The 56,682-nt window shown below is 64.4% G+C and carries 54 protein-coding genes (2 of these 54 only partly in view); 33 read left to right on the top strand and 21 right to left on the bottom strand.

All coding sequences use genetic code 11. The features are described 5' to 3' along the window. The 3 genes from VG99_RS08790 to VG99_RS08780 form a co-directional block, all read left to right on the top strand. A protein-coding gene (locus tag VG99_RS08790) for a TonB-dependent receptor plug domain-containing protein (protein WP_158023899.1) crosses the window boundary here: on the top strand, positions 1–2,416 show its 3' portion. 95 nt of this gene lie to the left of the window's left edge; 2,416 of the gene's 2,511 nt are visible here — the last part of the coding sequence; its start codon lies beyond the left edge, outside the window; its stop codon occupies positions 2,414–2,416. Next, positions 2,416–3,522: a cytochrome-c peroxidase gene (locus tag VG99_RS08785; protein WP_052508752.1), complete on the top strand. Its 1,107-nt coding sequence runs from the start codon at positions 2,416–2,418 to the stop codon at positions 3,520–3,522. Before VG99_RS08790 ends, VG99_RS08785 begins: the two co-directional genes overlap by 1 nt. Before the next feature lie 92 nt (positions 3,523–3,614). Continuing rightward, entirely contained in the window at positions 3,615–4,517 is a 903-nt protein-coding gene (locus VG99_RS08780) for an alpha/beta hydrolase family protein (RefSeq protein WP_044499417.1), read from the top strand. A 7-nt stretch (positions 4,518–4,524) separates the two neighbouring features. Here the strand turns inward: VG99_RS08780 and VG99_RS08775 are convergent, their stop codons facing one another. After that, on the bottom strand, positions 4,525–6,633 hold the full coding sequence (locus tag VG99_RS08775) for a putative bifunctional diguanylate cyclase/phosphodiesterase (protein ID WP_052508751.1): 2,109 nt from the start codon (positions 6,631–6,633) through the stop codon (positions 4,525–4,527). A 172-nt stretch (positions 6,634–6,805) separates the two neighbouring features. After that, positions 6,806–7,816: a zinc-binding alcohol dehydrogenase family protein gene (locus VG99_RS08770; RefSeq protein WP_044499416.1), complete on the bottom strand. Its 1,011-nt coding sequence runs from the start codon at positions 7,814–7,816 to the stop codon at positions 6,806–6,808. A gap of 225 nt (positions 7,817–8,041) precedes the next feature. Between VG99_RS08770 and VG99_RS08765 the strand changes: the two genes are divergently transcribed. From VG99_RS08765 to VG99_RS08725, 9 genes are read left to right on the top strand one after another with little or no spacing between them, the layout of a single operon-like run. After that, positions 8,042–8,350, top strand: a complete 309-nt coding sequence (locus VG99_RS08765; protein ID WP_420848293.1) for a c-type cytochrome — start codon at positions 8,042–8,044, stop codon at positions 8,348–8,350. Then, a complete protein-coding gene (locus VG99_RS08760; RefSeq protein ID WP_044499412.1) occupies positions 8,347–9,537 on the top strand; it encodes a cytochrome D1 domain-containing protein in 1,191 nt (396 codons plus the stop codon). The genes VG99_RS08765 and VG99_RS08760 overlap by 4 nt, the downstream gene beginning before the upstream one ends. A 28-nt stretch (positions 9,538–9,565) precedes the next feature. Continuing rightward, positions 9,566–10,024: an Lrp/AsnC family transcriptional regulator gene (locus tag VG99_RS08755; RefSeq protein ID WP_044499411.1), complete on the top strand. Its 459-nt coding sequence runs from the start codon at positions 9,566–9,568 to the stop codon at positions 10,022–10,024. Then, positions 10,021–10,533, top strand: coding sequence for a siroheme decarboxylase subunit beta (ahbB, locus tag VG99_RS08750; RefSeq protein WP_044499409.1), 513 nt, complete (start codon positions 10,021–10,023; stop codon positions 10,531–10,533). The genes VG99_RS08755 and ahbB (VG99_RS08750) overlap by 4 nt, the downstream gene beginning before the upstream one ends. Further along, positions 10,526–10,969, top strand: a complete 444-nt coding sequence (locus VG99_RS08745) for an Lrp/AsnC family transcriptional regulator (protein ID WP_044499408.1) — start codon at positions 10,526–10,528, stop codon at positions 10,967–10,969. The genes ahbB (VG99_RS08750) and VG99_RS08745 overlap by 8 nt, the downstream gene beginning before the upstream one ends. Further along, positions 10,944–11,483, top strand: a complete 540-nt coding sequence (ahbB, locus tag VG99_RS08740) for a siroheme decarboxylase subunit beta (protein WP_044499407.1) — start codon at positions 10,944–10,946, stop codon at positions 11,481–11,483. Before VG99_RS08745 ends, ahbB (VG99_RS08740) begins: the two co-directional genes overlap by 26 nt. Continuing rightward, a complete protein-coding gene (gene nirJ, locus VG99_RS08735) occupies positions 11,471–12,664 on the top strand; it encodes a heme d1 biosynthesis radical SAM protein NirJ (protein WP_044499406.1) in 1,194 nt (397 codons plus the stop codon). Before ahbB (VG99_RS08740) ends, nirJ begins: the two co-directional genes overlap by 13 nt. Further along, complete coding sequence (gene cobA / locus VG99_RS08730) at positions 12,657–13,499, top strand: uroporphyrinogen-III C-methyltransferase (RefSeq protein WP_044499405.1); 843 nt, start codon at positions 12,657–12,659, stop codon at positions 13,497–13,499. Before nirJ ends, cobA begins: the two co-directional genes overlap by 8 nt. Continuing rightward, positions 13,490–14,983 (top strand): nitrite reductase, encoded by a 1,494-nt coding sequence (locus VG99_RS08725; RefSeq protein WP_044499404.1) that lies wholly within the window; start codon positions 13,490–13,492, stop codon positions 14,981–14,983. The genes cobA and VG99_RS08725 overlap by 10 nt, the downstream gene beginning before the upstream one ends. Positions 14,984–15,088: 105 nt before the next feature. On the opposite strand, the gene VG99_RS08720 is transcribed toward VG99_RS08725, so the two are convergent. Next, a complete protein-coding gene (locus tag VG99_RS08720) occupies positions 15,089–15,970 on the bottom strand; it encodes an alpha/beta fold hydrolase (protein WP_044499403.1) in 882 nt (293 codons plus the stop codon). Between the two features lie 162 nt (positions 15,971–16,132). On the opposite strand from VG99_RS08720, the gene VG99_RS15515 reads away from it, so the two are divergent. The 4 genes from VG99_RS15515 (at position 16,133) to VG99_RS08700 (ending at position 20,949) form a co-directional block, all read left to right on the top strand. Further along, complete coding sequence (locus VG99_RS15515; RefSeq protein ID WP_052508750.1) at positions 16,133–16,678, top strand: DUF2780 domain-containing protein; 546 nt, start codon at positions 16,133–16,135, stop codon at positions 16,676–16,678. Between the two features lie 193 nt (positions 16,679–16,871). Continuing rightward, positions 16,872–18,476, top strand: coding sequence for a response regulator (locus VG99_RS08710; protein ID WP_044499402.1), 1,605 nt, complete (start codon positions 16,872–16,874; stop codon positions 18,474–18,476). After that, positions 18,473–19,171 (top strand): sensor histidine kinase, encoded by a 699-nt coding sequence (locus tag VG99_RS08705; protein ID WP_044499401.1) that lies wholly within the window; start codon positions 18,473–18,475, stop codon positions 19,169–19,171. The genes VG99_RS08710 and VG99_RS08705 overlap by 4 nt, the downstream gene beginning before the upstream one ends. Positions 19,172–19,290: 119 nt before the next feature. Beyond that, a complete protein-coding gene (locus VG99_RS08700) occupies positions 19,291–20,949 on the top strand; it encodes a long-chain-fatty-acid--CoA ligase (RefSeq protein ID WP_044499400.1) in 1,659 nt (552 codons plus the stop codon). Positions 20,950–21,112: 163 nt separating this feature from the next. Here VG99_RS08700 and VG99_RS08695 read toward each other — a convergent pair whose 3' ends face one another. Together VG99_RS08695 and VG99_RS08690 are read right to left on the bottom strand one after the other, a co-directional pair. Beyond that, on the bottom strand, positions 21,113–22,138 hold the full coding sequence (locus VG99_RS08695; protein ID WP_044499399.1) for an NADP-dependent oxidoreductase: 1,026 nt from the start codon (positions 22,136–22,138) through the stop codon (positions 21,113–21,115). Between the two features lie 129 nt (positions 22,139–22,267). Next, positions 22,268–22,804 (bottom strand): gamma carbonic anhydrase family protein, encoded by a 537-nt coding sequence (locus VG99_RS08690; RefSeq protein ID WP_044501539.1) that lies wholly within the window; start codon positions 22,802–22,804, stop codon positions 22,268–22,270. A gap of 137 nt (positions 22,805–22,941) precedes the next feature. Here VG99_RS08690 and prlC point away from each other — a divergent pair, with 137 nt between their 5' ends. Together prlC and VG99_RS08680 are read left to right on the top strand one after the other, a co-directional pair. After that, entirely contained in the window at positions 22,942–25,002 is a 2,061-nt protein-coding gene (gene prlC, locus VG99_RS08685; RefSeq protein WP_044499398.1) for an oligopeptidase A, read from the top strand. Then, positions 24,999–25,274 (top strand): YheV family putative zinc ribbon protein, encoded by a 276-nt coding sequence (locus VG99_RS08680; RefSeq protein ID WP_044499397.1) that lies wholly within the window; start codon positions 24,999–25,001, stop codon positions 25,272–25,274. Before prlC ends, VG99_RS08680 begins: the two co-directional genes overlap by 4 nt. A gap of 160 nt (positions 25,275–25,434) precedes the next feature. On the opposite strand, the gene VG99_RS08675 is transcribed toward VG99_RS08680, so the two are convergent. After that, entirely contained in the window at positions 25,435–26,079 is a 645-nt protein-coding gene (locus VG99_RS08675; protein WP_044499396.1) for a hypothetical protein, read from the bottom strand. Positions 26,080–26,412: 333 nt separating this feature from the next. Here VG99_RS08675 and coxB point away from each other — a divergent pair, with 333 nt between their 5' ends. From coxB to VG99_RS08655, 4 genes are read left to right on the top strand one after another with little or no spacing between them, the layout of a single operon-like run. After that, complete coding sequence (coxB, locus tag VG99_RS08670; RefSeq protein WP_044499395.1) at positions 26,413–27,537, top strand: cytochrome c oxidase subunit II; 1,125 nt, start codon at positions 26,413–26,415, stop codon at positions 27,535–27,537. Positions 27,538–27,547: 10 nt separating this feature from the next. Next, positions 27,548–29,131 (top strand): cytochrome c oxidase subunit I, encoded by a 1,584-nt coding sequence (gene ctaD, locus VG99_RS08665; RefSeq protein ID WP_044499394.1) that lies wholly within the window; start codon positions 27,548–27,550, stop codon positions 29,129–29,131. A gap of 9 nt (positions 29,132–29,140) precedes the next feature. Then, positions 29,141–29,710 (top strand): cytochrome c oxidase assembly protein, encoded by a 570-nt coding sequence (locus tag VG99_RS08660; protein WP_044499393.1) that lies wholly within the window; start codon positions 29,141–29,143, stop codon positions 29,708–29,710. A 29-nt stretch (positions 29,711–29,739) separates the two neighbouring features. Then, positions 29,740–30,636, top strand: a complete 897-nt coding sequence (locus tag VG99_RS08655) for a cytochrome c oxidase subunit 3 (protein ID WP_044499392.1) — start codon at positions 29,740–29,742, stop codon at positions 30,634–30,636. A 15-nt stretch (positions 30,637–30,651) separates the two neighbouring features. Here VG99_RS08655 and VG99_RS08650 read toward each other — a convergent pair whose 3' ends face one another. After that, complete coding sequence (locus tag VG99_RS08650) at positions 30,652–30,861, bottom strand: DUF2909 domain-containing protein (RefSeq protein WP_044499391.1); 210 nt, start codon at positions 30,859–30,861, stop codon at positions 30,652–30,654. Positions 30,862–30,922: 61 nt separating this feature from the next. Between VG99_RS08650 and VG99_RS08645 the strand changes: the two genes are divergently transcribed. Genes VG99_RS08645 through VG99_RS08625 form a run of 5 tightly spaced genes read left to right on the top strand, consistent with a single transcriptional unit; the run spans position 30,923 to position 34,882 of the window. After that, positions 30,923–31,681 carry an SURF1 family protein gene (locus VG99_RS08645; protein ID WP_082050016.1) on the top strand — a complete coding sequence of 253 codons (759 nt, stop codon included), beginning with the start codon at positions 30,923–30,925 and terminating at the stop codon, positions 31,679–31,681. Beyond that, positions 31,668–32,267: a hypothetical protein gene (locus VG99_RS08640; RefSeq protein WP_044499390.1), complete on the top strand. Its 600-nt coding sequence runs from the start codon at positions 31,668–31,670 to the stop codon at positions 32,265–32,267. Before VG99_RS08645 ends, VG99_RS08640 begins: the two co-directional genes overlap by 14 nt. A gap of 2 nt (positions 32,268–32,269) precedes the next feature. Then, positions 32,270–33,301: a COX15/CtaA family protein gene (locus VG99_RS08635; protein ID WP_044499389.1), complete on the top strand. Its 1,032-nt coding sequence runs from the start codon at positions 32,270–32,272 to the stop codon at positions 33,299–33,301. Positions 33,302–33,353: 52 nt separating this feature from the next. After that, positions 33,354–34,259: a heme o synthase gene (gene cyoE, locus VG99_RS08630; RefSeq protein WP_044499388.1), complete on the top strand. Its 906-nt coding sequence runs from the start codon at positions 33,354–33,356 to the stop codon at positions 34,257–34,259. Then, entirely contained in the window at positions 34,250–34,882 is a 633-nt protein-coding gene (locus VG99_RS08625) for an SCO family protein (protein ID WP_052508749.1), read from the top strand. Before cyoE ends, VG99_RS08625 begins: the two co-directional genes overlap by 10 nt. A 6-nt stretch (positions 34,883–34,888) precedes the next feature. Here VG99_RS08625 and VG99_RS08620 read toward each other — a convergent pair whose 3' ends face one another. Further along, positions 34,889–35,662 (bottom strand): SDR family NAD(P)-dependent oxidoreductase, encoded by a 774-nt coding sequence (locus VG99_RS08620; protein ID WP_044499387.1) that lies wholly within the window; start codon positions 35,660–35,662, stop codon positions 34,889–34,891. Between the two features lie 214 nt (positions 35,663–35,876). Here VG99_RS08620 and VG99_RS08615 point away from each other — a divergent pair, with 214 nt between their 5' ends. Continuing rightward, positions 35,877–37,634, top strand: coding sequence for a SulP family inorganic anion transporter (locus VG99_RS08615; protein WP_204216703.1), 1,758 nt, complete (start codon positions 35,877–35,879; stop codon positions 37,632–37,634). Positions 37,635–37,656: 22 nt separating this feature from the next. Here the strand turns inward: VG99_RS08615 and VG99_RS08610 are convergent, their stop codons facing one another. The 4 genes from VG99_RS08610 to VG99_RS08595 form a co-directional block, all read right to left on the bottom strand. Next, complete coding sequence (locus VG99_RS08610; protein WP_044499386.1) at positions 37,657–38,295, bottom strand: cytochrome b/b6 domain-containing protein; 639 nt, start codon at positions 38,293–38,295, stop codon at positions 37,657–37,659. A gap of 89 nt (positions 38,296–38,384) precedes the next feature. Beyond that, positions 38,385–38,741 (bottom strand): YajD family HNH nuclease, encoded by a 357-nt coding sequence (locus VG99_RS08605; protein WP_044499385.1) that lies wholly within the window; start codon positions 38,739–38,741, stop codon positions 38,385–38,387. 161 nt (positions 38,742–38,902) lie between these two features. Beyond that, positions 38,903–39,067: a DUF1328 domain-containing protein gene (locus tag VG99_RS15750; RefSeq protein WP_044499384.1), complete on the bottom strand. Its 165-nt coding sequence runs from the start codon at positions 39,065–39,067 to the stop codon at positions 38,903–38,905. A gap of 58 nt (positions 39,068–39,125) precedes the next feature. Then, positions 39,126–39,971: a BON domain-containing protein gene (locus VG99_RS08595; protein ID WP_044499383.1), complete on the bottom strand. Its 846-nt coding sequence runs from the start codon at positions 39,969–39,971 to the stop codon at positions 39,126–39,128. A 220-nt stretch (positions 39,972–40,191) separates the two neighbouring features. On the opposite strand from VG99_RS08595, the gene algB reads away from it, so the two are divergent. The 3 genes from algB (at position 40,192) to VG99_RS08580 (ending at position 43,936) form a co-directional block, all read left to right on the top strand. After that, positions 40,192–41,538 carry a sigma-54-dependent response regulator transcription factor AlgB gene (algB, locus tag VG99_RS08590; protein ID WP_044499382.1) on the top strand — a complete coding sequence of 449 codons (1,347 nt, stop codon included), beginning with the start codon at positions 40,192–40,194 and terminating at the stop codon, positions 41,536–41,538. Next, positions 41,535–43,313, top strand: coding sequence for an ATP-binding protein (locus VG99_RS08585; protein WP_044499381.1), 1,779 nt, complete (start codon positions 41,535–41,537; stop codon positions 43,311–43,313). The genes algB and VG99_RS08585 overlap by 4 nt, the downstream gene beginning before the upstream one ends. Before the next feature lie 68 nt (positions 43,314–43,381). Continuing rightward, on the top strand, positions 43,382–43,936 hold the full coding sequence (locus tag VG99_RS08580; protein WP_044499380.1) for a DUF4136 domain-containing protein: 555 nt from the start codon (positions 43,382–43,384) through the stop codon (positions 43,934–43,936). A gap of 3 nt (positions 43,937–43,939) precedes the next feature. Here VG99_RS08580 and VG99_RS08575 read toward each other — a convergent pair whose 3' ends face one another. Both VG99_RS08575 and alr read right to left on the bottom strand, forming a co-directional pair. Continuing rightward, a complete protein-coding gene (locus VG99_RS08575) occupies positions 43,940–44,488 on the bottom strand; it encodes a cupin domain-containing protein (protein WP_044499379.1) in 549 nt (182 codons plus the stop codon). 95 nt (positions 44,489–44,583) lie between these two features. Beyond that, entirely contained in the window at positions 44,584–45,654 is a 1,071-nt protein-coding gene (gene alr, locus VG99_RS08570; protein ID WP_044499378.1) for an alanine racemase, read from the bottom strand. 195 nt (positions 45,655–45,849) lie between these two features. On the opposite strand from alr, the gene VG99_RS08565 reads away from it, so the two are divergent. Continuing rightward, a complete protein-coding gene (locus tag VG99_RS08565) occupies positions 45,850–47,157 on the top strand; it encodes an NAD(P)/FAD-dependent oxidoreductase (protein WP_044499377.1) in 1,308 nt (435 codons plus the stop codon). 158 nt (positions 47,158–47,315) lie between these two features. Here VG99_RS08565 and VG99_RS08560 read toward each other — a convergent pair whose 3' ends face one another. From VG99_RS08560 to VG99_RS08535, 6 genes are all read right to left on the bottom strand, one after another. Beyond that, positions 47,316–48,650 carry a ribonuclease J gene (locus VG99_RS08560; RefSeq protein WP_044499376.1) on the bottom strand — a complete coding sequence of 445 codons (1,335 nt, stop codon included), beginning with the start codon at positions 48,648–48,650 and terminating at the stop codon, positions 47,316–47,318. A gap of 43 nt (positions 48,651–48,693) precedes the next feature. Then, on the bottom strand, positions 48,694–49,923 hold the full coding sequence (locus tag VG99_RS08555; protein WP_044499375.1) for a nucleoside recognition domain-containing protein: 1,230 nt from the start codon (positions 49,921–49,923) through the stop codon (positions 48,694–48,696). Positions 49,924–49,939: 16 nt separating this feature from the next. Next, positions 49,940–50,797, bottom strand: coding sequence for an N-acetylmuramoyl-L-alanine amidase (locus VG99_RS08550; RefSeq protein ID WP_044499374.1), 858 nt, complete (start codon positions 50,795–50,797; stop codon positions 49,940–49,942). Then, entirely contained in the window at positions 50,797–51,675 is an 879-nt protein-coding gene (locus VG99_RS08545; protein WP_044499373.1) for an endonuclease/exonuclease/phosphatase family protein, read from the bottom strand. Before VG99_RS08545 ends, VG99_RS08550 begins: the two co-directional genes overlap by 1 nt. Positions 51,676–51,689: 14 nt before the next feature. Continuing rightward, positions 51,690–52,316, bottom strand: coding sequence for a thiol:disulfide interchange protein DsbA/DsbL (locus tag VG99_RS08540; protein ID WP_044499372.1), 627 nt, complete (start codon positions 52,314–52,316; stop codon positions 51,690–51,692). A gap of 159 nt (positions 52,317–52,475) precedes the next feature. After that, the gene (locus tag VG99_RS08535; protein WP_044499371.1) at positions 52,476–53,084 is read right to left on the bottom strand and encodes a c-type cytochrome; all 609 of its coding nucleotides are present in this window, start codon (positions 53,082–53,084) and stop codon (positions 52,476–52,478) included. A 272-nt stretch (positions 53,085–53,356) separates the two neighbouring features. Here VG99_RS08535 and yihA point away from each other — a divergent pair, with 272 nt between their 5' ends. Beyond that, a complete protein-coding gene (yihA, locus tag VG99_RS08530; protein ID WP_044499370.1) occupies positions 53,357–54,016 on the top strand; it encodes a ribosome biogenesis GTP-binding protein YihA/YsxC in 660 nt (219 codons plus the stop codon). A 214-nt stretch (positions 54,017–54,230) separates the two neighbouring features. On the opposite strand, the gene polA is transcribed toward yihA, so the two are convergent. Next, positions 54,231–56,682, bottom strand: the 3' portion of a protein-coding gene (polA, locus tag VG99_RS08525; RefSeq protein WP_044499369.1) for a DNA polymerase I. It continues 293 nt past the right edge of the window; only the last 2,452 of its 2,745 coding nucleotides appear in the window; its start codon lies beyond the right edge, outside the window; its stop codon occupies positions 54,231–54,233.

The raw sequence follows: 56,682 nt of genomic DNA, 5'->3' as shown, positions 1-56,682 counted from the left end.
GCTGAAGCTCGGCGATGTGCTGGTCAAGGGCCAGCGCAAGAACTACGAAGGCTCCCGCGAGGTGGATCGCGAGCAGATCGAGAAGATGCCTGCCGGCAATGGCGATATCACCAGCCTGCTGCGCACCAATCCGGCGGTGCAGTTCGACAACAGCCAGCTCAACAGCAAGACCCCGGGGGAAATTTCCCCGGCCAATATCAGCATCAACGGCCAGCCCCATTGGCAGAACCTGTTCACCCTGGATGGCATGGGCATGAACAATGATCTTGACCCGGGCAACACCGCCAATAATGCCAGCGAGCTGCCCGGCCGCAGCCAGGGCCTGGCCATCGATACCGATCTGCTGGATAGCATCATCGTGCATGACAGCAACGTGCCGGCCTCCTTCGGTGGCTTCAACGGTGGGGTGGTGGACGCCAGGACCCGCGACCCGAAACGCGAGCTGTCCGGCAAGCTTTCAGTGCAGATGTCCCGCTCCGAGTGGACTGAATACCATCTGGATGAAAACGATCCCGACCTGGACGAGTTCGAGGCCGCTTTGGGCACCGGCAACCAGCCGGAATTCGACAAGCTCATCACCCGCGCAACGCTGGAAGGCTATCTGACCGACAACTTCGGCCTGCTGGGTAGCTTCTCGCGCAAGCAGTCCACTATTCCCACCCGCACTTTCGGCCTGACTCACGATACCCCCGAAGCCAACCAGCAGCAGGATCGGGAGCTGCAGATCGATAACTACTTTCTCAAGGCCGTCTGGGATATCAACCCCGACCTGCGCCTGAGCGGCTCGCTCACCCACGCGCCGGAAGAGGACCGGGGCTTCGGCAGCAACGCCGTGAATTCCTATCGCGTCACCCGGGCGGGCGGCGAGGCCTTCCAGCTGACCCTGGACTGGAAATCCCCCATCGGCCTGATCAGCCAGAAGCTGGGCTGGAGCGATCAGCAGAACTCACGTGACTCGGACGCCGACTATATGCGTGTCTGGCGCCCGTCCGAGTCGAAGAACTGGAGCAGCAACAATATCGCCTCCGAAGGCGGTATGGGCGACATCGAACAGACCCAGCAAAGCCTGGCTTACCAGGCCGATATTCACTGGAACACGGTACATACCGGTCCGCTCAGCCACCGCCTGCAGACCGGTATCGCCCTGGAGCACAACACGGTAGGCTTCGAACGGCTGTCGCCCTTCTACAGCAACTCCTTTGTTCACCTGCAGCCCACCGATCAGTGTGCTGCCGACGATCCCTGGTGCTCCGTCGGCGATACCATCACCGGCTGGCCCGGCCAGTACATGACGCAATACAGCATGCTGGAAGCCGGCGAGGTGGAGTTCAGCACCCGGCAATGGGCGCTCTACCTGCAGGACGACATGCAATACAAGCGCCTCAGCCTGCGCCCCGGCATGCGTATCGACAGCGACAACTACATGGACCAGACCACCGTCTCGCCACGCTTTGCTGCCGAGCTGGATGTGCTGGGCAACGGCAACACCCTGGTCACCGCCGGCGCCAACCGTTACTACGGCCGCAATCTCTATACCTATCGCCTGCGCGAATCCCTGGAGCAGATGGAAGTCAGCTACAGTCGGGAAGATCAGGACGCGCCCTGGGTCGCCGGTGAACGCGCTCCGGCCGGCAGCCGGTTCAGCCAGCTGGATATCCCTTACAACGATGAACTGTCCCTCGCGCTCAGCCATATCCGCTGGAGCACCCGCTTTACGCTGAAGTACGTCGAGCGCAAGGCCCGCGATCAGGTCTCCCGCGCCTGGGGCTCGCAGATCGGCCAGCCATCGGAAGACCCCGATCAGCTGAAATCCAACTACTACACCTATTACAACGGCGGTCAGAGCGACAGCGAAATCTGGTCGCTGACCATCAGTCCCATGTTGCCGCTGCACCTCGGCAGCAGCTGGACGACCTTCGACCTGGCTCTCGACTGGAGCGATATCAACAGTTCGGGACTCAATGACTACACCAGCAGTATCGGCATGCTCTGGGTCGATGACCCGCTGATCATCTATGACGGCAGTGCCATGCGTTATTCCGAGCGGCCGGCGGACAACTACAACCGCCCCTGGACGGTACGCCTGGCGACCACCACGGTGATCCCCGAGTGGAATCTGAGCTGGACCAACTTCTTCCGGCACCGCAGCGGCTATCGTCGCGTCGCCCAGACCGGCCAGTTTGTTGAATACCAGGGTGAGCAACTGCGTGAATGGATGGAGCAGGATTACGGCTCGACCCTGACCTGGGACACCCGCATCAGCTGGGAAAAGCCCTTCACCCGCAAGCAGGCCGCCTTCGTCAACCTGGACGTAACCAACCTGCTGAACAAACGCATTGCCAGTACCGCCCACAAGAACAGCACCGGCTATGAAGTGGGCCGACAATTCATGGTGGAAGTGGGGTATCGTTTCTGATGTTACGGCCGGTATTACTGCAATGGGGCCTTGCCGCCGTGCTGCTGGGCTGGGTGACGTTATCCGCCAGCGCCGAACCCTGTGCCGGGCAACCGGAGCGCGGAAGCTGTCTGCGGGCCATCTACGAGCAGCCAATAGCGCAATGGCCCAAGCCCACCATCATGGGCGACGGCCCCTGGCAGGAACTGGCCCCGCTGCCCACCCGCGCCGAGTGGCTGGCCCAGGGCACCTACTCGCCCCAGCGGGCGGCACTTGGCGAGACGCTGTTCCTTGATCCCAAGCTGTCACGCTCCGGCCAGATCGCCTGCGCTTCGTGCCATGAACCGTCGGAGAATTTTGCCGACGGCCGACGCTTTTCCTTCGGCCATGACCGCCTGGTGGGCCGACGCAACTCACCGTCGGTGACCACCGTTGCCCTGCTTGGCCCGTTCTTCTGGGATGGCCGTAGCAAGACGCTGGAAGAGCAGAGCATGCACCCTATTGAAGATCCGCTGGAAATGGCCTTCACCGTGCCCGAACTGCTCGAACGGCTGAATGCAGATGGGTCCTATGTCGCGGAATTTGCCGCGGTGTTTGGCGCTGGCCCCATCACCCGGGAGCAGCTGGGCCTGGCGCTGGCCGACTTCCAACGCAGGCTGCTGCCCCAGCGCAGCAGCCTGGACAGCTTTCTGCGTGGCAACAAGCAGGCGCTGACCGATCAGCAGATAGAGGGCCTGCACCTGTTCCGCACCCAAGGCCACTGCATGACCTGCCACCACGGCGCGGCGCTCAGCGATCGCCGGTTCCATAATCTCGGGCTGACCTATTATGGCCGCGACCGGTTCGAGGACTGGGGCCGCCAGGAGGTCACCGGCAACCCCGCCGACATCGGCAAGTTCCGCACCCCCAGCCTGCGCCAGGTGGGCCGCACCGGCCCCTGGATGCACAACGGCCTGTTCCCCCTGAACGGCGTATTGAACATGTACAACGCCGGCATGCCCCGCCCTAAGCCACGGCCCGACCAGGCCGACGATCCGCATTTTCCGCAGACCTCGGAATTGCTGGTGCCGTTGAACCTGGACCGCCAACAGCTGGCGGCGCTGGAAGCCTTCCTGCAAGCCCTGTGATCCCGGCGCACGGGTAGCCAAATGGCGGGAGTTGGTTTAGCGTAGGGCAATCAAACGGTCGTTTGACAATCACAACAAACGGAACGACAGCTATGAATGCGGCTACCCAGGCGCCGGCCACGCAGGCCCAACGCGACAAACTCAGCATCCTTGCCAGCGATGGCTACGCCCTGACCGCCTACCGGTATCCGGCCCAGGGGCAGGCCCATGGCAACCTGCTGGTGGCCGGCGGTACCGGCGTGCCCCAGCGGTTCTACCGGCGTTTTGCCGAATACGCGGCCCAGCGCGGGTTGAATGTGCTGACCATCGACTACCGCGGCTGCGGCGAATCGCAACCCGCCTCGCTGAAGGGCTTCGAGATGTCTTACCTGGACTGGTCGCAGCAGGATCTGGCTGCGGCGGTGGAGCTGCTGGCCCGGGAGCCGCTGCCGCTGTATTGGGTCGGTCACTCCTTCGGTGGCCACGCCATCGGCCTGTTGCCCAACCATGATCGGCTGGCGGCCTGCTACACCTTCGGTACCGGCGCGGGTTGGGCCGGCTGGATGCCCAAGGGCGAGGCGCTGAAGATCCGACTGTTCTGGCATCTGCTCATGCCGCCCATCGTCGCCTGGAAAGGTTATATGGCCTGGAGCCTGCTGGGCATGGGCGATGACCTGCCGCTGGGCGTGTACCGCGACTGGAAGCGCTGGTGTGGCTTTCCGCGTTACTATTTCGATGATCCGACCATGGCCTGGGTGAAACCGCTGTACGCAGCAGTGCGCACACCCCTGGCGCTGGTCACCTCCACCGACGACCCCTGGGCGCCGCCGCGCTCCCGCGATGCCTTTGCCGAGGGTTACAGTGGCGCACCGCAGACCATCCGGGATATAACCCCGCCCGCCGGCAATCCGCCGATCGGCCATATGGGGTATTTCCGCAGCGACTGCCAGCCGGTGTGGGCAGAAGCCCTGGACTGGCTGCTCGCCCACCCGGCGCCGGCCAGCGCCGCGGGCTGATCACCGCTCAGAGTGGCAATGGTTGCGGGCGGTGCAGGGCAAAACCCTGCCCGTAATCGGCGCCGGCATCCCGCAATACCGGCACCAGATCCGACCACTCCACCGACTCGGCAATGGTCCGGATATTGAACGCCCGGGCCACCTGGATCACCGACTCGACAATCACCCCGCCCGCCGGCGGGTTGCGAATCCCCTTGATGAATTCGCCATCGATCTTCAGGTACTGCACCGGCAGGTGCTGCAGGTAGGCGAAGGACGACATGCCGCTGCCGAAATCATCCAGCGCCACCTGGAACCCACGCCCGACCAGCTCGCCCAATAGCCCGGCGGTGGTCGTGAGACTGCTGATCGCCGCCGTCTCGGTCACTTCAAAGCAGACATTGCCCGGCTCGACATCGGGAAACCGGGCCAGCGTCGACAACACGTATTCCACGAACCCCCGGCTACCCAGGGTCAACCCGGACACATTGATGAAATAGCGGGTACGTTGGCGCTGGGCCGGGTGCAGCTGCTGGAGCGTGGAAAACGCCTTGTGGATGATGTGCCGGTCCAGCTCGCCAATCAGCCCGTAACGCTCCGCGGCGGGGATGAATGCCCCTGGCGGAATGAGCTCGCCATCGACTCCCCGCAGCCGGGCCAGCACCTCGCAGCAGATCATGCCCTCCTCCCGCGCCGCGCCGCTGAGGTTGTCGAAGCGCTGCCCGAACAGGACGACCCGATCCTCGCGCATGGCCTCGCGCAGGCGGTCGGTCCAGTCCATGTCCTGCTGACGGCGGCGCACTTCCTCATCACTGGGCTGGCCGACCACGACCTGGTTACGGCCCTTCTCCTTGGCCAGGAAACAGGCCGCATCGGCCAGGCCCAGCCCGTCGCTGAAGGTCACGGCGGCCTCGCTGCCGAAGCAGGCCACACCGGCGCTGCAGGTCACGGTGTAACGCCGGCCCTGCCAGGGAAAGGGCAACTGCCGGATGGCATCACACACCTGCTGAGCCCGCCGTCGGGCGCCGTCGAGCCCGCAATTGCGCAGCACCATGGCGAACTCATCACCGCCCAGCCGGGCCAGGGTGTCATCTTCCTCCGCGTGCTGGCGCAGCAGTTGCGCTACCTCGGTCAGCAGCTTGTCCCCGGCCCGATGACCGCACCGATCGTTGATGATCTTGAAGTGATCCAGATCCAGATAGACCAGGGCGTGGGAGCCCCCCGCCTGTTCCAGCTCGGCCATCTGCCGGGCAACTTCCCGACGATTGCGCAATCCGGTCAGGGCATCGTGGGCGGCCTGGAAGGTCACCTCCTGGGACAGCCGGTGGGCCTCGGTGACGTCATGGCCAAGCACGAAGATACCGGACGGCTTGCCGCTGGCATCGTTGATCGGCTGGTAGGTCAGGTCGATGAAGCGCTCTTCCAGCGGTCCATCCGCCACCCGCTGCAGTTCGATAGGCACGGCGCGGCCGATGAAGGGCTCGCCGGTCCGGTAGACGCGATCGAGCTTGTCCAGAAAACCCTGCTCGATCACCTCCGGCAGCACATCCGCCAGCACCTGGCCGATGATGTGCCGGTGCCCGATCAGCTGGTAATAGGCATCGTTGGCCAATTCGAAGACGTGATCTGGCCCGCGCAGGATGCAGATAAAGCCGGGGGCCTGCTGGAATAATTGGTCGAAGCGTTCCCGCTCGGCCTCGAGTGCCGTGAGCAGATCCAGCAGCAAGGCGCCCGTAGGCTGGCTGAGTTCCTGCTGGGCACCGGGTTCGATCTGTACCAGTGCGGACAGGTTCAGGGGCTGGCAGAGAATCGCACCCACCTCCCCCTCTTCCATCAGCGGCGTGTTATGAAACGACCAGTATTCGCAGTCACTCCGGGCAGCCGCGGGCATCGGATATTCGAGCAGCGGAATCTGATGCGCCACCCTGGCATCGAGGACGTGCTGCAAGGACTGTTGCAAGATCCGCCGCGAATCCTCCGAGCCTGGGAAAAGATGGAACAGGGTCTGGCCGAGCATCGCCTGCTGCGGCAACGCCAACATCCGCTCGAAGGCGTTATTGCAGGCAAGAACCTGCAGGCCACGGCTGAGTAGCACAGCCGGTGCAGGTGATCGTTCGAAGACCTGTTGGTAATCCATGGTGCCCCCCGATGAACACGGGCTGGCTCCCGGTCATTTTTCTGGCGCTGGAAAAATGGCGGAATACTACCACAGGCTCCCAAGCCGGGAAGCGCACCCGTCGGTCCGGTAAACTATCGTCAGTGTAGATAGCGATATGCCATCCAGCCAACCCGGGACGGGTGACGAGCCCTCAGAAACCTTCCAGTACGATCTTGCCGATGGTGTGGCCACCTTCGATCAACTGGTGGGCCTGGCGCAGATTGGCCGCATTGATCAGCCCCAGGTGCTGTTTATCCAGCGGCTGCAGCTGCCCCTGATCGAGCAGGTCGGCGATGCGGTTGAGAATCTCATGTTGGCGCTGCATGTCCGCCGTCTGGAACATCGACCGGGTAAACATCGACTCCCAATGGATGGAAATACTCTTGGCCTTGAACAGCCGCAGATCCACGGGCTCGGGGTCATCGATGATGCCGAGCCGGCCCTGCGGCGCCATGATCTCGGCCAGCGCAGCCCAGGCCTCGGCAGTGGTGTGGGTGGAAAAGGCGAAGTCGACCAGACCAATGCCCAGCTCGAGAATCTGGGCCACCAGCGGTTTGCTGTGGTCGATGACGTGGTGCGCTCCCATGTCCCGCACCCACTGGGCGCTTTCGGCACGGGAAGCGGTGGCGATGACCTGGGCGCCGGCCTGACGCGCCAGCTGGATGGCCGCCGACGGCACCCCACCCGCACCGCCAAGTACCAGTAGCGTCGGCGCCCGCTCGGTTGACTGTTGCGGCATGCCGAGGCGGTCGAACAGCATCTCGAAGGCCGTCAGCATGACCAGCGGCACCGAGGCGGCGGCCGCCGGCGCCAGGCTGCGCGGCCGGTGTCCGACGATACGCTCGTCCACCAACTGCCATTCGGCATTGGAGCCCTGGCGCTGCAGCTCGCCGGCATAGAACACCGGATCGCCGGGCTGGAACAGGCTGACCTGCGGGCCGACCGCCTCGACCACACCGGCGGCATCATAGCCCAGCACCCGCGGCTCGGCCGGCGACGCGCTGAAGACCTGGCGGCTCTTGATGTCCCGCGGGTTGACCGAGACCGCCTGCACGCGCACCAGCAGATCGCGGCCGGTCGGCTCGGGCTTGGGTAACGTCAGATCAATCAAGGCCTGTTCGTTATCGATCGGCAACTGCTCGGTATAACCTACCGCTTTCATGGCACATCTCCCTTGGTGACTGTCAGCACAGGATAGCCAGCTGCAGGCTCCCGGACCAGCCGCCACATCCGCCGGCCGGCCGTGACCGTCCGGGGGCAATATGTCGCAGCGCGACCTGACCGCGGTCAAATTATCCCTTGCAGCACCGCCACATAATGCGATCACGGACCAGATCCAAGGCTGATGGGGAAATTGATGGCTGTATCGGTGCGTTGTTCTCGCCTCCTGCTGCTGATCGCTACGCTGCTGGTGGCCACCGCTGCCGGCGCGGGGTCGCCAACAGCCGAGCGCCAGCAGCAACTGGCCAACCTGCTGCTGCAGGACTGCGGCTCCTGCCACGGTCTGCGCATGACCGGTGGCCTGGGCCCGGCCCTGACCCGCGCGGCACTGGCCGGCAAACCCCGTGACAGCCTCATCGCCACCGTCACCCACGGCCGCCCCGGTACCGCCATGCCCGGCTGGAAGGCCCTGCTGGATGAGCAGGACATCGCCTGGCTGGTCGACCGGCTGCTTGAAGGATACCCCCAGCCATGAAACAACTGCTCCTGCCCGCACTGGCCGCCGTTGCGCTGCTCGGCGGCTGCGCCAACTCCGCCACGCCCTTGCCCCTGCGAGGCACCGGGGACTTGGGAGTGGTGGTGGAACGCGCCACCGGCACCCTGCAACTGGTCGAAAGCAGCACCCGCACCCACCTGGCACGCATTGACGGGCTGGGCGATCTGTCCCACGCCTCGGTGGTGTTCTCCCGGGACCAGCGCTACGCCTATGTATTCGGTCGGGACGGCGGTTTGACCAAGGTCGACTTGCTGCTGCAACAGATCGACAAGCGCATCATCCAGGGCGGCAACAGCATCGGCGGCGCCATCAGCAGCGATGGCAGCCTGATCGCCGTGGGCAACTACGAGCCGGGCGGCGTCAAGGTATTCGACGCCGTCACCCTGGAGCTGGTGGCCGATATTCCGGCCACGCCGATGGCCGACGGCAGTCGCAACGCCCGGGTGGTGGGGGTGACCGATGTGCCCGGCAACCGCTTCATCTACAGCCTGTTCGACACCGGCGAAACCTGGCTGCTGGATTTCAGCCAGGGCCATGAGCCGCTTGTCACCCGCTTCGAGAACATCGGCAACCAGCCCTACGATGCCCTGCTGACCCCGGAGGGCCGTTATTACATCGCCGGCCTGTTCGGCGAGGACGGCATGGCCAAGATCGATCTCTGGCACCCGGAGCGGGGTGTCGAGCGGATCCTCGACGATTACGGCCGCGGCGAACAGAAATTGCCGGTGTACAAGATGCCCCACCTGGAGGGCTGGACCCTGGCCGGCGACCAGGCCTTCGTGCCTGCGGTGGGCCGGCATCAGGTGCTGGTGATGGATAGCAGCAGCTGGCAGCAGACCGGCGCCATCGATGTCGCCGGCCAGCCGATCTTCGTCATGGCCCGCCCGGATGCCCGGCAGATCTGGGTCAACTTCGCCCACCCGGACAACCATCAGGTGCAGGTAATCGACAGCGAAACCCACCAGATCATCGCCACCCTGGAACCCGGGCCGGCGGTCCTGCACATGGAGTTCACCTCCCGCGGCGACCAGCTCTGGCTGTCGGTACGCGACGGCGGCGAAGTCCAGGTCTGGGACCCATACACGCTGACCAGGATGGCCAGCCTGCCGGCGGACAGCCCCAGCGGCATCTTCTTCAGCAGCCGTGCCCATATCACCGGATTGTAGCCAAGCCGTTTCAATACAAGGACTTACCATGCAACTGGATGAGCTTAGCCACCGCCTGATCGAAGGCTACCAGCATCACCTGCCGATCTGCGCCGAGCCCTGGCAGGCCATGGCCGAGGAACTGGGCTGCAGCGAGGCCGAGGTGCTCGACCGCCTGGGCTGGCTGGACCGGGCGGGGGTACTGTCCCGCGTTGGCCCGGTGTTCGAACACAGCCGCGCCGGTGCCAGCACCCTGGTCGCCCTGGCGGTGCCGCCCGAACGCCTGGAACAGGTCGCCGAACAGGTCAACCGCTACCCCGAGGTCAACCACAACTACCTGCGTGAACACGACTACAACCTCTGGTTCGTCCTCACCGGGCCGGATCGCCAGACCCTGGAGCGCTGCCTGGAGGACATCGAGCAGGCCACGGGCCTGACGCCACTGGACCTGCCCATGCGCCGCGCCTATCGCATCGACCTGGGCTTTTCCCTGGAGGGCGCCTTGTGAGCAGCCTGGACAATCACCAGCGCACCCTCCTGCGACGCCTGCTGGAGCAAGGCCTGCCGCTGACCGCACGACCCTGGCAGGCGCTGGCCGAGCAGATCGGCGCCAGCGAACAGGCGGTGCTTGAGCAGGCCCACCAATGGAACACCGAGGGCCTGTTTCGCCGCTTCGGGCTGGTCGTCCACCACCGCACCTTGGGCTTTCGGGCCAATGCCATGCTGGTGCTGGATATTCCCGATCAGCAGGTCGATGCGGTCGGCCAGCAGTTGGGCTGCGCCCCGGGCGTGACCCTCTGCTACCAGCGCCCGCGCCGGCTGCCGCATTGGCCATTCAATCTGTTCTGCATGGTCCATGGCCGGGAGCGGGCTGCGGTGCAGACCCATATCACCGCACTGCTGGCCGAGCACGGGCTGACGCACACATCCCATCGGGTATTGTTCAGCACCCGCGCCTTCAAGCAGCGCGGCGGGCGCTTTACCCCGGCGAGCACCCCGGAGGTGCTGCATGGATGACCTGGACCGGCGCCTGATCAACCGCCTGCAACGGGGTTTGCCCCTGGTGCCGCAGCCCTGGGAAGCTTTGGCCGATGAGTTGGGCAGTCCACCCGAGCAGCTGCGCGTGCGAGTCCAGGCATTGCTGGATGACGGCACCCTGACCCGCTTTGGCCCCATGTTCGATATCGAGCGTGTCGGCGGCGCCTTCACCCTCGCCGCCCTGGCAGTGCCCGAGCCACGTTTCGACGCCGTCGCCGAGCAGCTGAACGCCCTGCCGGAAGTGGCCCACAATTACCGCCGGGAACATGCCTGGAACATGTGGTTCGTGCTGGCCTGCGATACCCCGCAGGCAGTCACCGCCACCCTCCGGCACATCGAGTCCCTGACCGGACTGCCAGTGCTCAACCTGCCCAAGGAGGAGACCTACCATGTCGGCCTGCACCTGCCCGTCTGACCCGGAGCTGACCAGCCGGCTGATCGCCCTCACCCAGGCCGGCCTGCCGCTGGTGGCCGACCCCTGGGCCTGGCTGGCCGAGCGCCTGGGCCTGAGCAGCGAACAGACCCTGGCGCTGCTGCAACGGCTGCAGGCTGCCGGCACCATCCGCCGCATCGCCGCCGTGCCCAACCATTACCGCCTCGGCTACCGCCATAACGGCATGACCGTCTGGGATGTGGACGATGACCGCATGGCCGAGTTGGGCCCGCTGATCGGTGCCCAGCCCTTTGTCAGCCACTGCTACCGCCGGCCCCGCCGGGACGGCTGGCGCTACAACCTGTTCGCCATGGTCCATGGCCGCAGCGCCGAAGACATCCACGCCGATCGCGAACGCATCCGCCAGCTGCTCGGCAGCGCCTGCCGCGCCGACGACATGCTGGTCAGCAGTCGCATCCTGAAGAAGACCGGCCTGCGCCTGGCCCGCACCAGCCGCCCCGCCACGCCTCTGGAGAGAACGCCATGCTTAGAATAAGCCACTACCTGCGCGCCCTGCACAACCCCGAGCTGCGGGTCCTGGGCGCCCGCGGCGCCCCCGGGGTCCGCCCCCCGGTGGTGATCTGGAACCTGCTGCGGCGCTGCAACCTCACCTGCAAGCATTGCTACGCCACCTCCGCCGACAGCGAATTTCGCGACGAACTCGATACCACCGAAGCCCTGCGGGTCATCGACGATCTGCATGCTGCCGGTGTGCGCGTCCTGATCCTGTCCGGCGGCGAGCCGCTGCTGCGCGAGGACATCTTCCAGCTCTCGGACTACGCCAGGGACAGGGGCTTTTTCGTCGCCCTGTCGACCAACGGCACCCTGATCACCCAGGCCAATATCGAGCAGGTGGCCGCCGCCCGCTATGACTACGTGGGCATCAGCATCGACGGGCTGGAGGCCGTGCATGACGAGTGGCGCCAGCTCAAGGGCAGCTTTGCCGCCTCCATGCAGGCCATCGACCTGTGCCGCGCCCGGGGCATACGGGTCGGGCTGCGCACCACCCTGACCCAGTACAACTACCCGCAGCTGCCGGCGCTGTTGGCGCTGATGCGGGACCATGACGTGCAGAAGTTCTATCTCTCGCACCTGAACTACAGCGGTCGCGGCAAACGCAGCCGCAAGGCCGACGCCCATCACCAGATGACCCGCGATGTGCTGGAACAGCTGTTCGAGCAGGCCTGGGCGGATGTGCAGCAGGGGCGTGATACCGACTTCGTCACTGGCAACAACGACGCCGACGCCATCCTGCTGCTGCAGTGGGCGCAGCGGCGTATCCCTCAGCATGCCGCCCGGCTGGAGCAGATGTTGCGGGCCTGGGGTGGCAACGCCTCCGGCAGCGGCATCGCCAACATCGACAACATCGGCAACGTGCATCCGGATACCTACTGGTGGCAACACACCGTCGGCAATATCCGCCAGCGCAGCTTCCGGGACATCTGGCTGGATAACCCCGACCCATTGCTCGCCCAGCTGCGCCAGCATCCCCGGGCGGTAGGCGGCCGCTGTGGCGAATGCCAGTGGCTGGCGATCTGCAACGGCAACACCCGCACCCGGGCCTGGGCCACCGGCGATCTCTGGGGCGAGGACCCCGGTTGCTACCTGAGCGACAGCGAAATCGGCCTGGCGCACAGTCCCCTCATCCCCTGCCAAGTGGTGTATGAACATGCATGACATCGACTGCTTCCCCGCCGCCCTGCGGGCCAGCTTCACACCTGGCGAAGTGGCCCTGGTCGGCGCCGGCCCCGGCGACCCCGGCCTGCTCACCCTGCGCGCCTGGAGCCTGTTGCAGCAGGCCGACGTGGTGGTCTATGACCGCCTGGTCAGCCCGGCCCTGCTCGCCCTGTTGCCGGCCGGCTGCGATCGCCGCTTCGTCGGCAAGACCAGTGGGTTCCACAGCCTGCCCCAGGAGCAGATCAACCAGCTACTGGTGGACCTGGCACTGCAGAACCAGCGGGTGGTGCGGCTCAAGGGTGGCGATCCCTTCATCTTCGGCCGCGGCGCCGAGGAGCTCGAATTCCTGTTGGCCCAGGGGATTGATTGCCAGGTGGTGCCGGGCATCACCGCAGCCTCCGGCTGCAGTACCTATGCCGGCATCCCGCTGACCCACCGCGACCTGGCCCAATCCTGCCAGTTCATCACCGGCCACCTGCAGCAGGACGGCGCCCTGACCCTGCCCTGGCAGAGCCTGGCCAGCGGTGGCCAGACCCTGGTGTTCTACATGGGGCTGGCCAGCCTCGGCGAGATTTCCCGCCAGTTGATCGCCGCCGGCCTGCCCGCCGACACCCCCGCCGCGCTGATCGGCAACGGCACCCGGGATGACCAGCAGGTGGTACGCGGAAACTTGCAGCAACTGGAGCGGCTGGCCCGTGACCATCAGTTGAGCGCACCGACCCTGACCGTCATCGGCCGGGTGGTGGGGCTGTTCGCCGGGCAAGCACTGAGTTACCCGGCGCGGCTTAGCCCGGCGCCAGTCGCCAGCGCACGGGAGGCCCGGGTATGCGGCTGATATCCACATTGCTATTGGGCGCGGTATTGCCGCTGGCGGCGCTGGCCGACGCCTCCAGTGTTACCGACGTTGCCACCCTGTATCAGACCCAGTGCCAGAGTTGCCACGGCCTCGACCGCCTCGGCGGTACCGGACCGGCGTTGCTGCCGGAGAGCCTGGGCCGGATCAAGCCCGAGGAAGTGCGCAAGGTGATCCAACATGGCCGCCCGGCCAGCCAGATGGCCGCCTACGGCCAGGTGCTGGACGCCGGGCAGATCGACGCCCTGGTCAGCTACCTGTACACCGCTGCAGAAGTACCGCCCACCTGGACCGCAGCCGATATCCGCGCCAGCCACCGCCAGCTGGCCGACCTCACCCAGCTGCCGGATAGCCCCCAGCACGGCGCCGATCCGCTCAACCTGTTCGTCGTGGTCGAGGCCGGCAATCACCATGTGCGTATCCTTGATGGCGACACTTTCGAGGAGCTGGCGCGCTTCCAGTCCCACTTCGCCCTGCACGGCGGGCCCAAGTTCTCGCCGGATGGCCGTTTCGTCTACTTCGCCTCCCGGGATGGCTGGATCAGCAAGTACGACCTGCATAACCTGACCATGGTCGCCGAGGTGCGCGCGGGCCTGAACACCCGGAACCTGGCGGTCAGCAATGATGGTCGCTGGGTGCTGGTCGGCAACTACCTGCCAGGCAACCTGGTGGTGCTGGATGCCCGTGACCTGACCCTGGTCAAACCCATTGCCGCAACCGGCAGCGACGGTACGCCATCGCGGGTCAGCGCCGTCTATACCGCGCCCCAGCGGGACAGCTTCGTGGTCGCGCTGAAGGATGTGCAGGAGGTCTGGGAGCTGTCCTACGCCGGCACGCCGGACTTCACGCCCCGGCGGATCATCGCCGCGGATTACCTGGACGACTTCTCCTTCACCCCCGACTACCGCTACCTGCTGGCCACCTCACGCAAGGCCAAGGGCGGCCAGGTGATCGACCTGGATACCGGCAAGACGCTGACCGATATCCCCCTGCCCGGCATGCCGCACCTCGGGTCGGGCATCTACTGGCAGCGCGACGGCAAATGGGTATTCGCCACGCCCAACATCAGCCAGGGGCTGATCTCGGTGCTGGATCTGGACACCTGGAAGCTGATCAAGGAGATCCCCACCGAAGGCCCCGGCTTCTTCATGCGCAGCCACGAGCACTCACCCTACGCCTGGACCGATGTGTTCTTCGGCCCGAACAACGATGCCATCCACCTGATCGACAAGCAGACCCTGGAAGTGGCCCATACCCTGCGCCCGGTGCCTGGCAAGAATGCCGCCCATGTCGAATTCACCCGCGATGGCCGCTACCTGCTGCTGAGTATCTGGGACGAAGACGGCGCGCTGCTGGTACTCGACAGCGAGACCCTTGAGGAGGTCAAACGCATCCCGATGAACAAGCCCTCGGGCAAGTACAACGTGGGCAACAAGATCGGGTTCGTGGAGGGCACCTCGCACTGAACGTCAACACCCAGGCCCGCGCCGGAACGACGCGCCCGGCCGGCGAGCGCGTGTTTTCCTGGGGTGTTCGAGCACCAGCTCGTACATCGGGGCGCATTGCCCCGGCTACGCCAGAAACCTGCGCAGGTGCGCCATGAACATCTCCGGCTGATGGTGATGCAGGTTATGGCCGGCCTGCTCCACGGTAACCACCTCGGCGCGAGCGAAATGCCGCAGGCGGCCGTCCTGCTCTGGATTGGAAGCCCAGCTCCCGGCACCGTACATCAGCAGCACCGGGCATTGGATGGCCTGCCACAGGTCGCTGGGCTCCACCGATGCGACCTCCGCGGCGCCGGCACCACGGACAAGGTGGTCATACTTCCAGCGCCACTGGCCATCGGCGGTCGGCCGCATGCCGTGCTCGCAGACGTATTCGGCCAGCTCCCGGCTCAGCAGCGGATCATGTTCCAGCAACCGGGCGGCCGCCGCCGCGACGCTCGGGTAGCTGCTGGGGCCGCGCTGATCCAGGTCCCGGACCTTGTCCACCCAGTCCCGCAATTGTTCACGGCGGGGCTTTTCGTCGCGCTTGGCCCGCACCGCTGGCGAGGAGCCCAGGCCTTCAATAACGCACAGTCGCTCGACCCGCTCGGGAAACAGCGCAGCGTAATGCGTGGCAATATTGCCGCCCAGCGAATGGGCCACCAGGGTCACCGGGCGATCACCCAGGTCGACAACCAGGGCCGCGAGGTCCGGCACCATATCGGCAATGGCGTAGGCGCCGCCGCTACTCCAATCACTGTCACCATGGCCGCGCAGGTCCGGCACCACTACCTGCCAGTCCGCACTCAACTGGCGGGCCAGCTGGTCCCATACCCGCGCGTGCTCCAGGCCCCCGTGCACCAGGATCAATACCGGAGCCCCGGCATTACCCCAATCCAGGTAATGCAGGCGCAGCCCGCGCGAATGGAAGAATCGGCTCTGCGGGCCAGTCACTGCCGTCGTCTGCATTGCATGCTCTCCTTAAAAATATCGGCCCAGTATAAGCGCTGGCGCCTGACCGGTGCCGCTGCACCGGCCGCGCCCAAGATGCGGTAAACTCGCCGCCGCCTGCCGCACTGGAAGCGGCGGGTATGGCCAGTGACGGCCGTCCACATTATGAGATGAAGAAAAATGAAAAAGACCTGCTGCGTTACCCTGGCCCTGGCGCTCAGCCTGGTGGCGGGAACAACCCAAGCCTTCAGCCTTGGCGATGCCGCCAAACTGACCACGGCCATCGCTGCCCCTGACTCGGCCGCTGCCCGCTCGGCCGAGCTGGTTACCCGGCTGACCGACCTGAACGTCGACTCCCGGCAGGCCGTCGGTGGCGCCACCGCCCTGCTGGACCTGGCCAAGACCAAGCTGGCCGCCGCCGATTACGCCCAGTTGTTGCAATCGGTGCCTGCCTTGCGGGGCATGACCGACAGTGGTCTGGCTGGCCAGGTTGGCGCTGTGAGCGGTTTGCTGGGCAAATCCAATCCGCTGGCCAAGCAGCCGGTGGAGCCGGGTATCCAGAGCATGACTGAGGTGGCCGAGCGCTTCGCGGGGCTGGGCATGGCCCCCGCCAAGGTCAGTGAGTTCACGCCGGTATTGCTGCAGTTCATCGGCAGCCAGGGCGCCAGCCAGCCCCTGGTCGACAGCCTGACCACCATCTGGGCGACGCCGCTGGCTACGCTCTGATATCCACGCCTCTGGCGCGCCCACTGCGCGCCGGAGGCAACGGGGTACACCCATCTGGTACAAGTATCCGCTGCGTTGATCCACAGCGCATCTGCTTCGCCAGAGTGATGGCCATTTGCCTCACCACTTACCACCCCGTCCAGCTACAATGTATTGGCTGCCAACCTGCCCAAGCATTGATGCGGATAGCAATATGATCGAATACAACACCAAGCGCTTTCTCATCGTGGATGATTTCACCGATTTCCGCTCGGCGTTGACCGGTATGCTGCGGCAGATGGGGGTTGCCCATATCGATGCGGCGGTCAATGGCGAAGAGGCGCTGGCGCTGTGCCGCAAGCACAGCTACGACGTCATCCTGCATGACTACAACCTGGGCAAGGGCAAGAACGGCCAGCAGGTCCTCGAGGAGCTGCACCATGACAAGTTGCTCAGCCCGCACTGCATCTTCATCATCATTTCCGCCGAAAGCAGTCAGGCGATGGTCATCGCGGCGCTGGAATGCGAGCCCGACAGCTATCTGACCAAGCCCTTCAACCTGGCCAGCCTGCAGCAGCGGCTGGACAAGCTGATCACGCTCAAGGCGGTCCTGCGTCCGGTACTGGAGGCCGAAGCCCGGGGTGATTACCCGGCGGTGCTGGAGGCGTGCGCCAAGGTCATCGCCGCCCACCCGCGCTACGCTCCGCAGTGCCGGCGGCAGCAGGTCGCCGCCCTGGCGGCGCTGGGTCGGCGGCAGGACCAGGAGCGGCTGCTCCAATCCCTGGTCAGCGAACGACCGCTGCCCTGGGCGCTGGTGGCCCTGGCTGACCTCAGCCGCGAGACCGGCCACTGGGACAAGGCCCTGGCGCTCTATCAGGACGGTATCCGCCAGTTCCCGCTGATCCCGGCATTATACGATGGGCTGGCCGCCACCGAACTGGCCCGGGGCAATCTGGAAGAGGCGCAGGAATATCTGCAGCAAGGTCTGCGCATCTCCCCCAACTCCCTGCAGCGCCAGCAGCGCATGGGGCAGGTTGCCCAGCGCAACCAGGACCATGAGCAGGCCGCGCGGGCCTTTCGCCAAGCGGTGGACCTGGGGCGCAACTCGCTGTTTCGCAATCCCGAGAATCATCTGAATCTGGCCGCCAGTCTGACGGCCCAGGCGGGCGATGGTGCGCTGGGCCACCGGGTAGTGGCGGAAATTCGCCAGACCCTGGGCGAGCTGGACAAAACCTGGCGCGATGACCCGGCGCTGGCAATCCGCTCGCGCCTGATGCACGCCCGGACCCTGGACAAGAGCGGGCACGCCGCCGAAGCACGGCGGCTGGCCGAGCAGGTGGCCACCGAAGTCGCGCAGCTGGAGTCCTTCTTCGATAGCGACGCCGCCCTGCAGGTGGCTGCACAGTTGCGTGACCTGGGCCAGGCCGATGCCGCCGACAGCGTGCTGGCGACCAGTGTCGAGATGTACGGCGACGATCTCGCCGTCATGGCGGAGATTGCCCGGCATACCGACAATGCTGCGCTTCTCACTGCGGGCTCCCAGGCGCTGGAATGGAACCGCCAGGCCATTGCGCTCTATCAGCAGAAGCAATACGCCGAGGCGCTGCAGCTATTTCGCCAGGCACTGGCCAGCCAGCCGCGCAATATCAGTTTCGCCCTGAACACCGCCCAGACCCTGCTGCGCCTGGCCGGTGCCCGCGCCCTTCCGGAACTACGTGACGAATGCGAACGCTGCCTGCAGCAGGCGGCCGCCATGCCCATCAATGATCACCGCCGCGAGCGTTACCGCAAGCTGCGCGAGCGGCTGGAGCAGTTATGAAAGACGATAACCACGACGGCCTGGATTTTTCCACGGTGCTGGCGTCCACCGTCCATGACATGAAGAACTCCCTGGCTCTGCTGATGCAGAGCTGGACCCAATGGGTGGAACGACTGCCGCCGGAGCTGGCCGAGTCCGGCGAGCGCGGAGTGATCGAATACGAGTCCCTGCGCCTCAATGGCATGCTCATGCAGATGCTCGGGCTGTACAAACTGCAGCTCAACGCCCTGCCGCTGCGCCCGGACTGGGTGGAGGTGGACGACCTGCTGCAGGCCCAGCTGGCGCGGCACAGTGAAATCCTGCGGGCTCGCCAGATCACCGGCAGCTACAGCCTGGATGATCCCGACCTGCTGCATTTCATGGACGAGGAACTGGTCGGCTCGGTGATTGCCAACGTGATCAACAACTCCATCCGCTATACCCGCTCGGCCATTCACCTGCATGCGGCGGTGATCGAGGAGGATCAGCTGCTGATCGCCATCAGCGACGATGGCCAGGGCTACCCCACCGACATGCTCGGCCGTTACAGCACCGGGACCCGTGACGCGGATATCACCCAGGGCAGCACCGGTCTGGGATTGTATTTCGGTCAGTGCATCGCCCGGCTGCATCAACGCGACGGTCGGCACGGGTATATCGAGCTGAGCAATGGCGGGCGGCTTGGTGGTGGCGAGTTCCGCTTGTACCTGCCCTGAGCAGGTTATGCTTATGATCCATCAACACCACCGGTTTTGACGGTTTGCCCCCGGCGCCGGACATGCTTAGCTGGGCGGCAACGACAAAGACAATAAACCGTCCACGGGAGTTTCCGCGTATGTTCGACCGCCATTACGCCGCCTGGCCTGATCTGGTACCACATTTTCTCGATCTGCCGGCCACCAGCCTGTACTCCAACCTGACCGTTTCCGCGCTGCGCTATCCCACGCACCCGGCCATCATTTATTACGGCACCAGCCTGACCTATGCCGAACTCGAACGTCAGGCCGAAGCACTGGCCGGGTATCTGCAACACGCCGGCGTCAAGGCTGGTGACCGGGTGCTGCTGTATATGCAGAACAGCCCGCAGTTCGTCATCGGTTTCTACGCGATCCTGCGCGCCAACGCGGTGGTGGTACCGGTCAACCCGATGAACCGCAAGGCCGAACTCGAATACCTGATCACCGATACCGAGGCCCAAGTTGCCCTGTGCGGCCGCGAGCTGCTGGACAATATCAGCGAGCTGGTCGGCAGTGCCGGCCTGCGTGAGGTCATCGTCACCGCCTATGGCGACTACGTGCGCGAGCCCACCGACCTGGAGCTGCCCGAAGCGGTGACCCTGGCCGCTGACATGCCCGCAGCGGCAGGCCTCACTCCCTGGCAGCAGGCGCTTGATGCCGCCTATGAACCAGGCCCCTTGACCGCCGGCCCGGACGACCTGTGCGTGATCCCCTACAGCTCCGGCACCACCGGCAACCCCAAGGGCTGCGTACATACCCATCACAGCGCGATGGCCACCGTCGTCTATCCGTCGGTGTGGGGCAACAGCCAGCACAACAGTGTGCAGCTGGTATCGGTGCCGATGTTCCATGTCACGGGCATGCAGGTGTGCATGAACGCCGCCATTTACTTGGGTTCCACCCAGGTGATCATGACCCGCTGGGATCGCCGCACCGCCGCGAAACTGATCGAGCGCCACGGCATCACCTCCTGGCGCAACATCCCGACCATGGTAGTGGACCTGCTGTCCGACCCGGACATCGAGCAGTACGACATCAGCAGCCTGCAGGCCATCGGCGGCGGTGGCGCGGCCATGCCGGCGGCCATTGCGGCGAAACTGGAGAACACGCTGGGGCTGCGCTATTCGGAGGGTTACGGCCTGTCGGAAACCCTGAGCGCTACCCACATGAACCCAGCCAAGGCGCCCAAGCCGCAGTGCCTGGGTATCCCGATCATTGGGGTCGATTCCCGGGTGGTCGACGTGGAGAGCCTGCGGGAGCTGGGCGTGGGTGAGGTGGGCGAGATCGTGTTGCGGGGCGAACAGCTGTTCCAGGGCTACTGGCGCCGCCCCGAAGCGACCGCCGAGGCCTTTATCGAACTGGATGGGGAGCGCTTCTTCCGCACCGGCGATCTGGGCTATTACGACGAGGAGGGCTATTTCTTCCTGGTCGACCGGGTCAAGCGGATGATCAACGCCTCCGGCTACAAGGTCTGGCCAGCGGAAGTGGAGTCGCTGCTGTACGGGCATCCGGCGGTGCAGGAAGTCTGCGTGATTTCAGTCCCGGATGAGCGGCGCGGCGAAACGGTCAAGGCAGTGATCGTGCTGGCTGCTGGTCACCAGGACACCGGTGCCGAGGACATCCTCACCTGGTGTCAGGCAAACATGTCGGCCTACAAGTGTCCGAAGCTGGTGGACTTTGTCGACAGCCTGCCCAAGTCACCTGCCGGCAAGATCATGTGGCGGGCTTTGCAGGAGCAGGAGTGGGCGGACAGCTGATGGTCTTTCGCGCCTCTGGGAATCGAGCGCCAGCTCGAGGATATTTCCGCCGCTAGCGCTGTGGACGAGCTGGTGCTCGTCCGTCCCAGGGGGCGAGTCCATGCCGACGCCACCCCAGATGCCTGGGGTGGCGCCTTGGGGGCCGACCTCGGCCCCCAGGGTCTCAGTCGGCGATATGCACCAGCTGTTTGCCGAAGTTCTTGCCCTTGAGCATGCCCTTGAACGCCTCCACGGCGTTCTCCAGCCCTTCGGCTACCGACTCGCGGTACTTGATGTTGCCGCTGGCGACCTGCTCGGCCAGCAAGGTGGTGATTTCCTGGTGGCGGTCCTGCCATTCGGTGACCAGGAAGAAACGGTGCTCCGGCTTGTTCTCGCCCATGGCGCCGAATACGTGGAAGGGCGTCTCGACCTTGCTGGCGTCCTCGGCGTTGTAGGCTGATACGTAGCCGCAGATCGGCACGCGCGAACCCTTGTTCAGCAGCTTGGCCACCGCCCGGGTTACCTCGCCACCGACGTTCTCGAAGTACACGTCGATGCCGTTGGGGCAGGCAGCGGCCAGGTCGCCTTCCAGATTGCCGGCCTTGTAGTCGACGCAGGCGTCGAAACCCAGCTCCTCGACCACGAAGCGGCATTTTTCCTCGCCGCCGGCAATACCGACCACCCGGCAACCGAGCTGCTTGGCGGTCTGGCCGACCACGGTACCCACCGGACCGGAGGCCGCCGAGACCACCACGGTTTCACCGGCCTGGGGTTTGCCTACATAGGTCAGGCCGCAATAGCCGGTACGACCTGGCATGCCGGCCACGCCCAGGTAGGCCTGAAGCGGTACGCCACGGGGGTCGATCTTGTAGATCATCGGGGCATCACCCGGGACCACGCAGTATTCCTGCCAGCCGGAGTAACAGGTGACCAGGTCACCTTCGTTGTAATTGGGCGATTTGGACTCGACCACCCGGCCCACGCTTTCGCCGACCATGACCTCGCCAATGCCGACCGGGTCCATGTAGCCCTTGCTGTCGTTCATCCGCGGCCGCATGTAGGGGTCCAGGGACAGCCACAGCGTCTTGATCAGCACTTCGCCGTCGCGCAGTTCCCGTACCGGCTCATCCTTCAGCACCAGATCGCCATCCTGGATTTCCCCCTGGGGGCGCCGCGCGAGCACTATTTTTCGATTTGTCAGGGCAGTCATACTCAAGGCCTCTCAGCTATGGGTGGTGGGGCACAGGTAGCCCCGATCTGCCCGAGCATAAACCAAGGGGCGCCCCGGGCGGGCCGTTATTCACGGGAATGATTGCCTGCCAGTACCGGCACCTTGCGCTTACGCCTGCTCCTGCAGGTACTGGTCCTTCAGCCGCACATAATTGGCTGCGGTGTAGCGGAAGAATTCGCGCTCGCGCTCGCTCAGCGGTCGTACCTCCTTGGCCGGGCTGCCCATGTAGAGAAAACCGCTGCGCAGGGTCTTGTTGGCCGGCACCAGGCTACCTGCTCCGAGAATCACTTCGTCCTCGATCACCGCGCCGTCCATGACGATACTGCCCATGCCTACCAGGATGCGGCTGCCCAGGGTGCAACCATGCAGCAGCACTTTGTGGCCGATGGTGACGTCGTCGCCGATGATCAGCGGGAAACCGTCCGGGTTGAACGGCCCGGCATGGGTGATGTGCAGCACGCTGCCGTCCTGCACGCTGGTGCGAGCACCGATGCGGATGCGGTGCATGTCGCCGCGAATCACCGTGGCCGGCCACACCGAGCAATCATCGCCCAGCTCAACGTCGCCCAATACCACCGCACTGCTGTCCACGTAGACGCGCTCGCCCAGCACCGGGCTCTTGCCTGCAAATCCGCGTATATTCATCGTCTGCCCCTTGAATTGACTGGCCGCAGCCATCATCTAGTTACCATTACAGCCGCTACACACCGGCTGCCAATGGCCCGCTGGTTTGATTACCATGGGGCCATTGTACGAACCCACGCTATTCAGGAAACCCCGCCATGTCCAATCCGCTGCTGCAATCCTACGATCTGCCCCCATTCAGTTCGATCCAGCCGAGCCACATCAAGCCGGCCATTGAACAGGTGCTCGCGGACAGTCGCGCCCAGTTGGCGGCCCTGCTGGACAACCCGCCGGCGCAGTGGAGCTGGAGCACCCTGGTCGAGCCCCTGGATGAGATGGGCGAACGGCTGTCCCGCGCCTGGTCACCGGTCAGTCACCTGAACGCCGTAATGAACAGCCCGGAGCTGCGCGACGCCTATAACGCCTGCTTGCCGCTGCTCAGCCAGTTCTCCACCGAGATGGGCCAGAACCAGAAACTCTATGACGCCTATCGCCAGCTGGCCGACAGCGCGAGTTTTGCCGAGCTGGAGCCGGCGCAGCAGACCATCATCGAGCATGCGCTGCGCGATTTCCGTCTGTCTGGCATTGCCCTGCCGCCCGAGCAGCAGCAGCGCTATGGTGAACTGCAGATGCGCCTGTCGGAGTTGCAGAGCCGGTTCTCCAACCAGCTGATGGATGCCACCCAGGCCTGGACCAAGCACATCACCGACGCCAGCCAGCTGGACGGCCTGCCCGAGTCGGCCCTGGCCCAGGCGCAGCAGGCAGCCACCGCCCGCGGGCTGGACGGCTGGTTGATTACCCTCGAATTCCCCAGCTACTACGCGGTCATGACCTACGCCAATGACCGCGCCCTGCGCGAAGAGGTCTACACCGCCTACTGCACCCGCGCCTCCGACCAGGGGCCAAACGCCGGTGAGCATGACAATGGCCCGCTGATCGCCGAGATCCTGCAACTGCGCCAGGAGCTGGCCAGCCTGCTGGGCTATGCCAATTATGCCGAGCTGTCGCTGGCGACCAAGATGGCCGACAGCACCGACCAGGTACTGGGCTTTCTCCGTGACCTGGGCCAGCGCAGCCGGCCCTTTGCCGAGGCCGACCTGCAGGCGCTGAAGGAATTCGCCGCCAGCCAGGGCTGCCACGACCTGCAAAGCTGGGATACCGGCTATTACGCCGAGCAGCTGCGTCAGCACCGCTATGCCATTTCCCAGGAGGAGCTGCGCCCCTGGTTCCCGGTGGACCGGGTGCTCCAGGGCATGTTCGGCGTGGTCGGCCGGCTCTACGGCATCGAGCTGCGGGAAGTCGCCGAGTTCGACCGCTGGCACGCGGACGCCCGCCTGTTCGAGGTGCTGGAGCATGGCGAAGTCATCGGCCGCTTTTTCCTCGACCTCTATGCCCGCAGCCACAAACGTGGCGGCGCCTGGATGGACGGTGCCCGTGACCGCCGCCGCCTGCCCAACGGCGAGCTGCAGCGCCCGATTGCCTACCTGGTGTGCAACTTCACGCCGCCCGTTCCCACGGCCAACGGCAAGGCGCAGCCGGCATTGCTGACCCATGACGAGGTGACCACCCTGTTCCACGAATTCGGCCACGGGCTGCACCACCTGCTGACCCGCGTCGACTACCCGGCCGCCTCCGGCATCAACGGTGTCGCCTGGGATGCGGTGGAGCTGCCCAGTCAGTTCATGGAAAACTGGTGCTGGGAGCCAGAAGGCCTGGCGCTGATCTCCGGCCACCACGAAACCGGCGAGCCGCTGCCGCAGGACCTGCTGGACAAGATGCTGGCCGCCCGCAACTTCCAGTCCGGGCTGGGTATGCTGCGCCAGATCGAGTTCTCGCTGTTCGATTTCGAGTTGCACGCCCAGGGTGAGCAGGGCCGCAGCGCCCGGCAGGTGCTGCAGGCGGTACGCGACGAGTTGTCGGTCATGCCGCCGCCGGCGTTCAACCGCTTCGAAAACGGCTTCGCCCATATCTTCGCGGGGGGATATGCTGCGGGCTACTACAGTTACAAGTGGGCCGAAGTCCTGTCAGCCGACGCCTTCTCCCGCTTCGAGGAGGAAGGCATCTTCAACGCCGACACCGGCAAGGCCTTCCGCGACAATATCCTGGCCCGGGGCGGCAGCCGCGAACCCATGGAGCTGTTCGTTGCCTTCCGCGGGCGCGAACCTTCGGTGGATGCGCTGCTGCGCCACAGCGGCCTGAGTGGAGAGCAAGCAGCATGAACAACCCATCGCAGCCGGTAAAACGCTTCATTGCCGGGGCGGTCTGCCCCGCCTGCAGCCAGATGGATACCATCCGCATGTTCCAGGTCGACGACGTTCCCCACCGGGAGTGTGTTGCCTGCGGCTACGCCGATACCCTGGATGCGCGCGGCAATTCCGTGCCCAGCGAATTGCCTACCCGCGTGACCATCCAGCCCTCGAGCAAACCGGCGCCTACCTCCCATGTGGCGCAGTTCTATCCCAATCCGAAGCTGAAGAAAAAGGACAGCTGAGCAAGGGCGGCGGCGACAGCCACCCGCCCATGGGGTAGGCAGCGCCACCCGGGCGGGCGGTCAGCCCAGGTAAGACGCAGCCGCGTACGCCACGGGCGATGGCATCACCGCCCGTACGACCAGCTACTGGTAAACAGAAAGTTGGTAGGAGATCTCAGGATCAGGGGTTGTTGCGCCAGGTGAACCCCAGCCCCAACTCCTCGGCCATGCTCGGCCAGCGGCGCCACATGTCCTGGCGCAGATCCTCATCGATACCAGCCTTGTAGGCGAGAAAGGCCGGGCTCTCGAAAACGTCCTCCGGCAACAGGCCCTTCACCGCTTCGTCTACTGCGGCGTCCAGCTCGTTGGCGTATTCCTCGCCGAGCAACTCATAGACGAGCACGTTCGCCTTGGTGTTGCTCATGGGAATCAATGACTCACCGCCATGGTTGACGTAGCGGTCGTTGACTTCCTCCACCAGACGGTGGGCCAGGTAGGCTTCATCCAGCAGTCCCAGCAAGCCCCGCTCCGATTCAGCCGCAGTTGAGGGTTGCAGGAAAAACTCCTCTGCCACCTTCAATACCGGAATCAGTTGGGGCCGCATCTTTGCATGGTTGGCTACCGACTGGGCGGCCTCCATGATATCGGGCACGCGCTCGATATAGGCCTGGATGAAATTGAACAGGGTGGTTGCCGCATCATCGCGCAGACGGATGGTCCGATGCAGTCGCGGCAGCTTGCGTTCAAGCCACTGATGCAAGGCTTCGGCACTGCCATCATCTTCACGGGCAGCGCGCACGCGTTCTCGTAGTTCGGAAATCTTCATTAATACTCCCGCTGAAGGCGAGCCGGGTGGCGCGCCAGCTAATGCTCAGGGTTCTGGACTGGATTCAAGCTAGCAGAGTGCCTTTATATCGTCAAAGTGACTCAGGTAAGAACGATAAAATTGACCAACCCCGCATCCGTTCAGGGTTGCCATCGGCTCAAACCTGCGTCCGACAGATCCGGCAATTGACCTCATTCGAGCTTGACAATTCAATGAGAATTCACAATCAAAGCCATTGCCTTGATCGCGATCAGGTCTATACTCGGTTTTATCTGGTTACACCTTCCAGGCGTTGCCAGGAGTGATAAAAACAATAAACAAGGGGAAACCGGGATGTTGCGACATGCACGCACCTGGCTGGGCAGCCTGTTCCTGATTGCATTCAGCGCCAGTGCCAGCGCCAATTGGGAAGTCAATATGACGCCGGGGGTGACGGAAGTCAGCCGCTCGGTATTCAACCTGCACATGACCATTTTCTGGATCTCGGTGGTCATCGGCACCATGGTCTTCGCCGTCATGTTCTGGTCGATGTTCATGCATCGCCGTTCCCGGGGCGCGGTACCCGCAAAATTCCATGAAAACCTCACCGTCGAGATTCTCTGGACGGTCATTCCCCTGTTGATCCTGGTCGGCATGGCCATTCCCGCCACCAAGACCCTGATCGACATCTACAACACCGAAGACGCCGATCTGGACATCATGATCACCGGCTACCAGTGGCGCTGGCAGTATAACTATCTGGGCGAAGATGTCAGCTTCATGAGCAACATGGCGACGCCGCGCGAGCAAATCGCCAACCAGGCCGCCAAGGATGAACACTATCTGCTGGAAGTCGATGAGCCGATGGTGGTGCCTACCGGCCAGAAAGTGCGCTTCCTGATTACCTCGGCCGACGTGATTCACTCCTGGTGGGTACCGGCGCTGGCAGTAAAGCGCGACGCCATTCCCGGTTTCATCAACGAGGCCTGGACCCGTATCGACGAGCCGGGTATCTACCGCGGGCAGTGCACCGAGCTGTGCGGCCGCGACCATGCCTTCATGCCGATCGTGGTGGACGCCCGCACGCCCGAGGATTTCGCCGTCTGGCTTGACGAGAAGAAGGCCGCCGCCGCCGCCGAAGCCGAGTTGACCAGCAAGGAATGGACCTTGGAAGAGCTGATGGAACGCGGCGAGCGCGTCTACACCAGCACCTGCGTGGCCTGTCACCAGGCCAACGGCGAAGGTCTGCCGCCGATGTTCCCGGGACTCAAGGGCAGCGACATGGTGCTCAACGACGTAGCCGCGCACATCGATGTGGTGGTCAACGGTGTGCCGGGTACCGCCATGGCCGCCTTTGGCAAGCAATTGTCTGAAGTGGATATCGCGGCGGTCGTGACCTACGAACGCAACGCCTGGGGTAACGACACCGGCGAGGTGGTCGCTCCCGTCGACATCCTCAACTTCAAGAATGGCCAATAGGAGACCTGTCATGAGTGCAGTGATCGACAATCATCACGCCGACCATGCCCACGGTCCGGCCAAGGGCCCGATGCGCTGGATACTGACCACCAACCACAAGGATATCGGCTCGATGTACCTGTGGTTCAGCTTCGCCATGTTCCTGCTCGGCGGCACGCTGGCAATGGTCATCCGCGCCGAGCTGTTCCAGCCCGGTCTGCAGCTGGTGCAGCCGGAGTTCTTCAACCAGATGACCACCATGCACGGCCTGATCATGGTGTTCGGTGCGGTGATGCCGGCCTTTGTCGGGCTGGCCAACTGGATGGTACCGCTGATGATCGGCGCGCCGGACATGGCGCTGCCGCGCATGAACAACTTCAGTTTCTGGCTGCTGCCGGCTGCCTTCGGGCTGCTGGTCTCGACCCTGTTCATGGAGGGCGGCGCGCCCAACTTCGGCTGGACCTTCTATGCGCCGCTGTCGACCACCTACGGGCCGGACAGCACCACCTTCTTCATCTTCGCCATCCACCTGGCGGGTATCAGTTCAATCATGGGCGCGATCAACATCATCGCTACCATCCTCAACCTGCGCGCCCCCGGCATGACCCTGATGAAGATGCCACTGTTCGTCTGGACCTGGCTGATCACCGCCTTCCTGCTGATCGCGGTAATGCCGGTACTGGCGGGTGTGGTGACCATGATGCTGATGGATATCCACTTCGGTACCAGTTTCTTCAATGCCGCCGGCGGAGGTGACCCGGTGCTGTTCCAGCATGTGTTCTGGTTCTTCGGCCACCCCGAGGTGTACATCATGATCCTGCCGGCCTTCGGCGCCGTGAGCATGATCATCCCCGCGTTCAGTCGCAAGCCGCTGTTCGGCTATACCTCCATGGTCTACGCCACCGGGGCGATCGCCTTCCTGTCGTTTTCGGTATGGGCGCATCACATGTTCACCGTTGGCATCCCGCTGACCGGCGAGCTGTTCTTCATGTACGCCACCATGCTGATCGCGGTGCCCACCGGGGTGAAGGTGTTCAACTGGGCGACCACCATGTTCCGCGGGTCGCTGACTTTCGAGGCGCCCATGCTGTTCGCGGTGGCCTTCGTCATCCTGTTCACCATCGGCGGCTTCTCCGGACTGATGCTGGCCATTGCGCCCGCCGACTTCCAGTACCACGACACCTACTTCGTGGTGGCGCACTTCCATTACGTGTTGGTGCCCGGCGCGATCTTCGGCATCTTCGCCTCGGCCTACTACTGGCTGCCGAAATGGACCGGCCACATGTACGACGAGGTGATGGCCAAGACGCACTTCTGGATGTCGTTCATCGGCATGAACCTGGCGTTCTTCCCGATGCACTTCGTCGGCCTGGCCGGGATGCCGCGGCGGATCCCCGACTACAACATGATGTTCGCCAACTTCAACATGGTCTCGTCCATCGGCGCCTTCATGTTCGGGGCGACTCAGCTATTGTTCCTGTACATCGTCATCAAGTGTGTCCGCGGCGGCAAGCCCGCCCCGGCCAAACCCTGGGACGGCGCCGAAGGGCTGGAGTGGACGGTGCCCTCACCAGCGCCCTACCACACCTTCAGCACCCCGCCGGAAGTGAAATAGGAGGTTGCCATGCGCACCGAAGGCCTGAGTACGGCAAGTCTGGTCAAGCGCCTGCTGTTACTGGTGGTAGGCATGTTCGCCTTCGGTTTCCTGCTGGTGCCCATCTATGACGTGATGTGCCAGGCCCTGGGGATCAATGGCAAGACCTCGGGCAGCGTTTGGGAAGGCCAGGGCCAGGCGGTGGATGAGCAGCGTGATGTGCGGGTGCAGTTCATCTCCAGCAACGCCGAGGGCATGCGCTGGTCGTTCGGCCCGCAGGAGGAGGAGATTGTCCTGCATCCGGGCGAGGCCCGCACGGTCAACTTTCTCGCCCATAATCCAACCGACCGCGTCATGGTGGCCCAGGCCATCCCCAGTGTCGCACCGGCCCGGGCTGCGGCCTATTTCCACAAGACCGAGTGTTTCTGCTTTACCCAGCAGGTGCTGCAGCCGGGTGAGAGCATCGAAATGCCGGTCCGCTTCGTTGTCGATCCAGCCTTGCCGAAGGATGTCCGCCGGCTGACGCTGGCCTACACCCTGTTTGATGTGACCGAACGCATGGCGGCCAGCCTTGATCTGGCTGCGGTGCACAGTAACTGATCCCGGCTGCCGAATAAGGAGAACAACAGATGGCCAGTCATGAAGAACATGAAGTCTATTACGTCCCCGACCAGAGCAAATGGCCCATCGTCGGCTCCATCGGCCTGCTGGTCTCCGTGTTCGGCGCCGGTACCCTGATGAACGGCCTGAGCAGCGGCTCGGGCAGCTCGCCGGGCAAATACATTCTCTATGCCGGCCTGCTGATCCTGGTGTGGATGTTCTTCGGCTGGTTCGGCAACGTCATCAAGGAAAGCCGCCAGGGCCTGTACAGCAGGCAGATGGACCGGTCGTTCCGCATGGGCATGACCTGGTTCATCTTTTCCGAGGTGATGTTCTTCGCCGCCTTCTTCGGCGCGCTGTTCTATGTGCGCGTGCTCACCGGCCCCTGGCTGGACGGCGTCGGCGAGAAGGGCTCGAGCAGCATGCTGTGGCCGGAATTCAATTTCTCCTGGCCACTGGTCAACAATCCGGACCCCAGTGCCTTCCCCGGGCCGCAGGAGACCATCAGCCCCTGGCAGCTACCGCTGATCAACACCCTGCTGCTGATCACCTCCAGTGTCACCCTGACCCTCGCCCACCATGCCCTGCGCGCCAACAAGCGCAAGGCGTTGAAGAACTGGCTGCTGCTGACCGTGGTGCTGGGGGTCATCTTCCTCGGCCTGCAGCTGGCGGAATATGTGCACGCTTACCAGGACCTGGGCCTGACCCTGAATTCGGGAATCTATGGCTCGACCTTCTTCATGCTCACCGGTTTCCACGGGTTTCACGTAACCATGGGGGCGATCATCCTGACGGTGATGCTGGTGCGAGTGCACAAGGGCCACTTCACCCCCGACAATCACTTCGGCTTCGAGGCCGCCAGCTGGTACTGGCACTTCGTTGACGTGGTCTGGGTGGCGCTGTTCATCTTCGTCTACGTGCTGTGAACCGCGGCGCGCCGCTCAATGCAACCAGGGCGCGCCCCACTGCAGTTCGCCGGACCAGAGTCCCCAGGCAATCAGCACCACCACCAGCACGGTCAGGCTGATGCGCAGGGTGAGTGCATTGAGCAGGCGCCCGCCGGACTCGGCATCCCGGAGAAACAGCGCGCCACTGAACAAACTGATGACAATGGCGACCAATAACAGCACGATGATGATCTTCAACCACATAAGCGATGGTCCATGTTCGAGAGAATGTTCCGCAGTATAGACCGCGCAGGAAAGCCGGCCCATGACCAGCAGCCAGGTTGAGCTGATGCCCCGTCACCGCCGCTTTGCACCCGGCTGGCCGTTATGGGTGTTCACCCTGGCGCTGCTGCCGATACTGGTCAGCCTGGGCTTCTGGCAGCTGGAGCGGGCCGCTGAAAAGCGTGAGCTGCAGGCGCGCATCGAGGCGCAGCGTGCCCAGCCGGCCGTCACCATCACTGACCTGGCTCCCACGGCGGACCCCAGCTGGCGCCCCCTGCTGCTGACCGGCCGGTTTGACCCCCGCTACACCTGGTTGCTGGACAACCGCACCCGTGATGGCCTGCCGGGTGTCGAAGTACTGCAAGTCTTCCACGACAGCACCAGCGACCAGCGGCTGCTGATCAATCGCGGCTGGCTGCCCTGGCGGGACCGGCGGCAGCCGCCCGCCGTCCCGACGCCGCAGGGCCAGCTGCAGCTGCAGGTGGAAGCACTGCCTACAACGGAACCGGGGTTCCGCCTGCATAGCGCACCCACGACCGGCTGGCCCAAGGTCGTCGGCCATATCGACCTGCCGGCCTTCGCGGGCCACACCGGCGCGCCCCTGCTGCCGTGGATGGCGCGGCTGCAACCCGGCAGTCCAGCCGCCCTGCGCCTGGACTGGCCGGGCCTGCCGATGACGGCCACCAAACACACCGGCTACGCGGTGCAGTGGTTCGCCCTGGCGATCGCGCTGCTGATATTGTTTGTCTGGGCCGGCCTGCGGCCCGAACCCCGGGGGAACATCAATGATGAGTACAGCTGAACGGACACCCGATACCCAGCGGCCCCGCGGCCAGCTCAAGCTGCTGGCCATCGTCGCGGTGGTGCTGGGCCCGATCCTGGTCGCCTGGCTGATGGCAACCACCCAGATCGGTATTCCCCAGGGCCAGACCAACCACTCCGCGCTGGTCGAACCCCAGCTGACGGTGGAGGATTGGCAGCTGGGCCTGGAGCAGGTCGGTTATGGCGCGCCCTGGCGCCTGCTGGTCACGGCGCCAGAGGGCTGTACCGAGGCCTGCCTGGCACTGGTGCATGAAGCCCGGCAGATCAATGTCGCCACCGGCCGCGAGGCCGACCGGGTGCAGCATGTGCTGGCCCTCGGGCAGCCGGCCGACGAACAGCTGAGCCGCCGCCTGGAACAGGATTACCCCAAGTTGCAGCGGGCCTCCCTGGCACCGACAGCGTACCGGGACAGCCTCGCCGCCCACCCCGAAGCCTGGCGGCAGGGGCCGCAACTCTGGGTCGTCGATCCCCTGGGTCGGGTTGTGCTGCACCGTGATCCGGCCAACCCCGGCAAGGCGTTGCTGGACGATCTGCGGCATCTGTTGAAAGTATCCAAGGTAGGCTGATCATGCGTAAACCGGGTTTTATCTTCACTGTCCTCGCCCTGCTGCTGGGGTTTGTTGTGGTCCTGCTGGGCGCCTATACCCGGCTGGTGCATGCCGGCCTGGGCTGCCCCGACTGGCCCGGCTGCTACGGCTTTCTCAGCGTGCCGCGCAGCGATGCGGCGCTGGAACTGGCGCAGATGCGCTTCCCGGACGATCCGGTGGAGGCCTTCAAGGCCTGGGCTGAGATGATCCATCGCTATGCCGCCGGGCTGCTCGGGCTGACCATTCTCGGCCTGGCGCTGTTTGCCCTGAAACAGCGCGGGCGCGACGGTTATCCCCTGAAACTGCCGCTGGGCCTGCTGGCGCTGGTCATCTGCCAGGCCCTGTTCGGCATGTGGACAGTGACCCTGAAACTCTGGCCGCAGGTAGTGACTGCGCACCTGCTTGGCGGCTTCGCCACCCTGAGCCTGCTCTTCCTGCTGGCCCTGCGCCTGTCCGGGCGCTTCCCGGCGGACGTCGGCCTGACCGCCCTGCGGCCCCTGGCCCGGGCGGTGCTGGTCATTGTCATAGCGCAGATCACCCTGGGCGGCTGGACCAGCAGCAATTATGCGGCGGTCGCCTGCATCGACCTGCCCACCTGCCATGGCGAATGGTGGCCGGAGATGGACTTTGCTGCCGGGTTCAACATCTTCCAGGAAATCGGTCCCAACTACCTGGGCGGCATGCTCTACGGCGAGGGCCGCACCGCCATCCATGTCACCCACCGGATCGGCGCTCTGATCACCCTGCTGGCCACCCTGCTGCTGGCCTGGCGGCTCTACCGCGCCGGGCTGACCGCCATGGCCCTCGGGCTGACCCTGGTGCTGTTCACCCAGGTCGGCCTGGGCATCACCAATGTGCTGGCGCACCTGCCGTTGGCCGTGGCCGTAGCCCATAACGCCGGCGGCGCGCTGCTGCTGCTGAGCCTGGTGCTGGTCAACTACCAGTTGCGCCCGGTGACTATCCGGGTGAACAGAAAGCACACCGGTGGTGTCGGAGAGTGGACACCGGCCTAATGGCCTACACTGGTTAACCATAACAACAGCGCCGAAGGCGCGGGGGATTACCATGACGACCATGACCAGAGCCGCACGGGCTGTTGCCGGCTGGCGCGATTACCTTGAGCTGACCAAGCCCAAGGTAGTGGCGCTGATGATTATTACCTCGGCCATCGGCATGCTGCTGTCCACCCCGGGGGCGGTGGCCTGGCAGGTACTCTTGCTGGGCAACCTGGGGATTGCCCTGTGCGCCGGTTCGGCGGCGGCGATCAACCATGTGGTGGACCGGCGTATCGACCTGCACATGGCGCGCACCCAGCGCCGGCCGCTGGCCCAGGGCCGGGTAAACCCGCTCCACGCCATGCTGTTCGCCCTGGTGCTGGGTGTGTCCGGTATGGCCATCCTGCTGCTGTGGATCAACGCGCTGACCGCCTGGCTGACCCTCGGCTCGCTGCTCGGCTACGCGGTGATCTACACCTCCTTCCTGAAGCGTGCCACGTCCCAGAATATCGTCATCGGTGGCCTGGCCGGCGCCGCGCCGCCCCTGCTCGGCTGGACCGCCGTCACCGGGCGCATTGATGCCGAGGCCCTGCTGCTGGTGCTGGTCATCTTCGCCTGGACGCCGCCGCACTTCTGGGCGCTGGCCATTCACCGCAAGGCCGAATATGCCAAGGTCGATATCCCCATGCTGCCGGTGACCCATGGCGAGCAATACACCAAGCTGCATATCCTGCTGTACACCTTCATGTTGTTCGCCGTCAGCCTGCTGCCCTATGTGATCCACATGAGCGGCATGCTCTATCTGGTAGTCGCCGTCGGGCTGGGCCTGCGCTTTATCGACTGGGCCTGGGCGCTGTATCGCGACAGCCGCCCCCACGCGGCAATCAAGACCTTCAAGTTTTCCCTGTGGTACCTGCTGTGGCTGTTCGTTGCCCTGCTGGTCGATCATTACGCAGGAGTAGCGGGATGGCTCTGAGTGGGGTGCAAAAAACCGTGCTGATCACCGTGGCGGTCATCGCCCTGGTAATCGGCGCGGTGGTCAACAAGGTGCTGCGTCCGGCGCCGCTGGACCGGGATCTGTTGTCGGAGAACGGCGTTTACCTGTTCGACGAGCCACGGCGGTTGCCCGCGGTATCGCTGCAGTCGGCCAGCGGCGGGGACTGGTCGACAACGGACCTGCAGGGCCAGTGGGACCTGCTGTTCTTCGGTTATACCTTCTGCCCGGACATCTGCCCGACCACCATGGCCGAGCTGCGCCAGGTGACTGCCGGCCTGCCGCAGGAGCAGGCCGATAACCTGCGGGTGACCATGATCAGTGTCGATCCGCAGCGCGACACGCCGCAGCAGATGCGCCAGTACCTGGAGTTCTTCAAGGCCGGCTTCCATGGCGCCACCGGCGAGCCGGAGCAACTGGGCAAGTTGGCCCAGGCGCTGTCAGTGGCCTATATCGAGCCCGATACCAGCACGGCGGATTACCTGGTCGACCATAGCGGTCAGGTGGTCATGGTCGACCCTGCCGGGCATTACGTGGGCTTTCTGCGCCCGCCGCTGAATCCGCAGCAGTTGAGCCAGTGGCTGCCGCGGATCATGGAGAACTGACGCCGCTCAGAGGCTGTTGCTCAGGTGCCCGCCATCGACATTGATGGTGGTGCCAGTGATGAACGAGCCCGCCTCGCTGGCCAGCAACAGCAGTGGGCCTGACAATTCCTCCAGCTGACCGAGCCGGCGCATGGGTACCTTGCTGCGGATATACTCCCGGCCCTGCTCCGTCGCGAAGTAATCCCCGTTCATGTCGGTACGGAAATACCCCGGGGCGATGGCATTGACGCGGATATTGTTGCGCGCCAGCTCCAGCGCCATGGCCTTGGTCAGCTGCACCACACCCGCCTTGGCTACCGCGTAATGGCTCAGCGCCGTGCCTACCCGCAGGCCGAGGATGGATGCAATATTGATCAGGCTGCCGCCGCGCTGCGCCTTGGCCATGGCCAGACTGGCGCGGTGGGCGACGCGCCAGACGCCGTCCAGGTTAGTGTCCATCATGCTGCGCCAGTTGCCCTCGGTCATGTTGAGGAACATGACCGGGTCGGCGATGCCAGCATTGTTGACGACGATGTCCATCACCTGCCAATGCTGTTCGGCCTGATCAAAGCCGCGATCGACGCTGTCTGCATCGGTGACATCCATGGGCACCGCCAGGGCCTCATGCCCCTGCGCCTGTAGCGCGGCCACCAGCGCCTCCAGCCGTTCGACCCGCCGCGCGGTGACCACCACCCGGGCGCCAGCCTCGGCCAGCACCCAGGCAAAGTGCGCCCCCAGACCACTGGATGCGCCGGTTATCAGGGCGGTTTTGCCCGTGAGATCGAAGCGTTGCTGGTTCATGTCATCCCTCCCGATTGAATTGTTATGCACTGAGTATCGAGGATCTGTCGGGTGAGCTCCAGCCCCTCGCTCACCTGGCGCCCGGTGCGCTGCCTGCCGGCGGACGCTACACTGTCGCCAGACGGCGCCACGGCGCGCGATCAGTCGAGCGGGAGACAGCGGTGGACGTAAAGCAGGTTACAGGATCAAGCGGCGGGTATCGGGAGGTGCTGGTGTGAGGCAGGATAATCCGCGGCTGCAACCTCCCGGCGGCGAGGAGCTGCTGGCCTGGGCGCGGCACTACCGCCTGGCCTGGCTCAGCGGTGACCTCGTTGCCGGGGTAGTTACCGCCATCATGATCATCCCCCAGAGCATGGCCTACGCCATGCTGGCCGGCCTGCCCGTGCAGATCGGTCTCTATGCCAGTCTGTTGCCGCTGCTGGGTTACGCCCTGTTCGGCACCAGCATGAGCATGTCGGTCGGTCCCGTGGCGGTTACCGCGCTGATGACCGCCGCCCTGCTGTCCCCCCTGGCCACGGTCGGCAGCGAGCATTATTACCAGTTGGCGATCTGGCTGGCGCTGTTGTCCGGCGCCATGCTGTTCGTACTGGGACTGCTGCGCATGGGCTTTCTGGCCAACTTCCTCAGTCACCCGGTGATCAGCGGTTTCATCAGTGGCGCCTCGATTCTCATCATGCTCAGCCAATTGCCGCACCTGCTCGGCCTGGCCAGTCTGCCGACCTCACCGGCGCAGCTGCTGGCGGTATGGCAGCCGGTCAACGGCCTGGTGCTGGCCATGGGGCTGACGGCGCTGGCGGCATTGCTCTATGCGCGCAGCCGACTCGCCGGGCATCTGCAGCAATTGGGCGTCGGTGCCAACGCCGCGCGGTTGCTGGCGCGGCTGGCACCCATCCTGGTGGTGCTGCTCGGGTTGCTGGTGACCATCGCCTGGGATCTGGGCGCCCGCGGTGTGCCCGTGGTGGGCAGCCTGCCGGCCGGGCTGCCTGCGCTGGTCTGGTCGACACCGGATTTTTCCACCCTGCGCGCCCTGCTGCTGCCGGCCGCCCTGATCAGCCTGGTCAGCTTCGTCGAGAGCGTATCGATCGCCCAGTCGCTGGCCCGGCGCAAGCGGCAGAGCATCAACCCCGATCGGGAACTGCTGGCCCTCGGTGCCGCCAACCTGGGTTCGGCGGTAACCGGCGGCTTCGCCGTCTGTGGCGGCTTCTCCCGTTCGGGGGTGAATGTCGAGGCGGGTGCCAACACGCCCCTGGCGGGGGTGGTATCGGCGCTGGTGATCGGCCTGATCCTGCTGACCATTGCCCCGCTGTTCGCCTGGCTACCCCTGGTGGTATTGGCGGTGGTCATCCTGGTGGCGGTGGTACCGCTGATCGATATTGCCAGCCTGCGGCGGGCCTGGCGTTATGATCGGCGCGAGGGCCTGACCCTGATCTGCACGGCCGCCGGGGTACTGCTGCTGGGCATAGAGGAAGGCATAGTGCTAGGCGTCGGCCTGTCCATCGTCACCCAGCTGTGGCGCGGCAGCCGGCCCCATGTGGCGGTGGTCGGCCGGGTGCCGGGCACCCATTACTTTCGTAATACCCAGCGGCACTTGGTGGAAACCGAGCCGCAGCTGCTGGCGATCCGCATCGACGAGAACATCTTCTTCGCCAATACCAAGGCCATCGAGCGCGCCATCCTCCAGGCCCTGCGCGATTACCCCGACACCCGGGAACTGCTGCTCATCCTGTCGGCGGTCAACCACATCGACAGCACCGGCCTGGACATGCTGGACGAGCTCAGCCTCGGGCTGCGCGAACGGGATATCCATATCCATCTGGCCGAAGTAAAAGGCCCGGTGATGGATCGGCTGGAACAGACCGACTGGATCAAGGAGCAGGTCACCGAGCTGTTCCCCAGCACCCATATCGCCTTCAACACCCTGCGCGACCGCAAGCGCCCGCTGCCCGATGCGCAGCCGGAGCCGGCCGGCTAAGCAGCCACCGCCCCGAAAGCGGTCAAAGCCAGCTGCCGTTGGCCGCCCAGACCACGGCTGCCGTGACCAGCAGCGCCCCGATCAGCGCTGCCGGACCGCCGCCCCGGGGCTGTGGGGTGGGTTCCGTTACCTCCGCCTGGCCATGGATCATCGGCCCGAGCAAATGCCTGCCGCGCAGGCGGTAGGCGATGATCGCCAGCAGATGCAGCCCCACCAGCAGGTATAGCCAGAGTTCGGTCTGGCGATGCCAACTGCTCAGGGTATTGACCATGCGGTAGGACAGGGCAGCGGACAGCGGACCGCTGAAGGCAATCTCGTCGCTGGCAAACAGGCCGCTGAATGCCTGGAAGGCGAATAGACCGAGCAGGGCATAGACCGACAGCGCCCCCAGCGGGTTATGCCCCACCCCGCGCCATTGCCCCCGCCAATAACGGGCGATCGCCGCTGGGGTCGGCACGAAGCTGGCGAACCGGGCGTGGGTCGAGCCCACCACGCCCCAGACCAAACGGAAAGTGATCAGGCCCACCACCGCCAGGCCAAAGCGGCTGTGCCATACCATCCAGTCGCCGTCGAGGTTGATGGTGACCAGCGCACCGGTTACTGCCAACACCAGCAACCAGTGAAATAGCCGCAAGGGCAGATCCCAGACTGTAATCCGCACGGAATAAAGCTCCTCTTGGAAAAGCCGGTAAGGCTAAACCCGGGAGCAAGACGGGGCAAGGGCAGGACAGGGGTTATCGACCAGCCGGTTCAACCGCTGTCGCCGCGCCCCTTCAGCAGGTCAGCAAGCCCGGCCAGTGCCTTGTGCTTGGCGACATCGGTCTGGGGGCTGCTGGTGGACGCGGCACTGAAATACTGCTGGTCCGTATAACGGGAATGCTCGTTGTCATGGCAATACAGGCACAGCAACTCCCAATTGGAGCCATCCTCGGGATTGTTGTCGTGGTTGTGATCGCGGTGATGCACCGTCAGTTCGCTGATACGTTTGCCGCTGAACTCCCGGGCGCAACGGCCACAGACCCAGGGGTACATCTTCAGCGCCTTCTCGCGATAGCTTTCCTCCAGCTGTCGCCGACTGCGCTGTGTCACCGATCCAGTTCCCGCCATGCTGATCCCCTCGCCTGCCGCTCGAATGCGGCATATGCAGGCAGCATAGCGCTGGCGCCTGGAGCTGTCACTGAGGGAGCGGCGGCCTGCTTCACCGCCTCGCCAACGCAAACCGGCCACAACAATGTGGCCGGCCGAGTTCTGCGCGTTACGGTTGTGACCTACAGCTTGGGACGTCGCCCCATGATGAAGGACACAATGAAGAGCACCAGGAAGACCACGAACAGAATCTTGGCGATCCCAGTGGCGGTGCCGGCGATACCACCGAAGCCCAGTACGGCAGCGATGATGGCGATGATCAGGAACGTAATAGCCCAACTTAACATGGCAATTCTCCTCAATTGATTGAAAAGCGCTGTGGCGCGTCAATTACCCTGACGCTATTCAGCCTTCATTCCCGACCCGCAGTGAGTCGGCTTTCACGCCTTGCACGCCGCGGATGTTTTCCGCGATTTCAGTAGCCAGATCCTTCTCGGCTTGCGTGTCCACCCGGCCGCCCAGGGTCACCTGACCGCCTTTGGTGTCGACAGAAATATCCAGGCCATCCAGGCTGCTGTTGAAGACGAAGCTGGATTTCACCTTGCTGGTGATCCAGGCATCGCTGATGGCAGCACCCGCCTCGTCAGCCTTGTCACGGGCCTTGTTGGCGGCACCCGCTTCACCATTGACCTTCAGTTCGTTGTTTACCTCGCGTACACCTTCGGTATTACGCGCCAGCCGCTCGGCCAGTTCGCGGGCCTCGTCGGTATTGGCACTGCCCTTGAGGGTGACAACACCATTGTTGGTATCAACATTGATGTTCAGCCCTTCTGTGTTGCGATTCCACAACAACTTGGACTTTACCGTGGCGGTGGTGGTGGCATCGTTGAAGCGATTGGAGAAGTCGCGGTCCCGATCGTTACTGCGGTCGGCGGCTTCACCTTCGACCTTGAGCTGGTTATCTACTTCACGTACGCCTTCGACACCCAGGGCCACCTGCTCGGCCAGATCCCGTTCAACATCCGATTCGACCTCACCGGTCAGGACGGCGACGCCGTTCTCGATCTCCACGTCGATGCTGAAGGGGCTGAGGTGACGGTTCAGGGCAAAGGCGGTCCAGACGGAGCCTTCCTGCCGTGCTTCGGTGAGTTGACGACTCATGTCGCCGTCTTCTGCATGGACGGCAACCGGGGTCATGGCGATAACGCCCAGTGTGGCGGTAGCGATGGCGAGCTTCTTCAATGTATGCATGATGCGGACTTTCCTCTGTAGCAGCTTATTAGCCGTTCCCCTTAGCTATTGCACTCCCCGTGCCAGCTTTGTACCAACCCGTGTTTTCCTATGAATCAATGACTTAGGTAAAGCTACAGGTTTGCGCACCGTGCGACTTGCAGGATGGTCCCCTGAATAGCCGTGCAACTTGCATGACGCCACGGTGACTAATGCTGCAGAGACATCAACGGAGCGGGTCATGGACACCACCAGTGAAAACGAAGGTCGCATTCTGCTGATTGATGACGAGCCGGCCATCTTGCGGACTTTTCGTTATTGTCTCGAAGATGAGGGCTATGGCGTGGCGACGGCCAGCAACGGCGAACAGGCCCAGCTGTTGGTACAGAGTGAGGTGTTCGACCTGTGCTTCCTCGATCTACGCCTAGGCGCCGAGGATGGCCTGGACGTGCTGGCCCGCCTGCGGGTGCTGGCGCCGTGGATGCGGGTGGTCATCGTCACCGCCCACTCGGCGATCGATACCGCAGTCAATGCCATGCAGGCCGGTGCTGCGGATTACCTGGTCAAGCCCTGCAGCCCGGATCAGCTGCGGGTGGCCGCCGCCCGGCAACTGGAAACCAGCCGCATGGCCGCCCGCCTGCAGGCACTGGAGCAGGCTACGGCCACCACTGGCGCCGACCTCGATTCCCACTGCCCGGGCATGCGCGCGGTACTGGACACAGCCCGGCAGGTCGCCGACACCGATGCCAATATCCTGATTCTCGGTGAGTCGGGCACCGGCAAGGGCGAGCTGGCCCGGGCGATCCACGGCTGGAGCAAGCGCCACAAGCACGATTGCGTGACGGTCAATTGCCCATCATTGAATGCCGAGCTGATGGAGAGCGAACTGTTCGGGCATGCCCGCGGGGCCTTTACCGGTGCCACGGAAAATACCCTGGGGCGGGTCAGCCAGGCCGATGGCGGCACGCTGTTTCTGGATGAGATCGGCGACTTCCCGCTGACCCTGCAGCCCAAGCTGCTGCGCTTTATCCAGGACCGGGAATACGAGCGAGTGGGCGAGCCCCAAACCCGGCATGCCGATGTTCGCATCCTGTCGGCCACCAATCGGGATCTGAACGATATGGTCAAGCAAGGGCTGTTCCGCGAAGACCTGCTGTATCGCCTCAATGTCATCACCCTGACGCTGCCGCCACTGCGCGAGCGTATCGAGGACATTCCCGACCTGGCCGAACGCTTCCTGGCCCGCTTCGTCAGCGACTACGCCCGTCCCGCCCGCGGTTTCACCGAGGCGGCCATGGCGGCGCTGCAGCAGCATCCCTGGCCGGGCAATATCCGCGAGTTGCGCAACATGATCGAGCGCGCCAGCATCATCTGTACCGAGGAACAGGTCGACCTGGTGCACCTGGGCTTCGAACGCCCGACGCTGGACAGCGTGCCCCGGGCCGGCGCTGAATTGAGCTTGGAGGAGCTGGAACGGGCCCACATCACCGCCGTGGTCAGCAAGAGCGAGACCCTCGACCAGGCCGCGCGCATCCTCGGCATCGATGCCTCCACCCTCTATCGCAAGCGCAAGCAGCTCGGCCTGTGAAACTGCGCAGCCGGCTTTTCCTCAGCAATGGCGCGCTCCTCACGGTAGCGCTGATCGGTCTACTGCTGGGCATCTTCAGCGTGCTGCACCTGACCCGCGCGCAGAACCAGGCGATGACCAGCAGCCTGCTGAGTATCGAGGCAGCCATGGGCCTCAGCCAGGAGCTGAATAGCCAACTGGCCCTGCTGCTGGCAGAGGAGGTCGATCTTGAGGCGCTACGGGCGGCCGACATGCGTTTCGACGCCCTGCTGGACCAGGCCCGGCGCGCAGCCCGGGAGGCCGTGGACCGAGAGGCCCTGGAGCAGCTGACCGACGCCTACGCCGCCTTCGAGACACTGCTGGCCGAACCCTTGACCGTGCGCGGACAGATGCTGGGCAGTGCAGAGTTCCGCAAGTATTTCAGCGCCACCCACGAGCGCCTCGATGGCATGCTGAAACATCACCTGCAGCAACTGAGTGCCGGCGAACAACACGCCCGCGAGCGCGCCTGGCTGATCGCCGGGCTGCTGGGGCTGGTCGGCGCAGCAGTATTGGTACTGGGGTTGATCACCGCCCACAGCATTGCCGAACGTTTCGGCCGGCCGATCGAGGCACTGGCCCACGCCGCGAACCTGATCGGCAAGGGCGATTTTCGCGTCACCCTGCCGGTCACCTCGGTGGCCGAACTGGCGACCCTGAGCCGTCGCTTCGGCCTGATGGCGGCGGCGCTGCAGCAGTTTCGCAACAGTGATGTGGAAGCCTTGATGGCAGAACAGCGCCGGCTGCAGGCGGTACTCGACAGCATTGATGATGGCCTGCTGATCTTCGATCGCAGCGGGCGACTGGAGCATTTCAACCCGGTCGCCGGTCGCCAGCTGGGCTGTGACGTCCGCCAACTGGGCCTGCGCGCCAGCGAGGCGCTGCAGCGGCCGGAGTTGGACGAACAGCTGTGGCAGGTGGCCCGCGGCGGTGATTGCACCGGCGTGCTGGGCGACTTGCAGGTGCAGGTGCATGACGAGTCGCGCCTGCTGACCTACAGCATTACCCCGGTCCGCCATCCGGGGGGGCGGCTGCTGGGCATGGTGATGGTGCTGCACGATGTCACCGAGCAACGCGCCTTCGAGCGGATCCGCAGCGAATTCGTCCTGCGCGCTTCCCATGAACTGCGTACCCCGGTGGCCGGCATGCATATGGCCTTCGCCCTGCTGCTGGAGCGGCTGCAGTTTTCGCCCGAATCCCGGGAAGGCGATCTGCTGCGTACCGTGGATGAGGAAATGCACCGGCTGGTGCGGCTGATCAGCGAGCTGCTGGATTTCTCCCGCTACCAGAATGGGCTGCAGACGCTCGAGCGCAGCCCCTGCGATATCGCCGAGTTACTGACCCGGGCGCGCGAGCGCTTTATCGGCCAGGCCGAAGAGAAGGACCTGACGCTGACCGTGGAGCACCCGACCGACCTCCCCCAGGCGCAACTCGACCGGTTGCAGATCGAACGGGTGCTGGACAATTTGCTGGCCAATGCCATCCGCCATAGCCATCCCGGCGGTACCGTTCGGCTGGCGGCGGGACGCCAGGACGACTACCTGCTGCTGGCGGTCGAGGACGATGGCGAGGGTGTGCCCTATGGTCAGCAGACCCGGATCTTCGAGCCCTTTGTGCAGATCGGCGCCAGTCGCGGCGGCGCCGGCCTGGGACTGGCCCTGTGCCGGGAAATCGTCCAGCTGCACGGCGGCCAGATCATCCTGCAGTCCCATCCGGGCCGCGGCGCCCGCTTCCAGATGCTGCTGCCCCTGGTGTAGGCTGGCAGAACCATCACCTGCCCGTACAGTCAGATTTCATACACCCAACCGATGCAGCCGAGGTTCCCATGTTCCGTTCATTGCTGCTGCTGTCGCTGTTGATGCTGGGGGCCTGCCAGGCCACCGGCCCCCGTGCCGATTACGACCTGAGCCGGGACTTCAGCCAATACCAGACCTGGCGCTGGGCCACCCCACCCGTCAGCTATGCCCCCACCAACGACCCACGCCTGGCCAGTGACCTCACCAGCCAGCGCGTGCTTGAAGCGGTTGCCGCGCAACTGGACGTGCGCGGCCTGCGCCCGGCCGAGCCCACCAGCGCCGCAGATCTTGAGGTGCGCGCCTCGGTGGTGATGGAAACCCGCCGGGACAATATCACCACCCATTATGGTGGCGGTTGGGGCTATTGGGGTCCCTACTGGGGCGGGCCGGGATACAGCCAGACCCGCACCGTGGACTATCAGGTCATGACCCTGCAGATCGACCTGCTGGATGCCGACGATGGGCGGCTGGTGTGGCGCGGCAGCGACAGCCAGACCGTCCGCGACCGTCAGTCGCCGCTGGAGCGCACCCAGGAAATGCACGAACGGGCGGCCAAGGTACTGAGTACCTATCCGCCGAATTGAAGCTCAGAAGTTCGCTGGCGTGGTGGCGCTGATCAGCACGCAGGGTTCATCGAAGGGATTATTGAAACGGTGGGGCTGGCTGCTCTCGAAGTAGTAGCTGTCGCCGGTGTCCAGCACATGCACTTCGGCGCCTACCGTCAGCTCCAGGCGGCCCTGCACCACGATGCCGGCTTCCTCGCCCTGGTGGCTGAGCATGTCCGGGCCGGTATCGGCCGCGGGGGGATAGATTTCACGCAGGAACGACAGCGTGCGGTCGGGATGATCCTTGCCCACCAGTTGCATGATCACCTCGTTGCTGCCGATATCCAGCAGCTCGTCGGTGCGATAGATCACCTTGCGCGGCTGGTCGGCGGAGGCTTCCACGGCGAAGAACTCCACCAGCGACATGGGGATACCCGCCAGCACCTTCTTCAGGGAACTGACCGAGGGGCTGACGCTGTTCTTCTCGATCATCGAGATGGTGCTGTTGGTGACGCCGGCGCGTTTGGCCAGCTCGCGCTGGGACAGGCCCTTGAGTTTGCGGATGGTTTTCAGTCGGGCACCAACATCCAAGGTCGGGATCCTCAGGGCAATACAGATAGGTCAGATGGAGCGCATGATTGCACGGCTGTGCAGTATTTTCAACGCCAGCCCCCGGCGCGCTCCGCTCAACCCCGGTAGTGCCGTGGTACCCGGTTCAGGTTGCAGAATAACTGGTAGGAGATGGTTCCGGCGCACTGGGCCACCTCGCCGGCATCCAGCCCCTCGCCCCACAGCCGCACATGGCTGCCCAGGCCACTGGCGGGCAGATCGGTCAGGTCCACGGTAAGCATATCCATGGATACCCGACCGCTGATGCAGGTGCGCTGGCCATCCACCAGCACCGGCGTGCCATCAGGGGCGTGCCGCGGATAGCCATCGGCGTAGCCCATGGCGACCACCCCGATGCGGCTCGGGCGCTGGGTAACGAAGCGTGAACCATAGCCGATCGGTTCACCAGCGGCGATGTCATGCACCGCGATCACCCGGGAATCGAGTTGCATCACCGGGCGCAGCTGCGCCGCCTGCTCCTGGGCAAAACCGAAGGGGCTGGAGCCGTACAGCATGATGCCCGGCCGCACCCAATCGCCGTAGGCGCTGGGCCAGGCCAGCACGCCGGCGGAATTGCTCAGGCTGCACGGACCTTCGAGCCCGGCGGTAGCTTGCATGAAGGTCTCCAGCTGCTGCTCGGTGCGACCGGTTTCCGGCTCATCGGCGCGGGCGAAATGGGTGATCTTGGTCAGGCTGGCGACCTTGCCGCTGGCCTGCAGTTCGCGCCAGACCTGCGGATACTCGGCAACGGAGAACCCGGTCCGGTGCATGCCACTGTCCAACTTCAGCCATGCATTCAGCGGCTGGCGCAGGTTGGCCACGCGTAGATCGGCCACCTGACCGTGGTGGTGAATCACCGGCCACAGGTCATGCTGGCAGATCAGCTCGAGCTCGGCCGGCTCGAACCAGCCCTCGAGCAGGACAATGGGTTGGCGGTGGCCTGCAGCCCGCAGTACCAGCGCCTCCTCGATAGCCGACACCGCGAAGCCGTCGGCCTCCTCACCCAGCGCCGCCGCGCACTCCACGGCGCCGTGACCGTAGGCATTGGCCTTGACCACGGCCAGGGCGCGGCAGCCGGTCAGACTCTTGGCCAGACGGTAATTGTGGCGCAGGGCCGATAGATCGATCAAAGCATGGGCTGGGCGCATGGCAGGTCCACAGGCAAGAAACGGATAAGGATAGTGGGCATCGGCGGGAGATCGCCGGCGGGAAGAATACCAAATTATCTCGAGCAGTGCCCCAGACGCCGCCGAACGCACCGCCGGCCGCTTGCGCGGACTTCTGCACCGGACCAAATGCCGTTATCCTGCCGGTCTGTATTCCGCTGTATCCACGGAGCACCCATGTCACGCCACGCCATCCATGCCGCCGATTATCCGCCGTCCTGGTACGCCGCCACCCGCCATCCCGACCTCGGCCTGCCCACGCTGGAGGGCGAAGAGCAGGCGGATGTCTGCATCGTGGGCGGCGGTTTCACCGGCCTCAATACCGCCATCGAACTGGCCAAACGGGGGCTGTCGGTGGTGCTGCTGGAAGCGCGGCAGATTGGCTGGGGCGCCAGCGGGCGCAACGGTGGGCAACTGATCCGCGGCGTCGGCCATGATCTCGACCAGTTTGCCGGGGTGATCGGTGCGCAGGGCGTCCGGGATCTGAAGCTGCTGGGTATCGAAGCCGTGGAGATCGTCCGCGAGCGGATCGCCGAGTTCGACATTGACTGCGATCTTGCCTGGGGCTATTGCGACCTGGCGAACAAGCCGCGGCACCTGGATGCCTTCCGCGCCGACCGCGACGAACTGCTGGCACTGGGTTACCGGCACGCATTGACCCTTGTCGAGCCGGACCAGATGCGCAGCGTGGTGGGCTCGGACCGCTATGTCGGCGGGCTGATCGACATGGGCTCCGGCCATCTGCATCCACTCAACCTGGCCCTGGGCGAAGCCGCTGCGGCCCGCGCCCTGGGGGTGCGCCTGTATGAGAACTCCGCTGCGACCGCCATCGACCAGGGTACGACCATCACTGTGCATACGGCCCGCGGGCGGGTGCGTGCCGGGCAGCTGATGCTGGGCTGCAATGCCTATCACAGTGGGCTCGAACGTCGCCTCGGCAGCCAGGTCATTGCTGCTGGCAGCTACCTGATCGCCACCGAACCGCTGCCGGCGGAGCTGGCGGCCGAACTGATTCCGCAGAATATGGCCCTGTGTGACCAGCGGGTGGCGCTGGATTACTACCGCCTCTCCGCCGACCGGCGCTTGCTGTTCGGTGGCGCCTGCCATTACTCCGGGCGCGATCCGGCGGATGTTGCGGCCTATATGCGGCCCAAGATGCTGGCCGTGTTTCCGCAGCTGGCGGATGTGCGCATCGACTACCAGTGGGGCGGCATGATCGGCATCGGCGCCAATCGCCTGCCGCAGATTGGCCGCCTGCCCGACCAGCCCAACGTCTTCTACGCCCAGGCCTACTCCGGCCACGGCCTCAACGCCACCCACCTGGCGGCCCGCATCCTCGGCGAAGCCATGACTGGCCAGGCCAGCCGCGGCTTCGACCTGTTCAGCCAGGTGCCGCATATGGCGTTTCCCGGGGGCAAGCGGTTCCGCTCGCCGCTGCTGGCGCTGGGGATGTTATGGCAGAAGCTTAAGCAGGGAGAGTTTTAGGTCAGCCTGGTTTTCGCTTTAGGATTACTGGGGCTGCGTGATTGGAAGGCTCCCCCTCTCCCCAGCCCTCTCCCGCGAGGGGAGAGGGGGCAGACTGCATTTTGCTCAAGTTATGATAGCCGGAGGGCACAGCCTAACTCCCTCTCCCCTCGTGCGCCCTAACGCCCCACCTCCACCAACCCCCATGGCAGCTCCGCCACCCGGGCCGGCTGCCCGCTCAGATCGATCAGATCCCCATTGGCCGGCACCAGCCCACCGATCCCCAGGCTGCGGGCGAACGCCATGTGCGCCTGCTGATGATAAGGCTCACCATGCACCGGCAGCAGGTAGCGCGGTCGCAGCCAGCCATAGAGCTGGCGCAGGTCCTCCTGGGGCGGGTGGCCGGAGGCGTGGATGGGCGCCATATCGTCATCGATGATATGCACCCCTTGGCGCAGCAGGTGCTGCTTGATGTGTGCCAGCGCCTCCTCGTTGCCGGGAATCAGGCGGGAGGAGAAGATCACAGTATCACCGGGTTCCAGCGTCAGTTGCGGGTGATTGCCCGCCGCCAGCCGGCCCAGCGCGGCCGCCGGTTCGCCCTGGCTGCCGGTACAGATCCACAGTTGCTGATTAGGTGGCAAAAAGCCCAGCTCCCAGGGCCCGATGAAACCGGGGCGGGAGCGTAGATAACCGTGGGCCCGTCCGAAGCTGTGCATGCTGACCAGGCTGCGGCCCAACAGCCCGGCATAGCGCCCGCTGTCGAAGGCAATCTCGGCCAGGCTGTGCAAGCGCGCCAGGTTGCTGGCAAAACAGGTAACGACGACCCGCTGGGTGCAGGGCCGGATGACATCCGACAGCCCGTCCTGCACCGCCGCTTCCGAGCGGCTGGCGCCACTGCCTGGGGCGTTGGTCGAATCCCCGATCAGCACATCCACGCCCGCCCGGCCGATCGCCCGCAGCCGCCCTTCCGCCGTCAGCTCGCCCACCAGCGGTTGGGGATCGAGCTTCCAGTCGCCGCTGTGATAGATACGTTTGCCCGCCACCTGGAGCAGGATGCCATGGGACTCGGGAATCGAATGGGTGACCGGGATCCACTCGGCCTGGAAGGCACCCAGCCCAACCGGCTCCAGCGGCCGGATCTCGCGCAGCGGCGGCCATTCCAGGTTCTGCGCCAACTTGTTGCGGATCAGCCGGGCGGTAAAGGGGCTGGCGTACAGCGGGCAGTCCAGTTGACGCCACAGATGGGGTATCGCGCCAATGTGGTCTTCGTGACCGTGGGTGATCAGCAGTGCGCTGAGCTTGATGTCGTACTTTTCCAGCGCTTCGAGGGTCGGCACGGCCACCCGGTTTTCCCCGCTGGGCGTGGACTCCAGGGCAAAGCCGCAGTCGATGGCGATCCACTCGCCGCCGGACCCATACAGGTACAGATTGGCCCCGAACATCCCGGCACCACCCAGGGCGACGAAAAACGGGCCGGGCTGGCGGTGCAGTTGATCAAAACGCGGTGCGGGCATGCGGCCTCCAGACAGGGGTTCCCCTACAGCTTAGCAGGGCCCCTCAGCCGAAGAACCAGTAACACACCCCGATGGCCGTGAGCATCCCTGCCAGGTCAGCGACCAGCGCGCAGCCCAGACCGTGGCGGATGCGGGTGATGCCCACCGCGCCGAAGTACACCGCAAGCACGTAGAAGGTCGTTTCCGTGCTGCCCTGGAAGGTGGCTGCCAGCAGCGCCGGGAAGCTGTCGACGCCAAAGGTATCCATGGTCTCGATCATCATTGCCCGGGCGCCACTCCCCGACAGGGGCTTCATGAAGGCGGTGGGCAAGGCATCGATAAAGCGGGTGTCCCAGCCGAATCCGTCAGCCAGCCAGCGCACGCCTTCGAGTCCGGCGTCGAGCACGCCGCTGGCGCGCAATGCGCCGATCGCCACCAGCATGGCAATCAGGTAGGGCAGCAGGGAGATGGTAAAGCTGAAGCCTTCCTTGGCCCCTTCAATGAAGGTGTCGTATACCTTGACCTTGCGCAGCGCCGCCACGCCCAGAAACAGGATGATGATGCCAAACAGGGTCAGGTTACCCACCAGCGAGGAGGTAGCCGCCAATGCCTGGGCGGACATGCCGGCCAGGGTGGTCAATAGCAGCCCCAGTGCGGCGGCGCCCGCCAACAGGTAGGCCAGCACCACCGGGTCGTGCAGGCGCAGACGCTGCATGACCGCCACGGTCAACAGGCCGACCAGGCTGGAGACGGTGGTAGCCAGCAGGATCGGCAGGAACACCAGGGTGGGGTCAGTCGCTCCCTGCTGGGCGCGGTACATGAAGATGGTCACCGGCAGCAGCGTCAGCGACGAGCTGTTGAGCACCAGGAACAGGATCTGGGCGTTGGTCGCGGTGTCCTTCTGCGGGTTGAGTTCCTGTAGCGAGTGCATGGCCTTGATGCCGATCGGCGTGGCGGCGTTATCCAGCCCGAGGATATTGGCGGCGAAATTCATGCTGATGTGTCCCAGCGCGGGATGGCCGCTGGGCACCTCGGGCATCAACCGGCGGAACAGCGGATCCAGCACGCGGGCCAGCAGGCGGATCAGCCCGGCCTTCTCGGCAATTGCCAGGAACCCCAGCCACAGGGTCATGGTGCCCACCAGCACCAGGATGATCTCGACACTGAGCCGAGCCATGTCGAACAGGGCCGCTACCAGCCGGCTGAATACTTCGCTGTCGCCTACCCCGAGCCATTGCCAGAGGGCCGCCAGAAAGGCCGCCAGAAAGAAGCTCAGCCAGATTCCATTGAGCATGGGTAAACAGATCCTTCTAGGGCAGGTCGATGGCTGGCTCGGCCAGGTGGGTGAAACGGTCGATCTCGGCAACGCTGTCAGGCACCAGCGCAGCGAGGATGGCGGCGGTTTCCGCATCGGGCTGGCCATCATACCGCGCGGGACGGAAGCGCATCTGGAAGGCGGCGATGACATTGCGGGTGGCATCGGTCTGCCCGGGCTGTCGCGCGAGGCTGTAACCAAAGCGCTCCAGGGCCATCTCGAACCAGGCCAGCGGCGGCGTCTGGCCAGCCAGCAAATGCTGGTAATGCGCTATGCGCGCCGGGTCAGGCCAGATGGCCACGCCCGCCTCGGCCAACTGCTGCCAGGGGAACAGCGGCCCCGGGTCGAGCTTGCGTTGCGGGGCGATATCACTATGACCGATCACCCGCTCCGGCGGCAGGCCGTGGCGCTGCAGGATGTCCTTGAGCAGCGGAATCAGCTTGTCGATCTGCTTCCGATCCCAGGGGTACCAGTGCCGCCCCTGGGGCGTATCGCGGTAGCCGGGATGGACGATCTCGATGCCGATGGAGCTGGCGTTCAACCAGGTACGCCCCTGCCAGCTGCTATCCCCGGCATGCCAGGCGCGGCGGTTCTCGTCTACCAGCCGGTAGATGGTCGGCGGGTTCACATCGATCAGGTAATGGCTGCTCACCTCGCCCAGGGTCAGGGTGTTGATGGCCCGGGCGGAGTCGGAGGAAGTGTAATGCAGGATCACGTACTGGACGCGGCTGTCCTGGCCCCGGGCGCTGAGGCTGGTGTCGATCACCAGCCCCCGGCTGCACCCGGTAAGGAGGATCCCCAGCAGCAACAGCCCGGACAGCCCCCGGAGCAGGCACGACAACCGCCCGGACATTATTTGGTCACGGGCGTGGGCAGGCTGCACATGCTGGGTGGCAGGCGGATATGCATGGAGACCGGCAGGTGATCAGAGATCGGCTGCGGCAACACGTCCACCTGCTCGATGTTCAGGCTCGGGCTGAGCAGGATGTGATCCAGCACCCGGGCCGGCTTCCAACTGGGATAGGTGCCCGGCAGCGTGGCGGTATGCAGGTTGCTGCCGCGCAGCGGTGAATGTTCCAGTAGATCTTCGGCATGGGTGTTCATGTCACCCATCAGCACCACATGGCTGTGGTCGGCGATGCGCTCACGGATATAGGCCAGCTGGTTGGCGCGGGTGCGGGTGCTCAGGGCCAGGTGCATCATCACCACCAGCAGGCTGTCCGGCCCCTGGCCGAAACTGGTCAGGATCGCGCCCCGCCCCGGCAACATGCCCGGCAACTTGTGATCTTCCAGCAGATTCGGTTGGTAGCGGCTGAGAAAGCCGTTGGAATGTTGGGCGAAGCGGCCCAGGTTACGGTTGAGCTGCTGATACCAGAAGGGGAACTGGCTTTCCCGGGCCAGGTGTTCCACCTGGTTGACGAACCCCGAGCGCAGGCTGCCGCCGTCCACTTCCTGCAAGGCGACCACATCGAAATCATGGAGCAACTGGGCGATCTGGCCGAGGGTCTGCTGGCGCCGCGCGTGGGGCAGCACATGCTGCCAGCCCCGGGTCAGGTAGTGATGGTAACGCTGGGTGTTGATGCCCACCTGGATATTGAAACTGAGCAACCGCAGCACATCGGGCAGCGGCTGCTCGGGGTCACAGGCCCAGTTCGGGTTGGTCTGCAGACAGGCGGGCGCCATGGAGCCCTGAGTGACGCGCCGCCATGGAATGTTACCCGTTGCGATCATTAAAGCGTCCTTGGTCAGGAACGTTCCTGATCCACCAGATATTCTGCGATTTTGAGCATCTCTTCGAAGCTGCCGGCCATGCCGCCTTCGATGCGATACTTGCCGTTGACGATCAGTGTCGGTACGCCCGAGGCGCGATAGGCCTTGGCCAGGCGTTTGGCCTGGTTCACCTTGAGGCTTACCCCGGCGGACGACCAGGTCTTGCGGAATTCATCTTCGTCGATGCCATATTGGCTCAGCAGCTTGACCATGGCGTCGGTATCAGCCAGGCGGTTGCCCTGGTTGTGGATCGCCTGGAACACTGCTGCGTGGGCTTCGCCCAACTGGTTCATGCTCTCCAGAGTGTAGAACAGCTGGCCGTGGGTATCCCAGGCACCGCCGAAGAACGCCGGAACCGGGCGGAAATGCACGTCTTCCGGCAGGGTCTTTTTCCACTCGCCGATGATCGGCTCGAAGGTGAAGCAGTGACCGCAGCCATACCAGAACAGCTCCGCCACTTCGATCTTGTCCGGCTCCTGGGTCGGCGCCGCCGCGGGCAGTTCGACGTAATGCACACCGGCCTGGTAGCGGGTTTCCTGGGCTTGCACCATCGCCAGGCTGCCCAGCAGCCACACCAGTCCAACAGTCAACAACTTGCGCATGTATCTCTCCAGATAGGTTCTGTCATTCAGGCCATCATGATGGCAAAAAGGTTCCCCGGTGCGCTATCCCGCGGACCGGTCGGGTTTCCTACAGTCGCAAAAAAGGGCAGCCGCAGCCACCCTTTTTTCATCACCAGCTGTTGCGGTGTAAAACCGGAATCAACGCAGGCCCTGGATATAGTTCGAGACGGCCTCGATATCCTTGTTGCTCAGGCGCGATGCGATGGTCTGCATGATCATGGCATCGCCATCATTGACCCGATTGCCCTCACGGAAATCGGTCAGCTGCTTGGCGGTATAGGCGGCGTGCTGACCAGCCAGCTGCGGGTAGGCAGCCGGGTCGTTGCCCTGGCCAGTCGGCGAATGGCAACCGGTGCAGGCCGGCAGGCCGGTTTCCAGGTCGCCACCACGGTAGATGGCTTCACCACGGGCGGCCAGCTCCGGGTCGGCAGCACCGCCCACCGGGGTCTGGGTCGCGTAATAGGCCGCAGTGTCGGCCAGGTCCTGCTCGCTCATGTTGGCGACGATGCCGGTCATTTCCGGAACCACGCGTACGCCTTCCTTGATGTCGATCAGTTGCTTGAGCAGGTAGCGCTCGCCCTGACCCGCCAGCTTGGGCCAGTTCGGCATCATGCTGTTGCCATCATTGCCGTGACAGGCTGCACAGACGGCTACCTTGCCCTTACCGGCTTCGGCATCACCCTGCAGCGCATGGGCCGAACCGGCCACACCGAGGGATAACACCAGACTTACAAGTAATTTATTCATCGGCTAATCCAATTACGGCTAAAAGAAAAATCAGGTCTGACCTGCGTCCGGTCTCGATGACCGCGTTATATGCAGACAGCCTCGATGCCTGGCGACGGTAATAGGCCGGCTCGAACAAGCGCTCATGCTAGCTGCCCCTCGGAAGCAGTGCAATGGCCATACTGTCGCAGTGCCCGTCACGATATTAAACCGCAGCATTATATACTAAGCTAGCCGCTGACGTGAATGCATAGCGGGTCGGCAACGACCCTACCACCCAGACCGGAAATTCCATGCCCTCAGCCACACCCCTCGCCATCCTCTGCCAACAAGCCAGCTTCATCAAGAGCGCCAGCCAGGCAGACCAGTGTCCACCGGACCAGGGCTATGAAGTTGCCTTTGCCGGCCGTTCCAATGCCGGCAAGTCCAGCGCCCTGAATACCCTTACCCATGCGCGCCTGGCCCGGACTTCCAAGACCCCCGGGCGCACCCAGTTGATCAACTTCTTCGCCCTGGATGACAGCCACCGCCTGGTGGATCTACCCGGTTACGGCTACGCCAAGGTGCCCCTGGAGCTGAAGGAACACTGGAAGAAGCACCTGGATGACTACCTCACCCAGCGCGACTCGCTGGCCGGGATCGTCCTGGTCATGGATATCCGCCACCCGCTGTCGGCCTTCGATCGCATGATGCTCGATTGGGCCAACGTCACCGGCCTGCCCGCCCATATCCTGCTGAGCAAGACGGACAAGCTGTCCTTCGGCGCGGCCAAGGGCGTGCTGCTCAAGGTACAGAATACGGTGCGCAAGGAGTTCGGCAATCGCGCCAGCGTGCAGCTGTTCTCCTCGCCCAAACGCCAGGGCATCGACGAGGCCCACGCGGTGCTGGAAAGCTGGCTGTATCCCGCCGACGAGCCGGAACACGAAGCGGATCACCCGGAAAGCGCCGAATAGCATGCAAAAAAAAACCCCGAACATCTATGGGGAGGGGAGGTTCGGGGTTTAACAACCGGGCTGTGCTAGGAAAGGGATGCCCGGTATTCTGCCAACACTAAATCACATCTAAGGAGCATGAAGGGCTTGACTGGCCATTCATAGGTTCTGACCGGGTGGTTTCCGATTAAGTTCCAGTGTCTGCAAAAAACTTTTGCCGAAGGGGGCCGGGCGCTCAGTGCGCCTCGTCCCAGTTGTCGCCGACACCCACTTCCACCAGCAGCGGTACATCCAACTGGGCCGCCGCGCTCATCCGCTCGCAGAGGCCGGCGCTGACCTGCTCGACCAGCTCCTCGCGCACTTCGAGCACCAGTTCGTCATGCACCTGCATGACCACCCGGGCATCCAGCCCGGACTCGGTCAACCACTGGTCAACGGTCACCATGGCGCGCTTGATGATGTCCGCCGCGGTGCCCTGCATCGGGGCGTTGATCGCGGTGCGCTCGGCGCCCTTGCGCATGGCCTGGTTCTTGGAGTGGATCTCCGGCAGGTACAGGCGGCGACCGAACAGGGTCTCGACAAAGCCTTTCTCCGCTGCCTGGGCGCGGGTGTCTTCCATATAGCGCAACACACCCGGGTAGCGGGTGAAGTAACGGTCGATATAGGCCTGGGATTGCTTGCGGTCCACCCCTATCTGCTTGGCCAGGCCGAAGGCGCTCATGCCGTAGATCAGTCCGAAGTTGATCGCCTTGGCGCTGCGCCGCTGGTCATTGCTGACCTCGTCCAGGGCCACGCCGAAGACTTCCGCCGCCGTGGCGCGGTGCACGTCCAGGCCCTTCTGGAAGGCGTCCAGCAGGCCTTCGTCCTGGGCCAGATGGGCCATGATCCGCAGTTCGATCTGGGAATAGTCGGCGGCCATGATCTTGTAGCCGGACGGTGCGATGAACGCCTGGCGGATACGCCGCCCCTCGGCACTGCGGATCGGAATGTTCTGCAGGTTCGGATCCGAGGAGGACAGCCGGCCGGTGGCCGTGACCGCCTGGTGATAACTGGTGTGGATGCGCCCGGTGCGGGGGTTGATCTGCTCCGGCAGACGATCGGTATAGGTGCTCTTGAGCTTGCTCACGGTGCGGTACTGCATGATCACCTGGGGCAATTCGTAGCCCTGCTCCGCCAGCTCGGCGAGCACCGATTCGGCGGTCGAGGGCTGGCCCTTGGCAGTCTTGGAGATGACCGGCAATCCCTGCTTTTCATAGAGAATGGCGCACAACTGTTTGGGCGAGCCCAGGTTGAACTCCTCCCCGGCGAGCTCATAGGCCTGGCGTTCCAGGGCCGTCATCTTGTCGCCCAGCTCCCGGCTCTGGATGCCCAGCAGCTTGGCATCGACCAGCGCACCGCTGCGCTCGATCCGCGCCAGCACCGGCACCAGCGGCATCTCGATCTGCTCCAGCACCTTGGCCAGGGAGGTGATGCCCTGCAGCTTCTGCCACAGCATCTGATGCAGGCGCAGGGTCAGGTCGGCATCCTCGGCGGCGTAGGGTCCGGCCTGTTCCAGGGCGATCTGGTCGAAAGTCAGCTGCTTGGCGCCCTTGCCCGCGATATCTTCAAACCGCACCGTGCCCAGCCCCAGGTACTTGAGCGCCAGGCTGTCCAGGTCGTGACGGGTGGCGGTCGAGTCCAGCACATAGGATTCGAGCATGGTATCGAAGGCAATGCCGCGCACCTCGATACCGTAGTGGGCCAGCACGTTCATGTCGTACTTGGCATGCTGGGCGACCTTGGCCTTGTGCGGGTCCTCCAGCAGGGGCTTGAGCGCGGCCAGTACCTGATCCCGGTCGAGCTGCTGGGGCACGCCCATATAGCTGTGCGCCACCGGCACATAGGCCGCTTCGTGGGGGCTGACCGCAAAGGACACCCCGACCAGTTCCGCCTGCTGGGCATGGATGCTGGTGGTTTCGGTATCGAAGGCGAACAGGGTGGCGTTCTGCAGCCGGTTGAGCCAGACGTCGAAGCGCTCCTGGTCGAGGATGGTCTCGTATTGGGGCGCCACGTCCGGGGTATGGCTGGGCGCTTCCACCGTGGTGCCGGCCGCCTTGGCTTCGCGCAGCAGATCATCCAGCCAGGCCTTGAATTCCAGGGTCCGGTACAGCTCGATCAGCGCCTCGCGGTTGGGCTCGGTGGGGTGCAGCGCGTCTACCCGCACGTCCAGTTCCACGTCCACCTTGATGGTCGCCAACTGATAGGACAGGTAGGCCATGTCCTTGTGTTCCAGCAACTTCTCCGGCAGCTTCTTGGCCCCGCGGATCGGCAGCTCGGGGATCTTGTCCAGGTTGGCATAGATCACGTCCATGCCGCCGCCAAGGCCAGTCAACAGGCCCAGCGCGGTCTTCTCACCGACCCCCGGCACGCCGGGGATGTTGTCCACCTTGTCGCCCATCAGCGCGAGGAAGTCGATAATCAGCTCGGGGCCAACGCCGAACTTCTCGCGTACACCGTCCGGGCCCATGACGGTACCGGTCATGGTGTTGACCAGGGTGATGTGCTCATCGACCAGCTGTGCCATGTCCTTGTCACCGGTGGAGATCACCACCGGGCAGCCCATGGCCGCGCTCTGCCGGGCGAGGGTGCCGATCACATCGTCGGCTTCGACGCCATCGACGCACAGCAGCGGCAAGCCCAGCGCCTTG

The sequence above is a fragment of the Pseudomonas saudimassiliensis genome, from assembly GCF_000939975.1.
GTDB lineage: Bacteria > Pseudomonadota > Gammaproteobacteria > Pseudomonadales > Pseudomonadaceae > Halopseudomonas > Halopseudomonas saudimassiliensis.
The sequence above is the reverse complement of the archived record's forward strand: the minus strand, read 5'-3'. Positions and strand labels throughout refer to the sequence as shown.

Bases quoted from the DNA above. Each gene is read 5' to 3' on its own strand.
- VG99_RS08550 (WP_044499374.1), bottom strand. From the start codon at position 50,797: ATGTCCGGGCGGTTGTCGTGCCTGCTCCGGGGGCTGTCCGGGCTGTTG.
- VG99_RS15750 (WP_044499384.1), bottom strand. From the start codon at position 39,067: ATGTTAAGTTGGGCTATTACGTTCCTGATCATCGCCATCATCGCTGCC.
- ahbB (WP_044499407.1), top strand. From the start codon at position 10,944: ATGTCGGCCTGCACCTGCCCGTCTGACCCGGAGCTGACCAGCCGGCTG.
- VG99_RS08695 (WP_044499399.1), bottom strand. From the start codon at position 22,138: ATGACTGCCCTGACAAATCGAAAAATAGTGCTCGCGCGGCGCCCCCAG.
- VG99_RS08645 (WP_082050016.1), top strand. From the start codon at position 30,923: ATGACCAGCAGCCAGGTTGAGCTGATGCCCCGTCACCGCCGCTTTGCA.
- VG99_RS08650 (WP_044499391.1), bottom strand. From the start codon at position 30,861: ATGTGGTTGAAGATCATCATCGTGCTGTTATTGGTCGCCATTGTCATC.
- alr (WP_044499378.1), bottom strand. From the start codon at position 45,654: ATGCGCCCAGCCCATGCTTTGATCGATCTATCGGCCCTGCGCCACAAT.
- VG99_RS08655 (WP_044499392.1), top strand. From the start codon at position 29,740: ATGGCCAGTCATGAAGAACATGAAGTCTATTACGTCCCCGACCAGAGC.
- VG99_RS08780 (WP_044499417.1), top strand. From the start codon at position 3,615: ATGAATGCGGCTACCCAGGCGCCGGCCACGCAGGCCCAACGCGACAAA.
- ctaD (WP_044499394.1), top strand. From the start codon at position 27,548: ATGAGTGCAGTGATCGACAATCATCACGCCGACCATGCCCACGGTCCG.
- cyoE (WP_044499388.1), top strand. From the start codon at position 33,354: ATGACGACCATGACCAGAGCCGCACGGGCTGTTGCCGGCTGGCGCGAT.
- VG99_RS08625 (WP_052508749.1), top strand. From the start codon at position 34,250: ATGGCTCTGAGTGGGGTGCAAAAAACCGTGCTGATCACCGTGGCGGTC.
- VG99_RS08745 (WP_044499408.1), top strand. From the start codon at position 10,526: ATGGATGACCTGGACCGGCGCCTGATCAACCGCCTGCAACGGGGTTTG.
- VG99_RS08555 (WP_044499375.1), bottom strand. From the start codon at position 49,923: ATGCTCAATGGAATCTGGCTGAGCTTCTTTCTGGCGGCCTTTCTGGCG.
- VG99_RS08605 (WP_044499385.1), bottom strand. From the start codon at position 38,741: ATGGCGGGAACTGGATCGGTGACACAGCGCAGTCGGCGACAGCTGGAG.
- yihA (WP_044499370.1), top strand. From the start codon at position 53,357: ATGCCCTCAGCCACACCCCTCGCCATCCTCTGCCAACAAGCCAGCTTC.
- cobA (WP_044499405.1), top strand. From the start codon at position 12,657: ATGCATGACATCGACTGCTTCCCCGCCGCCCTGCGGGCCAGCTTCACA.
- VG99_RS08760 (WP_044499412.1), top strand. From the start codon at position 8,347: ATGAAACAACTGCTCCTGCCCGCACTGGCCGCCGTTGCGCTGCTCGGC.
- VG99_RS08540 (WP_044499372.1), bottom strand. From the start codon at position 52,316: ATGCGCAAGTTGTTGACTGTTGGACTGGTGTGGCTGCTGGGCAGCCTG.
- VG99_RS08770 (WP_044499416.1), bottom strand. From the start codon at position 7,816: ATGAAAGCGGTAGGTTATACCGAGCAGTTGCCGATCGATAACGAACAG.
- algB (WP_044499382.1), top strand. From the start codon at position 40,192: ATGGACACCACCAGTGAAAACGAAGGTCGCATTCTGCTGATTGATGAC.
- VG99_RS08545 (WP_044499373.1), bottom strand. From the start codon at position 51,675: ATGATCGCAACGGGTAACATTCCATGGCGGCGCGTCACTCAGGGCTCC.
- VG99_RS08720 (WP_044499403.1), bottom strand. From the start codon at position 15,970: ATGCAGACGACGGCAGTGACTGGCCCGCAGAGCCGATTCTTCCATTCG.
- VG99_RS08705 (WP_044499401.1), top strand. From the start codon at position 18,473: ATGAAAGACGATAACCACGACGGCCTGGATTTTTCCACGGTGCTGGCG.
- VG99_RS08710 (WP_044499402.1), top strand. From the start codon at position 16,872: ATGATCGAATACAACACCAAGCGCTTTCTCATCGTGGATGATTTCACC.
- VG99_RS08560 (WP_044499376.1), bottom strand. From the start codon at position 48,650: ATGCCCGCACCGCGTTTTGATCAACTGCACCGCCAGCCCGGCCCGTTT.
- nirJ (WP_044499406.1), top strand. From the start codon at position 11,471: ATGCTTAGAATAAGCCACTACCTGCGCGCCCTGCACAACCCCGAGCTG.
- VG99_RS08775 (WP_052508751.1), bottom strand. From the start codon at position 6,633: ATGGATTACCAACAGGTCTTCGAACGATCACCTGCACCGGCTGTGCTA.
- prlC (WP_044499398.1), top strand. From the start codon at position 22,942: ATGTCCAATCCGCTGCTGCAATCCTACGATCTGCCCCCATTCAGTTCG.
- VG99_RS08635 (WP_044499389.1), top strand. From the start codon at position 32,270: ATGCGTAAACCGGGTTTTATCTTCACTGTCCTCGCCCTGCTGCTGGGG.
- VG99_RS15515 (WP_052508750.1), top strand. From the start codon at position 16,133: ATGAAAAAGACCTGCTGCGTTACCCTGGCCCTGGCGCTCAGCCTGGTG.
- VG99_RS08680 (WP_044499397.1), top strand. From the start codon at position 24,999: ATGAACAACCCATCGCAGCCGGTAAAACGCTTCATTGCCGGGGCGGTC.
- VG99_RS08755 (WP_044499411.1), top strand. From the start codon at position 9,566: ATGCAACTGGATGAGCTTAGCCACCGCCTGATCGAAGGCTACCAGCAT.
- VG99_RS08785 (WP_052508752.1), top strand. From the start codon at position 2,416: ATGTTACGGCCGGTATTACTGCAATGGGGCCTTGCCGCCGTGCTGCTG.
- VG99_RS08700 (WP_044499400.1), top strand. From the start codon at position 19,291: ATGTTCGACCGCCATTACGCCGCCTGGCCTGATCTGGTACCACATTTT.
- VG99_RS08640 (WP_044499390.1), top strand. From the start codon at position 31,668: ATGAGTACAGCTGAACGGACACCCGATACCCAGCGGCCCCGCGGCCAG.
- VG99_RS08725 (WP_044499404.1), top strand. From the start codon at position 13,490: ATGCGGCTGATATCCACATTGCTATTGGGCGCGGTATTGCCGCTGGCG.
- VG99_RS08535 (WP_044499371.1), bottom strand. From the start codon at position 53,084: ATGAATAAATTACTTGTAAGTCTGGTGTTATCCCTCGGTGTGGCCGGT.
- VG99_RS08690 (WP_044501539.1), bottom strand. From the start codon at position 22,804: ATGAATATACGCGGATTTGCAGGCAAGAGCCCGGTGCTGGGCGAGCGC.
- VG99_RS08620 (WP_044499387.1), bottom strand. From the start codon at position 35,662: ATGAACCAGCAACGCTTCGATCTCACGGGCAAAACCGCCCTGATAACC.
- VG99_RS08675 (WP_044499396.1), bottom strand. From the start codon at position 26,079: ATGAAGATTTCCGAACTACGAGAACGCGTGCGCGCTGCCCGTGAAGAT.
- VG99_RS08580 (WP_044499380.1), top strand. From the start codon at position 43,382: ATGTTCCGTTCATTGCTGCTGCTGTCGCTGTTGATGCTGGGGGCCTGC.
- coxB (WP_044499395.1), top strand. From the start codon at position 26,413: ATGTTGCGACATGCACGCACCTGGCTGGGCAGCCTGTTCCTGATTGCA.
- VG99_RS08595 (WP_044499383.1), bottom strand. From the start codon at position 39,971: ATGCATACATTGAAGAAGCTCGCCATCGCTACCGCCACACTGGGCGTT.
- VG99_RS08660 (WP_044499393.1), top strand. From the start codon at position 29,141: ATGCGCACCGAAGGCCTGAGTACGGCAAGTCTGGTCAAGCGCCTGCTG.
- VG99_RS08565 (WP_044499377.1), top strand. From the start codon at position 45,850: ATGTCACGCCACGCCATCCATGCCGCCGATTATCCGCCGTCCTGGTAC.